Source organism: Streptomyces sp. NPDC028289 (assembly GCF_055565975.1).
The window spans coordinates 1-56,845 of sequence record NZ_JBVHTI010000010.1; the positions used below are offsets into that span (position 1 = coordinate 1).

Genomic DNA, 56,845 nt, shown 5'->3' on the forward strand with positions numbered 1-56,845 from the left:
CGTGACGACCGGGACCGTGGTCCTCGTCGTGACGACCGTGGGGACCGTCCTGCTTTCCGTCGTGATGACCGTCGCGACGATCGCCGTGATGACCGTGGTGACCGTCCCGCTTTCCGGCGTGACGACCGCGACGACCGTGGCGACCGTGGCGGCTTCCGTCGTGACGACCGGCGCGATGACAACCGCGGTGGCGGCGGGTACGGCCGGCGGGACGACAACCGCGGCTCCCGCCCGGGGTTCCAGCGCGACGACCGCGGCGGCGACCGGGGTGGCTACGGGCGGCGCGATGACCGGGACCGTGGCCCCCGCCGCGACGACAACCGCGGTGGCGGCGGGTACGGCCGTCGGGACGACAGCCGCGGTGGCGGCTACCGCGGCCGTGACGACCGGCGTGATGACCGGCGTGACGACCGCCGCGGCGGCGGCCGCTTCCGTGACGACCGGGACCGGGACCGGGACCGTGAGCCGATCAAGCGCCTGCCCATCCCGGAGGACGTCACCGGCGAGGAGATCGACAAGGACGTACGGCAGGAGCTGCAGAGCCTGCCCAAGACGCTCGCGGACGATGTCGCCAGGAACCTGGTGATGGTCGCCCGGCTCATCGACGACGACCCCGAGGGCGCTTACGGCTACTCCAAGGTGGCCCTGCGGCTGGCCTCCCGTGTCGCCGCCGTACGCGAGGCCGCCGGGTTCGCCGCGTACGCGAACCAGAAGTACTCCGAGGCGCTGGCCGAGTTCCGGGCCGCCCGGCGCATGACCGGCAGCGCCGACCTGTGGCCGGTGATGGCCGACTGTGAGCGTGGGCTCGGGCGGCCGGAGAAGGCGCTGGACATGGCCGGCGCCCCCGAGGTGCACAAGCTCGACAAGGCCGGCCAGGTCGAGATGCGGCTCGTCGCCGCCGGTGCCCGGCGTGACATGGGGCAGCTGGACGCGGCGATCGTGACGCTGCAGAGCCCCGAGCTGGCCTCCAACTCCGTACAGCCGTGGACCGCGCGGCTGCGGTACGCCTACGCCGACGCCCTGCTCGCCGCCGGGCGTGCCGACGAGGCGCGGGAATGGTTCGCCAAGGCCGTGGAGGCCGACCGGGACGGCAGTACGGACGCCTCCGACCGGCTGGCCGAGCTGGACGGGGTCGAGTTCGTCGACGCTCTGGACGAGGAGGAGTCCGAGGAGGCCTCCGACGGGACGGGGACCGAGACCGAGACCGAGTCCGGGTCCGTGACCGAGAGCGGCGTCGAGTCCGAGGGCGAGAAGGACTGAGCTCGGCGTCTTGAGTCACTGACACGTCACTGACACGGAGAGGGCGGACCCCGACCGGGGTCCGCCCTCTCCGTGTCAGACGTCGAGCGCCCGCAGTACCAGCCCGGATGCCGGCTTCGGGCCGAACGACGTCGACTTGCGGGGCATCGTCACACCCTGGCGGGCCAGGTCGCGGACGACCTCCTCGCGGACCGGGTGCATGAGGACGGCCGTACCGCCGTCGCGCTCGGCCTTGGCGACCGTCGCCGCCGTGTCGTGGATGTACGCGATGTGCGCGGGCGAGTCCTCGGGGATGCGCCAGACGTGGTCGAGGAGCGTGGCGTGCAGGACGGTGGCGTCCAGGGTGCGCCAGGCGGCCGGGCGGTCGTCGGGGATCGTACGGGCCAGGAGGTCCGGGTCCGGGCGGTCGATGAGATGGAACGCACCGTCGCCTGCCAGCAGGAACGCGTTGCCGGCGCTGGCCGCGTCCGCCAGCGCCTCCTGGGCCGCCGGCAGGGAGACGTCGAGCCGTCGTACCCGGAACAGGCCCTTGACGTGCTCCAGCGCCTCCGCCACCGGCAGGCCGTGCAGCAGGCGGTGGATGGCGCGGACGCGCAGCGGGTAGCGGGCGGTGTCGACGAGGAGGACCAGGCCGTAGTCCCACGGGCTCGGAGAGGGATGCTCCGCGCGTAGACGCAAGTAGGTGGCCCAGCGATGGTGGCCGTCGGCGATCAGAGCCTGGCGGTGGGCCAGGTCCGACTGGACGAGGGCCAGCTCGGCGGGGTCGGTGATCGACCAGAGGCGGTGGTGGAAACCGTCCTCCGTGGTGGTGGCGAGGAGCGGGGGGCGCTCGGCCACCGCTTCGACGACCTCGGCGGCCGCGCCGTTGCCCCGGTAGGTGAGCAGGAGGGGTTCGAGGTTCGCCGAGGTGGCGCGCATCAGCGCCGCGCGGTCGGCGACGACCGGGGGCATGACCTCCTCGTGCGGGAGCACCACGCCCTCGGACGGCTCCGAGACCCGCAGGGCGCCGATCACCCCGCGCTGGAGCAGGCCGTTTCCGTCGTGCTGTTCGTAGACGTACAGGCCCGGTTCGGGATCCGTGGCGAGGATGCCCTCGTCCTGCCAGCGGCGGAGGGTGTCGGCCGCCTGTTCGGTACCGGCGCTGAGGGTACCGGCCTGGGGGAGGATGAGACGGACGATGTTGTGCGGGTCGGCGGACTGGAGATGGTGTACGCCGTCGGGGCGCACGACGACGTCGTACGGCGGGGAGGTGACGGCGGCCAAACTGCCGACCCGGTCCGGGTCGTAGCGAAGGCCTCGGAACGGGGTGAGTTCCAGGCCTCGGCGCTCCGTTGCTTCCGAGTGACCTGCAGTGTTCATCCCGGCATCGTACGTGTGTCAGTGGCGTGCGGGATGATCGACGGTGAAAGGCGGGCGGACGAAAAGTGACGAGGAGTGACGAGGAGCGATGGGGATGAGCCAGGGCGTCAGGACTGGTCCCGAGGGCAGCGGACAGGCCCTGAGCACGGCGTATGACACGGCGCTGCTCGATCTGGACGGTGTGGTGTACGCGGGCGGCAGTGCGATCGCGCACGCTGTGGAGTCGCTGGAGGTCGCCCGCGCGGGCGGCATGCGTCTGGCGTACGTCACCAACAACGCGCTGCGGACGCCGGACGCGGTGGCCGGGCACCTCACCGAGCTGGGCATCCCGACGGGGGCCGGTGATGTCATCACCTCGGCGCAGGCGGTCGCGCGGCTGATCAGTGAGCAGGTGCCGGCCGGGGCGCGGGTGCTGGTGATCGGCGGGGAGGGGCTGCGGGCCGCACTGCGGGAGCGGGGTCTTGAGCCGGTGGAGTCCGCCGACGACGATCCGGCGGCCGTTGTGCAGGGGTACGGCGGCCTCGACCTGCCCTGGGGGCGGTTCGCCGAGGCGTCGTACGCCGTCGCGCGCGGGGTGCCGTGGTTCGCGTCCAACACCGATCTGACGATCCCGAGCGGGCGCGGGATCGCGCCGGGCAACGGCGCGGCGGTGGCGGTGGTCCGGATCGCTACGGGTGCCGAGCCGCAGGTGGCGGGCAAGCCGCTGCCGCCGATGCACCGGGAGACGATCCTGCGCACGGGTGCGGAGCGGCCGTTGGTGGTCGGGGACCGGCTGGACACCGACATCGAGGGCGCGTTCAACGGCGGGGTCGACTCGCTGCTCGTACTGACCGGGGTCACCGACGGGCGCCAGTTGCTCGCCGCGCCGCCGCAGCACCGGCCGACCTATGTCGACGCCGACCTGCGCGGGCTGCTCACCGGGCAGCCGGAGGTCACGGCGGACGGCGACGGCTTCCGGTGCGGTGGCTGGACGGCGACGGCGGGTGCCGACCGGCTGGAGCTGGAGGGCGACGGCGCGGCGCTGGACGGGCTGCGGGCGCTGTGCGCGGCGGCCTGGACGGCGGCCGGGGAGGGCGCCTGTGAGCTGGACGGAGGCAAGTCACTGGCGCGGCTGGGGCTCTGAGACCCCCGCACTCGACGGGGACTTGTCGGCGTCGGCACCGGGGCCCACGGGGACACGGCATCGAGGCAGAATGCGAGGGTAGGCTAACCTAACCTCGTGTTGGTCGACAGTCCCCCCGAACAGCGCGCGGCCACCGCAGCCGCGCCCCCGACCCGTCGGGCGATCCGGACCCTCGGGCTCCTCGTCTCCGTCATGATCCTGCTGCTCGTCGCCTTGGCGAGCATCGCGATCGGGGCGAAGGAACTGCCGCTGGACCAGGTCTGGCACGGCCTGTTCCACGACACGGGGACGTACGGTGACGTCGTCGTCGACGCGCGGCTGTCGCGGACCGTCCTCGGCCTGCTGGCCGGAGCCGCCCTCGGCCTGTCCGGGGCGGTGCTCCAGGCGCTCACCCGCAACCCGCTCGCCGACCCCGGCCTGCTCGGCATCAACGCGGGCGCGTCGGCCGCCGTGGTCACCGCCATCACCTACTTCGGCGTCAGCACCCTCAGCGGCTATGTGTGGTTCGCCTTCTTCGGGGCGGCCGCGGTGGGCGCGCTGGTGTGGTTCCTGGGCGGCAGCCGCGGCGCCACACCGGTCCGGCTGGCGCTCGCCGGTACGGCGATCAGCGCCGCGCTCTACGGCTACCTCCAGGCCGTGATGATCACGGACGACGCGGCACTCAACAAGCTGCGCTTCTGGACGGTGGGTTCGCTCGCCTCGGCGAGCAACTCGACGATCCTGCAGGTGCTGCCGTTCCTCGCGGCCGGCACCCTGCTCGCCCTCGGCCTCGCCCGGCCGCTGAACGCGGTGGCGATGGGCGACGACACCGCGCGCGCCCTCGGCGCCAACCTGGGCCGTACCCGGGCCCTCGCCATGCTCGCCGCCACCGTGCTGTGCGGCGCGGCCACCGCCGCCTGCGGCCCGATCGCCTTCGTCGGCCTGATGGTCCCGCACGTCGTGCGCTCGTTCACCGGCCCCGACCTGCGCTGGATCCTGCCGTACGCGACGGTCCTGTCGCCCGTGCTGCTGCTCGGCGCCGATGTCGTCGGCCGGATCGTGGCCCGTCCCGCGGAGCTCCAGGTCGGCATCGTCACCGCGATCATCGGAGGGCCGGTCTTCATTCTTCTCGTACGACGGCGGAGGACGGCCCAACTGTGAGGACCGCTGTGAAAACCGCTGTGAAGACCACCCTTACCCTACGCACCCCCGGCGGACTCTCCCTGCGGACCGGCGTGCGCGCACTGGTCGTTGTCGTCGCGCTGCTGCTGGCCGCGTGCGCCGCGAGCGTCGTACTGATCGGCACCGGAGACTTCCCGATCTCCTTCGGTGACGTGCTGAAGACGCTGGCCGGGCACGGCACCGCCGGGCAGGACTTCATCGTCAACGAGCTTCGGCTGCCGCGGGTACTGGTCGGTCTGCTGGTCGGCGCCTCGCTCGGGCTCGGCGGCGCGCTGTTCCAGTCGATCTCCCGCAACCCGCTGGGCAGCCCGGACGTGCTCGGCCTCTCGCAGGGCGCCACCTCCGGCGCGCTCGTCGTTATCGTGCTGCTGTCCGGGACCGCCGCCCAGGTCACCGTCGGCGCGCTGCTCGGCGGTCTGGTGACCGGCCTCGCCATCTACCTCCTGGCCTGGAAGCAGGGCGTGCACGGCTACCGGCTGGTCCTGGTCGGCATCGGCGTCTCCGCGGTCGTCACCGCGGTCAACGGCTATCTGCTCACCAAGGCCGACCTGGTCGACGCGACCCGCGCGGTCGTCTGGATGACCGGCTCCCTCGATGGCCGGGACTGGAGCCAGGTCTGGCCGCTGCTCGCGCTGTGCGCGGTCCTCGTGCCGCTGGTCCTCGCCAATGCACGGGGCCTGCGGATGATGGAGATGGGCGACGACGTGTCGAACGCCCTCGGGGTACGGGTCGAACGGGTGCGGCTGCTGCTGATGGTGGCCGCCGTCCTGCTGACCGCGGCCGCCACCGCCGCGGCCGGTCCCGTCAGTTTCGTGGCCCTCACCGCCCCCCAGCTCGCCCGCCGCCTCACCCGCTCGCCCGGCCCCAACCTGGTGCCCTCCCTCTGCATGGGCGCCACCCTCCTGGTCACCGCCGACTGGGCCTCCCAACGCGCCTTCGGCGCCGACCAGCTGCCCGTGGGCGTGGTCACCGGCGTCCTCGGCGGGGTCTACCTGCTCTGGCTCCTCGTCACCGAGCGCCGGGCGGGCCGGATATGAGCGCGACCCCCCAGCCGCACCGCGCGTCAGACAGCGAGCCAGACAGCAAGAGGAGCACCGTGAACCGCCTGTCCGCAGAGAACGTCACCCTCGCCTACGACCAGCGTGTCATCGCCGAGCAGCTGTCGGTGGAGATCCCCGACAACTCCTTCACGGTGATCGTCGGACCCAACGCCTGCGGCAAGTCGACGCTGCTGCGCGCGCTGTCCCGGATGCTCAGGCCCAGCCAGGGCCGGGTGCTGCTCGACGGCCAGGTCATCCAGTCGATGCCCGCGAAGAAGGTCGCACGCACGCTCGGCCTGCTCCCGCAGTCGTCCCTCGCACCCGACGGCATCACCGTCGGCGACCTGGTCGGCCGCGGCCGCTACCCGCACCAGGGCATCCTGCGCCAGTGGTCCGCCGAGGACGAACGGGTCGTCCAGGAGTCGATGGAGCAGACGGGCGTCGCCGAACTCGCCGACCGTTACGTCGACGAACTCTCCGGCGGTCAGCGGCAGCGCGTCTGGATCGCCATGGCGCTCGCCCAGCAGACCCCGCTGCTGCTCCTCGACGAGCCGACCACCTACCTGGACATCCAGCACCAGATCGACGTCCTCGACCTGTGCGCCGAACTCCACGAGGAGCAGGGGCGGACGCTGGTCGCCGTGCTGCACGACCTCAACCACGCGGCCCGGTACGCCACCCACCTCATCGCGCTGAAGAGCGGCCGGGTCGTCGCCGAGGGCGCCCCGAACGACGTCGTCACCGCCGAACTGGTCGAGGAGGTCTTCGGACTGCGCTGCCAGGTCATCGACGACCCGGAGACGGGGACCCCGCTGGTGGTGCCGGCGGCGCGCAAGGCCAGGGTCACAACAGCTTCCTGAGCCGGAACAGGTCCAGCAGGTTCGCCTCCAGCTTCACCCGGCCCGAACCCCAGGCGCCGGCGAAGTTGAGCTCGCCGTCGACCAGGGCCAGCAGGTCGTCGCCGGCCATGGCGAGTCTGATCTGCGCCTTCTCCCGCGGTGGGCCGGGGAACGTCTCCTCGACCTCGATCCGGCCGCCGGTGAGCCGGCCCGCGAAGGTGACGTCCAGGTCGGTGATGTGGCAGCTGACCGTGCGGTCCATCGCGGCGGCCGCGCGGACGTCGCCCTCGGCGCCGCCCATGCTGTGCGAGAGCTTGTCGAGTGCGGCGCGGCACTCCTCGATCGTGGCCATCGCGATCGACGGTACCCCAGGGCTTCCATGTAGCGTCGGGGCATGACCGACTCTGCGCCCGAAGGCCTGGTGGCGGCCCCGGTGACGGAGGCCGAGGAAACGGCCGCCGTCGAACCCGAGTACGACCCCGCCGCGCCCGCCCCGCTGAACGTCCCCCGCACCCCCACCGGCGACGCCGAGGTCGACGCACAGCTCGACCGGCTGGCCGACGCCGACCACCTCGCCACGGACGGGCATCTGGAGGTGTACGAGGATGTACACGGGGGGCTGCGCGACGCGCTGACCGCGCTCGACACCCGCCCGGGACCTCCGGGCCCCCCGGCGCCCGCGCCGCCGCACGGCCACCGGGCGCCCGCACCGTCGTACCACCAGAGCAGGAGCTGAACCCACCGTGGCAGGAGTCGCACGTCGCCGTCTGGACGCGGAGCTGGTCCGCCGGAAGCTGGCGCGCTCGCGCGAGCACGCCAGCCAGCTGATCGCCGCCGGGCGGGTCACCGTCGGCAAGACCCTCGCGACCAAGCCGGCCACCCAGGTGGAGACCGCCGCCGCCATCGTCGTCCAGTCCGACGACAGCGATCCCGAGTACGTGTCGCGGGGCGGCCACAAGCTCGCCGGCGCGCTGGCGGTGTTCGTCCCGCAGGGCCTCGTGGTCGAGGGACGGCGGGCGCTGGACGCCGGGGCGTCGACCGGGGGCTTCACCGATGTGCTGCTGCGCGCGGGGGCCGCGCACGTCGTCGCCGTCGACGTCGGATACGGCCAACTCGCGTGGTCTCTGCAGAGCGATGAACGCGTCACCGTCAAGGACCGTACGAACGTACGCGAGTTGACGCTTGAAGCGATCGATGGGGAGCCTGTGGATCTTGTCGTGGGTGATCTGTCCTTCATCCCGCTCGGGCTGGTGCTGCCGGCCCTGGCGCGGTGCGTGAAGCCGGACGCCGACCTGGTGATGATGGTCAAGCCGCAGTTCGAGGTGGGCAAGGAGAGGCTGGGCAGCGGGGGAGTCGTGCGGAGTCCGCAGCTGCGGGCGGAGGCCGTGCGGGGGGTTGCCGAGAAGGCGTGGGAGCTGGGGCTCGGGGTGAACGGTGTCACCGCCAGTCCGCTGCCCGGGCCGTCCGGCAACGTCGAGTACTTTCTGTGGCTGCGGGCCGGCGCACCCCAGTTGGATCCGGCCGATGTTGACCGTGCAGTGGCGGAGGGGCCGCGTTGACACAGAACCGAGCTCGTACTGTTTTTCTGCTGGCCCACACCGGGCGGCCCGCGGCGATCCGCAGCGCGGAGCTTGTGGTGAAGGGGCTGCTGGCGGCCGGAGTCGGTGTACGGGTCCTGGATTTCGAGGCCCGCGACCTGCCGCTGCCCGACGAGGTCGAACTCGTCGAGGAGGCCTCGCCGCACAGCCTCGACGGCTGCGAGCTGCTGATCGTGCTCGGCGGTGACGGGACGCTGCTGCGCGGCGCCGAGTTCGCGCGGGCGTCCGGGGTGCCGATGCTCGGCGTCAACCTCGGGAGCGTCGGGTTCCTCGCGGAGGCCGAGCGGGACGACCTCGACAAGGTCGTGGACCGGGTGGTGAGCCGGGCGTACGAGGTCGAGGAGCGGATGACCGTCGACGTCGTCGTGCACCGCAACGGGGACATCGTGCACACCGACTGGGCGCTGAACGAGGCGGCCGTGCAGAAGGCGGGCGCCGAGAAGCTCCTCGAAGTGGTGCTGGAGATCGACGGGCGGCCGGTGACGGGGTTCGGCTGTGACGGGATCGTGCTGTCGACGCCGACCGGGTCCACCGCCTATGCGTTCTCCGCCGGTGGGCCGGTGGTGTGGCCGGAGGTGGAGGCGCTGCTGATGGTGCCGATCTCCGCGCACGCGCTGTTCGCGAAGCCGCTGGTGACGTCGCCGGACTCGGTGCTCGCGGTGGAGGTGCTGCCGCACATCCAGCCGGGGGTGCTGTGGTGCGACGGGCGCCGGACCGTCGAGCTTCCGCCGGGGGCCCGGGTCGAGGTGCGGCGGGGGGCCGTGCCGGTGCGGCTGGCGCGGCTGCATCATGCGTCGTTCACGGACCGCCTGGTGGCGAAGTTCGCCTTGCCGGTGTCCGGGTGGCGGGGGGCGCCGCAGTAGCGGTTCGTGGGGGCCGGTCTCGGTGCGTCGGCGGCTGCGGGTGCGTGGGGGCTGGTCGCGCAGTTCCCCGCGCCCCTGGGTAGGTCCGGTCGCCGGGGTGCGGAGGTGGCCGGTCGCGCCCGCGCGGCGGCAGCCGCGACTTGGTACGGCCCCGCGCCCCTTCGGGGGCGCCTCCGCTCCCCGGTGACCAGCCCTCGCGGTTTCTCCACTCGCCCGGGTGACAGGGGGCCTCGCACTTCGCCATCTCGACCTCGTAAGGTCTTCCCCGTGCTGGAAGAAATGCGGATACGGTCACTCGGGGTCATCGACGATGCCGTCGTCGAGTTGTCGCCGGGGTTCACCGCCGTCACCGGTGAGACCGGTGCGGGCAAGACCATGGTGGTCACCAGCCTGGGGCTGCTGCTCGGTGGGCGGGCCGATCCCGCGCTCGTGCGGATCGGGTCCGAGAAGGCGGTCGTCGAGGGCCGGGTCACCGTGCCCGCCGGAGCCTCGGCGGCCGTACGGGCCGAGGAGGCCGGTGCCGAGCTGGACGACGGGGCGCTGCTGATCAGCCGTACCGTTTCCGCCGAGGGGCGCTCGCGGGCGCACCTGGGCGGGCGGAGCGTGCCCGTGGGGCTGCTCGCGGACCTCGCCGACGACCTGGTGGCCGTGCACGGGCAGACCGACCAGCAGGGGCTGCTGAAGCTGTCCCGGCAGCGGCAGGCCCTCGACCGGTACGCGGGCGACGGGGTCGCCGTGCCGCTGGCCAAGTACGGCGAGGCCTACCGGCGGCTGCGGGCCGTGGCGGTCGAGCTGGAGGAGATCGTCACGCGCGCGCGTGAGCGGGCCCAGGAGGCCGACATGCTGCGCTACGGGCTGGACGAGATCGCGGGTGTGGAGCCGCGGGCCGGCGAGGACGTCGAGCTCGCCGAGGAGGCCGAGCGGCTCGGACACGCCGAGGCGCTGTCGTCCGCCGCGACCGCCGCGCACTCCGCGCTCGCGGGCAACCCCGAGGACCCCGAGGGCATCGACGCGGCCACCCTCGTCGCGGGCGCCCACCGGGCCCTGGAGGCCGTACGGTCGCACGACCCGGCGCTCGCCGCGCTCGCCGACCGGATCGGCGAGGTCGGGATCCTGCTGGGCGACGTGGCGGGCGAGCTGGCCGGGTACGCCGACGACCTGGACGCCGATCCGCTGCGGCTCGCGGCCGTGGAGGAGCGGCGCGCCGCGCTCACGGCGCTCACCCGCAAGTACGGTGGGCACGGTGACGGCATCGATGCGGTGCTGGCGTGGGCCGAGCAGGGCGCCGCGCGGCTCACCGAACTCGACGGCGACGACGAGCGGATCGACGAGCTGACCGCCGAGCGGGATGCCCTGCGGGTCGAACTGGGCGGTCTCGCGCAGGCCTTGACCGATGCGCGCACCGAGGCCGCCGAACGGTTCGCGGCCGCCGTCACCGCCGAGCTGGGCTCCCTGGCGATGCCGCACGCGCGAGTGTCCTTCGCCATCCGGCAGACCGAGGACCCGGAGGGCGTGGAGGTCGGCGGCCGGGCGGTGGCCTACGGCCCGGCGGGCGCCGACGAGGTCGAGCTGCTCCTCGCCCCGCACCCCGGCGCCCCGCCCCGCCCCATCGCCAAGGGCGCGTCCGGCGGTGAGCTGTCCCGCGTGATGCTCGCCGTGGAGGTCGTCTTCGCGGGCACCGACCCGGTCCCGACCTACCTCTTCGACGAGGTCGACGCGGGCGTGGGCGGCAAGGCGGCGGTGGAGATCGGCCGGCGCCTGGCCAAGCTCGCCAGGTCCGCGCAGGTGGTCGTCGTCACGCACCTTCCCCAGGTCGCCGCCTTCGCCGACCGCCAGTTGCTGGTCGAGAAGACCAACGACGGCTCGGTCACCCGGTCGGGCGTGAAGGTCCTGGAGGGCGAGGAGCGGGTACGGGAGCTGTCCCGCATGCTGGCGGGCCAGGAGGACTCGGAGACGGCACGGGCGCACGCCGAGGAACTGCTGGCGACGGCACGGGCGGACCGCTGACGCACCGCTGACCGAGGGGGCGGGCGGCGGTGCGTCACCCGTCCCCCCGGCCGTTCCCCGGACGCCCCGCCTTCCCTCAGCCGGCCGGAAGCTGCCGGCCGCTTCCTCCGCGGCGGCGCTTTCGTCACCCTCCCGGGTGACACAGTCCGGCGCATTGCCCCGGCCCGCCTCGGTATGTGCCTTCCCCGAGTGCCCGGAACACCCCTGTGTGCTGGCATCCTTGAGGGGAAAGCGGTGTCCGGGGGAGGCGCGCGCGGTGATGCCCTCGGCCCCGATACCTTCTGTACGTTCCCTCGTGACCGCCCCACGCCGAACCAGGAGCCCCGGCCGCGTGAGCCCCGTGAGCAGCAACGCACCGCACGGTCAGTCGCCGCTGCGCACCGTGCAGGTGCTGGGCGGCGGCAACGCCGGCAGCAGTGTGCACGTGCGTTCGCTGGCCGCCGGCCTGGTCGCGCGGGGCGTGCGGGTCACGGTGTGCGCCCCCGCCGAGGCCGATCACACCTACGGCTTCTCGGGCGTCGGCGCCGACCACGTGCACGTGCCGCGCAGCAGTGACCCGGGGTCGGTGGCGGCGCTCCGCGCGGCCTGCACGGACGCCGACCTGGTGCACGCCCACGGCCTGCACGCCTCCTTCCGCGCGGCGCTGGCGCTGAGCGGCCGCAGCACCCCGCTCGTCGTCACCTGGCACAACCGGGCGCATGCCGAAGGCGCCCGGGCGCATCTGCTGCGGATGCTGGAGCGGCGGGTGGTACGGGCGGCCACCGTGGTGCTCGGGACCACCTCCGACCTGGTGGACCGGGCCCGCCGTACCGGCGCCCGGGACGCCCGGCTGGCCGCCGTGGCGCTGCCCGGCCTGCGGCGGCCCGCGGACCAGGACGAGGCGGAGCTGCTGCGGCCCAAGGTCCGTGCCGAACTCGGCGCTATGGGGCGGCCGTTGCTCATCGCCGTCGGCTCCCTCGACCGGCACCGCGGCTACGACGTCCTGCTGGACGCGGCGCGTGCCTGGTGCCGCCTCGATCCCGTACCGCTCCTCGTGGTCGCCGGCGAGGGGCCGCTGCGCCCGGCGTTGCAGCGGCGGATCGAGGACGAGGAGCTGCCCGTGCGGCTGATCGGACGCCGCGACGACGTCACCGAACTGCTCGCCGCCGCCGATCTGGCGCTGCTGCCCAGCAGTTGGGAGTCCCGCTCCGTCCTCGCCCAGGAGGCCCTGCACGCGCGCGTGCCGCTCGTCGCGACCTCCGTCGGCGGTATCCCCGACCTGGTGGGGGACGCGGCCGAGCTGGTCGCGTACGGCGACGCACGGGCCCTCGCCGACGCCGTCGTACGGCTGCTCGACGACCCCGAGCGCTGTGCGGAGCTGCGCGAGCGGGGTTCCCGGCAGGCGGCGAGCTGGCCCACGGAGGACGAGACCGTGGCCCAAGTGCTGAGCGTGTACGACGAGTTGACGCAGCCCCGGCCTCTTCCGTAGGACCTGCCGGGCGCCTCGGGCCCTAGGGGACGTGCCGGCGGGCCCGCAGCGCCAGGCTCAACGCCATGACCACCTGCGGGTCGTCGAGGTCCGTGCCCAGCAACTCCCCGATGCGGGCGAGCCGGTTGTAGAGGGTCTGCCGGTTGAGGTGGAGTTCACGGGCCGTCTCCGCCTTGCGGCCCGCGTGCGCCAGGTAGGTCTCCAGGGTCGGCAGCAGCGGCGGCTTGGAGCGGTGGTCGTGGTCGCGCAGCGGGCCGATCGCGCGGTCGACGAACGCCGCCAGGTCGGGATGGTCGCGCAGCCGCCACAGGAGGAGGTCGATGTCGAGACGGCGGGCGTCGAACCAGGGCCGGTCGGAGAGGCCCTGGGCCGCGGTCGCCGTCTCCGCCGCGTGCCGCAGGCCCGCGGACACCGCCGCCCAGCCGCCGGCCGCGCCGACCACCACGACCGGCGGAGCGGCTCCGGGGCGCTGCATCCCGGCGCGTTCCACCCCCGCCCTGAGCGCCGCCGCGACCCGGTCCGCGACCGTGGTCCGCTCCGCCTCCGAGCGCAGGCCCAGGAGCAGCGGGACGCGGCCCTCGACCGGTCGTACGCCGAGCAGGACGGGCACGCCCACGGTGGCGAGTTCCTCACCCACCGCGCGGGCCAGCACCGCCCAGCCGCCGCCGGGGGGCAGGGAGTCGCCGACCCGCATGACCACCGGCAGCAGCGGGCTGCTGCCGGGCTTGAAACCGAGGACCCTTGCCTGCGCCGGGGCGTCCTCGGCGGAGATGCGGCCCTCGGCGAGGTCGGTCAGGAAGTCGCCGCGCCCGCGCGCCGCCAGCTCCTCCTCCTGACGGGCCTGCATCAGCACGACGGCCAGGATGCCGGCGGCGCGTTCCGCGGCGATCCGGTGCACGGGCGCGAGCGGCCCGCGGACGGGCAGGAGGACCAGCCGGGCGCGCACCGACCCCGCCCCCGGCCCCCCGCCGGGCACGTCCACCAGGACCACCCCGGTCGGCGGCGTGTCCTTGTGCTGGCCGCGCAGCCCCTCCCACACCTGGAGCGGGTCGGCTCCCTCGGGCCCCGAACCGGCGGCGTACAGGAGCTGGCCGTCGGCGGTCTCCAGGAAGACCGGGTTGCCGCCGAAGTCGGCCAGGATGGCCAGCACCTGGGGGACCCCGCCGCCGCCCAGCAGGGCCTCGGTGCAGCGGCGGTGCACCTCCTCGGCGCGCTGCAGGAGGGCGTAGTGGTGGTTGACGATCTCGGTGTGGATCTCCTCCGTCACCGTCACGAACGGCACCTCGCGGTGCAGCACGACCAGCGGCAGCCCGGTCGCCCGGGCGGTGTCGACGAGGGTGGCGGGCAGCCGGGAGAAACGCGCGCCCAGCTCCACCACCAGGGCGGCGATGCCCCGCTCGGCGAGCGTGCGCACGAACGCCCGCTGCTCGGCGGGGCGGGTGCCCAGGCCGTAGCCGGTGGTCAGCAGCAGTTCGCCGCCCTTCAGCAGTGAGGCGATGTTCGGCACCTCGCCCGCGTGCACCCAGCGCACGGTGCGGCTCAGCCGGTCGGCACCCGCCAGGATCTCCGGCAGCCCGCTGCGCAGCCCGGGCAGCTCCAGTGCCCGCTGCACGGTGATCCCGGCGCCCTGGTCGTCGGGTCCGCTACCCCTACCGCTGTCCATGGAGCGGACGCTACCTGGGTGAACGCCTTCAGGGCACCTTGCGCTGGGCGCTCCGCTGGAAGGGCCGTGGTATGCCGTCTGCCAGGTGCGGCGCCGTCGTGGCTGGTCGCGCAGTTCCTCCCCCAGCCTTCGGCCGGGGGTACGCCCCTTTGGGGTGCTGCTCAGAGCGGCCTGATGGTGTGGTTGAAGCGGAAGACGTTGTCGGGGTCCCACCGCCGCTTCACCTTGCCGAGCCGTAGTGCGTTCCCCACGCCCAGACCGGCCCGCACCCGCTCCGGGCCCTCGTCCCCGACGAGGTTCAGGGGGACCGCGCCGGTGACCCACGGCCGCACCCCGGCACGGACGCCCCGCACCCAGGCGATCGCCCGCTCGTCGTCGGCCGGGTCCGCCCAGATCCCGACGGGGTGCACCACCCAGGCCGCGTCCTGATACGCCACCGGATACTCCGCCGGCCCCGAGGCGATCGCGCCGCCCAGCGGGAACAACAGATGCTGCGAGCCGCTCGACACCGGCATGCCCTCCGCACAGCCGCACCAGGCGTCCACCGCCTCGTCGGGCAGAGCGGCCAGACACTCGGCCGACCAGTGGTTCCTCAGCCCGGACGGAAGGTCGAGCAGACACTGCGCCTCGCTGTACGGCATCGGGCCGACGGCCTCCGCCGCGTGCGGCAGCGTGAGCAGGGGGCCGGCGGCCTTGCGCAGCCCTTCCTCGCCGCCCGCGTAGGTCACGAGCGCGGTACACACCGGCTCGGCGCCGGAGAGGTACGCCACCGCGCCGCCCGCCTCCCGGGGACCGGTGCCGATGGCCTCGCGGAAGGCGCGGACGACGTCCGGACCGGACGACGGCGGGTACCGCAGCAGCGCGACCGAGAACACCGTCAGTTCGTGCAGTCGGAGCGTGAGCGCGGTGACGACGCCGAAGTTCCCGCCGCCACCGTGCAGCGCCCAGAACAGCTCCGGGTTCTCGTCGGCGTCCGCGCGGACGCGCTCACCGTCGGCGGTCACCAGCTCGACGCCCAGCAGGTTGTCGGCGGCCAGGCCAAAGGCACGGTCCAGCCACCCCGACCCACCGCCCAGCACGAAACCGCCGACTCCGGTGGTGGAACCCCGGGAACCGGTGGTGGCGAGACCGTAGGCCTGGGCCGCCCGGTCCAGACGGCTCATCACGGCCCCGCCCTGCACCCGTACGGCCTCCGCCACCGGGTCGACGGTCACCCCGTTCATCCGGCGCAGATCCACCACCAGCGCGGCGTCGGCAACCGCCGAGCCCGCCACGCCGTGCCCGCCACCGCGCACCGCGATGTGCAGATCCAGCTCCCGCCCGAACCGCACGGCACGGACCACGTCGGCGTCGTCCACACACTGGGCGATCACGGCCGGCCGCCGGTCGACCATGCCGTTGAAAACGGTGCGGGCCTCGTCGTACCCCGGGTCCCCGGGGGCGAACACGCCGCCGACCAGATCCTCACGCAACTCAACGAGTGCCGTGCGTGCCTTCGACCCGAAAGCCATATACCAGCCTAAGCAGGAGCGCCCCGTCAGGGGCGCTGGGGGTACCCCCGGCCGAAGGCTGGGGGAGGAACTGCGCGACCAGCCCCCACGCACCCGCGGACAACCGACGACCGGCGGCGCTACCCCCCGTACGCGCCCGACGCAGTCAGCCGCAGCGCCGTGTCGATCAACGGCACATGACTGAACGCCTGCGGAAAGTTCCCCACCTGCCGCTTCAGCCGCGGATCCCACTCCTCCGCCAGCAGCCCGAGGTCGTTGCGCAGCGCGAGCAGCTTCTCGAACAGCTTGCGGGCCTCGTCGACGCGGCCGATCATCGCGAGGTCGTCGGCCATCCAGAACGAGCAGGCCAGGAACGCCCCCTCGTCACCGGGAAGGCCGTCCACGCCCTCGTCGCCGCCCGAGGTCGGGTAGCGCAGGATGAAGCCGTCCGAGGTGGACAGCTCCCGCTGGATCGCCTCGATGGTGCCGATGACCCGCTTGTCGTCCGGCGGCAGGAAACCCATCTGGGGGATCAGCAGCAGCGACGCGTCCAGCTCCTGCGAGCCGTACGACTGCGTGAAGGTGTTGCGCTCCTTGTCGTAGCCCCGCTCGCAGACGTCCCGGTGGATGTCGTCGCGCAGCTCCTTCCAGCGCTCCAGCGGGCCGTCCGCGTCCCCGGACTCGATCAGCTTGATGGTCCGGTCCACGGCGACCCAGGCCATCACCTTGGAGTGCACGAAGTGCCGGCGCGGCCCGCGCACCTCCCAGATGCCCTCGTCCGGCTCGTCCCAGTGGTCCTCCAGGTAGCGGATCAGCTTCAGCTGGAGGAGGGAGGCGTAGTCGTTGCGGGCGAGGCCGGTCATGTGGGCCAGGTGCAGGGCCTCGGTGACCTCGCCGTAGACGTCGAGCTGGAGCTGGTGCGCCGCGCCGTTGCCGACCCGGACCGGCGCCGAGTTCTCGTAGCCGGGCAGCCAGTCCAGCTCGGCCTCGCCCAGCTCCCGCTCGCCCGCGATGCCGTACATGATCTGCAGGTTCTCGGGGTCGCCGGCGACCGCGCGCAGCAGCCACTCGCGCCAGGCGCGGGCCTCCTCGCGGTAGCCGGTGCGCAGCAGGGAGGACAGGGTGATCGCCGCGTCGCGGAGCCAGGTGTAGCGGTAGTCCCAGTTGCGGACGCCGCCGATGTCCTCGGGCAGGGAGGTGGTGGGGGCCGCGACGATGCCGCCGGTGGGGGCGTAGGTCAGGGCCTTCAGCGTGATCAGCGAGCGGACCACCGCCTCGCGGTACGGGCCGTGGTAGGTGCAGTGCTCGACCCACTCCCGCCAGAAGTCCTCGGTCGCCTGCAGCGACTGCTCCGGCTCCGGCAGCGCGGGCGGCTCCTTGTGCGAGGGCTCCCAGGAGATCGTGAACGCGATCCGGTCACCCGGGGCCACCGTGAAGTCCGCGTACGTGGTCAGCGCCTTGCCGTAGGTCTCCGCCGAGGTGTCGAACCACACCGAGTCGGGGCCCGCGACGGCGACCGTACGGCCGTCGTGCTTGTGCACCCAGGGGACGACACGGCCGTAGGAGAACCGCATCCGCAGCACCGAGCGCATCGGCACCCGGCCGGTGACACCCTCGACGATGCGGATCAGCTGGGGCGCGCCGTCACGCGGGGGCATGAAGTCGGTGACCCGGACCGTGCCGCGCGGGGTGTCCCACTCGGACTCCAGGATCAGCGAGTCGCCCCGGTAGGTGCGGCGCGCCGCGGTCGGCGGCTGGGAGTCGGCCGCGTGCGCCGGGCCGAGCCGCCAGAAGCCGTGTTCCTCGGTGCCCAGCAGACCGGCGAAGATGGCATGCGAGTCGAAGCGGGGCAGGCACAGCCAGTCGACTGTGCCGTCCCGGCAGACCAGGGCAGCGGTCTGCATGTCTCCGATGAGTGCGTAGTCTTCGATGCGCCCGGCCACGTGCAACTCCAGTCGAACGGCCACGTCACCCCCCAGGCAAACGGGGGGCTGTCGCTAGTGCGGTCAAGGGGGGTTGTTGTTGTGCGTCGTTGAGCGGTGAAGCAAAGCAGCCCGCCCTGCCCGGAGGCAAAACGACAGTCATAGCTCAACGAACTGCCAAGCTCTCGTTGTTCCGGGAGTTACGGGCGGGGGTGTGCCGTCTTCTCCGGCCGGGCTCGGCAGCGAGTGTCCGAGCAGGATACGACGCACGTAGATGATCTGCGTGCCGCTCCGGGCAACCTGTGTGGGCCGAACGGGTGAGCCCTGGGTGAAAAGCCGGTAATGGAGGCTCCATGTCCGTGCCGACCTGTGTACGGAGCGTGGCCGGAAGCCATCTCTCCGCGGCGCTGATACCCTGGTAGCCCGTGGACCGGTGGGCGTGAATCCCCCGAACCGCAGCGACGGCACCACCCCGGAAACTCCAGGACGGCAGCCGTACCGCACGACAGACCGCGACCACGGGAGCCCCCTCTTGGCCATGCCGCCGAAATCTACGACGACCAAGCACATCTTCGTCACCGGGGGTGTCGCCTCCTCGCTCGGCAAGGGCCTGACGGCCTCCAGCCTGGGCATGCTGCTCAAGGCCCGGGGCCTGCGCGTCGTGATGCAGAAGCTCGACCCGTACCTGAACGTCGACCCGGGCACGATGAACCCCTTCCAGCACGGTGAGGTGTTCGTCACCAACGACGGTGCCGAGACCGACCTGGACATCGGCCACTACGAGCGTTTCCTTGACCGCGACCTGGACGGCTCCGCCAACGTCACCACGGGTCAGGTCTACTCCACGGTGATTGCCAAGGAACGGCGTGGCGAGTACCTGGGCGACACCGTCCAGGTCATCCCGCACATCACCAACGAGATCAAGCACCGCATCCGCCGCATGGCCACCGACGAGGTCGACGTCGTCATCACCGAGGTGGGCGGCACGGTCGGCGACATCGAGTCGCTGCCGTTCCTGGAGACCGTCCGCCAGGTCCGGCACGAGGTCGGCCGGGACAACGTCTTCGTGGTGCACATCTCGCTCCTGCCGTACATCGGTCCCTCCGGCGAGCTGAAGACCAAGCCCACCCAGCACTCCGTGGCCGCCCTGCGGAACATCGGTATCCAGCCGGACGCGATCGTGCTGCGCTGCGACCGCGAGGTCCCCACCGCCATCAAGCGCAAGATCTCGCTGATGTGCGACGTCGACGAGGCCGCCGTCGTGGCCTGCCCGGACGCCCGCTCGATCTACGACATCCCGAAGACCGTGCACGGCGAGGGCCTGGACGCCTACGTCGTCCGCAAGCTGGACCTGCCGTTCCGGGACGTGGACTGGCGGACCTGGGACGACCTGCTCGACCGCGTCCACAACCCCGACCACGAGATCACCCTCGCGCTGGTCGGCAAGTACATCGACCTGCCCGACGCCTACCTCTCGGTCACCGAGGCGCTGCGCGCCGGCGGCTTCGCCAACAAGGCCCGTGTGAAGATCAAGTGGGTGACGTCGGACGACTGCCGGACCCCGGCCGGCGCGGCGGCCCAGCTCGCCGACGTCGACGGCATCTGCATCCCGGGCGGCTTCGGCGACCGCGGTGTGCTCGGCAAGGTCGGCGCCATCCGCTACGCCCGCGAGAACCGGATCCCGCTGCTCGGCCTCTGCCTGGGCCTGCAGTGCATCGTGATCGAGGCCGCGCGCAACCTGGCCGGCATCCCGGACGCCAACTCCACCGAGTTCGACTCGGCCACCGGCCACCCGGTCATCTCCACCATGGCCGAGCAGCTGGACATCGTCGCCGGCGAGGGCGACATGGGCGGCACCATGCGCCTGGGCATGTACCCGGCCAAGCTGGCCGAGGGCTCCATCGTGCGCGAGGTCTACGACGGCAAGGAGTACGTCGAGGAGCGCCACCGGCACCGCTACGAGGTCAACAACGCCTACCGCGCGGAGCTGGAGAAGAAGGCCGGCATCCAGTTCTCCGGCACCTCCCCGGACGGCAAGCTCGTCGAGTACGTCGAGTACCCGCGCGACGTCCACCCCTACCTGGTCGCCACCCAGGCCCACCCGGAGCTGCGCTCCCGCCCGACCCGCCCGCACCCGCTGTTCGCGGGCCTGGTGAAGGCGGCCGTCGCGCGTCAGCAGGCCGAGGGCGAGCAGGCGAATTCGAAGTAACACACCAGTTGTACGGTGGCCGGGGTGCATACCTTCAAAGGGTGGGCACCCCGGTTTCATCTGTGCACTTCGAAGGGCGGCAGGGCATGACGATCAAGGACACCCCCGAGGAGTGGGAGATCCGCGCGACGGAGACCCCCTTCGTGGGCAACAAGACCTCCGTCCGCACGGACGAGGTCGTCATGCCCGACGGCTCGGTGGTCCGCCGCGACTACCAGGTCCACCCCGGCTCGGTCGCGATCCTGGCCCTCGACGAGGAGGACCGGGTGCTGCTCATCCGCCAGTACCGGCACCCGGTCCGGCAGAAGCTCTGGGAGATCCCGGCCGGCCTGCTCGACGTCCCCGGCGAGAACCCGCTGCACGCCGCCCAGCGCGAGCTGTACGAGGAGGCGCACGTCAAGGCCGAGGACTGGCGGGTGCTGACCGACCTGTACACCACCCCCGGCGGCTGCGACGAGGCGGTACGGATCTTCCTCGCCCGTGATCTCTCGGAGGCCGAGGGGGAGCGCTTCGAGACGGAGCACGAGGAGATCGACCTGGAGTACGCGCGCGTGCCGGTCGACGAGCTGGTGCGCCTTGTGCTCGCCGGCGACCTGCACAACAACTGCCTCGTGACGGGCGTCCTCTCGCTGGTCGCCGCCCGCACCGGCGACGGCCTCGACGCGCTGCGCCCGGCCGACGCGCCCTGGCCGGCCCGGCCCTTCGAGTCCTGAACCCTCCCGTCCGAGTCCTGAACCCACCCTCCGGGTGTACCGGTGTGACCATCGCCTGATCCGATCGGGCGATGTGCCCGCCGTGCTCCGCCGGGAAGGTCCGCGCACGTGAACTAGGCTCGATGCGATTGAGCCGAAACGCCCGAACCGGAGCCCCGGCGGGCCTGCGTGTGCGGTGGGACGGGAGTGTGGCCCGTGACGGATCAGGCGGTGGACACAGGCGGCGTACGGCGGTCGGCGCCCGCGGCCACGGACGACCGGTTCCTGGGCCGTACAAGGGAGTTGAAGGAGCTGCGCGCCGACATCGAGCGCGCGGGCCTGGACACCATCGCCGGCCGCAAGGCCCCCCGTGCCCGGGTGCTGCTGATCGCCGGCAGGCCCGGCTCCGGCCGCACCGCCCTCGCCGCGGAACTCGTCCGGCAGGTCGCCGCCGGCTACCCCGACGGCGTGTTGCGCGCCCGCCTCGCCGAGCCCGACGGCACCCCGGTCCCCGTCGAGCGCACCGCCCGCGACCTCCTCACCGCCCTGCGGCTGCCCACCCCGCCCGGCGCCGCCGCGGACGACCTCACCCACGCCCTGCGCACGGCCCTCGCGGGGCGCCGGATGCTGCTCCTCCTCGACGACGCGCCCGGCGCCGAGGAGGTCGACGTCCTGCTCCCCGACAGCCCGGACTGCCTGGCCGTCGCCGTCTCCGGCGGCCCGCTCACCGGGATCTCGGACGTCCGCCCGTGCACCCTGGGCGGCCTCGACACCAAGTCGGCCGTGGAACTGCTCAGCCGGTACACCGGGTCGGTCCGCATCACCGTCGACCCCCGGTCCGCCGAGTCGCTGGTCGAGGTGTGCCAGGCCCAACCCGCCGCGCTGGCCCTGGCCGGCGGCTGGCTCGCCGCCCGCCCCCAGGCCGCCGTCTCCGACCTCGCCAAACGGCTGCACGCGGAGCCGGACGACGGTACGGCGCTGGCCCGGGTCTTCCGGTTCGTGCACGAACAGCTGCCGGACCGGTCCGCGCGGATACTGCGCCTCCTCAGCCTGGCCCCGGCCGGCCTGGCCGACCCGCACACCGCCTCGGCCCTGGCCGGCTGCTCGGTCGACACCGCCCGCACCACCCTGGACGAGTTGGTCCGCCTCGGCCTGCTGCACACCGTGGGCTCCCCGCTGCCCCAGTACGAGGTCCCCGGCTGCCTGCACCCGCTGCTCCTGCTGCTGGCCGAGAGCCACGAGCGGGCCGGCGAGCTCCAGCTGGCCCGCGCCCGGATGCTGGAGCGCACGGTACGGCTGCTGCAGTCCTGCAGGGCGATCACCGAGACCGACAACCCGCAGGCCCGCGAGAAGCTCCAGGCCCTGCCGCGCGAGCTGCGCTTCCCGACCCCCAGGGCCGCCGCGCAGTGGCTGCGCGTCCGGCGCCCGGCCCTGCTGGCCGCCGCCCGCGCGGCGGTCGCCGACGGCGAGCTCGACACGCTGGCCCGCCGCCTGATGGCGCAGCTGGTCAAGGCCATGGTGGCGCACCTCGGCACCCAGGCCGCGGCCCCCGACCTGTACGGCATCCACGGGCTCGTCCTCGATGTCGCCCGGCGCCGGGACCTGCCCCGCGAGCAGGCCGCGGCGCTGCTGAACCTCGGCGACCTGGACGCGCAGACCGGGCGGACGGCGGATGCACTGGTGCGGTATCGGTCTGCTTTGGACGCCGGACGCAGAGCAAATGACCCGTACGCGACCGGTCGCGCAATGGAATCCGTAGGCGGCACCTACCAGGAGATGGGGGACTACGACCGGGCCGCCGACTGGTTCGGCCGGGCCCTCGCCGAGCGCCTGGCCCGGGGCGAGCGTGCCGAGGCCGCCCGGCTCTACGGCCGTATCGCCGGCGCGCACACCTACGCGGGCCGCTACGGCGAGGCGCTGCGGGCGTGGCGGGCGGCCGTTTCCGGCCACCGCAAGAACGGTGATGTGCCCGCGCAGGCAAGGGCGTTGAGCGAGCTGGCCCGGGTCCAGGAGTACGCGGGACGGCCCGAGGAGTCGCTGCGTACCTGCCAGGAGGCGGTGGAGTGGGCGCGCCGCGCCGAGGACACCCGGCTCCAGGCCGCGCTCCAGCTGCGACTCGCCGACACGCTGGAGCGCCTCGGCGACTCCACCGCCGCGAGCCTGCACCGCTCGGCCGCCGAGCGCATGCTGGGGGAGGAGCCACCGGACCTCTTCGGCCCCTCGGACCCCGACTCCGAGCCGGAACACGGCCCTAACGCCTACGAAATCCGTAGTGCATCCGGCGAAGATTGATGCAATGAAAGGCTAGACAGTCGGAACGCCTTCATTAAACTGGCTCTGCCGCCGGTTCTTCCGCGGTGTCTCCTGGTATGCCGCCGCATGCCGGGTATGCGTGTCTATGCCCCCACACCCTCTGAGCCAAGGACCGTGATCGACGTGAAGGTCGGCATCCCCCGCGAGGTCAAGAACAACGAGTTCCGGGTGGCCATCACCCCGGCCGGCGTGCACGAGCTCGTGCGCCACGGCCACCAGGTCGTCATCGAGCGCGGCGCAGGTCTCGGTTCCTCGATCCCGGACGACGAGTACGTCGCCGCCGGCGCCGCGATCCTGGACACCGCGGACGAGGTGTGGGCCACCGCCGACCTGCTGCTGAAGGTCAAGGAGCCGATCGCGGAGGAGTACCACCGCCTCCGCAAGGACCAGACCCTCTTCACCTACCTGCACCTGGCCGCGTCCAAGGAGTGCACGGACGCCCTCCTGGAGTCCGGCACCACGGCGATCGCCTACGAGACCGTCGAGCTGCCCAGCCGCGCGCTCCCGCTGCTCGCGCCCATGTCCGAGGTCGCGGGCCGGCTCGCCCCGCAGGTCGGCGCCTACCACCTGATGCGCGCCGCCGGCGGCCGTGGCGTCCTGCCCGGCGGTGTCCCGGGTGTGCTGCCCGCGAAGGCCGTCGTCATCGGCGGCGGCGTCTCCGGCTGGAACGCCGTGCAGATCGCCATCGGCATGGGCTTCGACGTGACCCTGCTCGACCGCGACATCAACAAGCTGCGCGAGGCCGACCGGATCTTCGGCACCAAGGTCAAGGCCGTCATGTCCAACGCCTTCGAGCTGGAGAAAGCCTGCCTGGAGGCCGACCTCGTGGTCGGTGCGGTGCTCATCCCGGGCGCCAAGGCCCCGAAGCTCGTCACCAACGAGCTGGTCTCCCGCATGAAGCCGGGAAGTGTCCTTGTCGACATCGCGATCGACCAGGGCGGCTGCTTCGAGGACTCCCGCCCCACCACGCACGCCGAGCCGACCTTCAAGGTCCACGAGTCGGTCTTCTACTGCGTCGCCAACATGCCGGGCGCGGTGCCGAACACCTCCACCTACGCGCTCACCAACGCCACGCTCCCGTACATCGTCTCGCTCGCGGACAACGGCTGGGTCGAGGCGCTGCGCCGCGACGCCGCGCTCGCCAAGGGCCTCAACACCCATGACGGCAAGGTCGTCTACAAGGAGGTCGCCGAGGCGCACGGCCTGGAGCACGTGGACCTCGACACGCTCATCGGCTGAGCCGGCCCGGACGGGCAAGTCACCTTTTCGTAAAGGCGATACGTCAACAAGCCGCGTCAATCGCGCACATCCGGCCGGACCTTGCCCGACAAGGTCCGGCCGGATGTGTGTATGGTCACTTTGCGACTTGCGGTCAACTCGCCTCGAACGTAACCCTTCGACCGATTCGCACACCGGTGAAACCTGCTGTGCGACGGCCGTACGCCCTTGACAGCGGGATGTTTCATTGCCGACACATCCTGCCGGGTCCGGCGGATTGTGTTGCTGCGAACGCCCGACACGCCATAGAGTCGCCAACCGTCGGCATAGTGCCACGCTGACCTGTCTAGAAGTTTCCTGGTCACCAAGGAGGTAAGACGACTTGTGAATGAGTCGACATTTTCTCCCGGGGGTGGTCAACCAGGAATGCCGGTACGGGACCAGGGTCCCGCGGGGTTCGAGGCTGTCGGCTCCGTCGCGGTGCGTACCTTCGCAGCAGCCCGGACTCCGCTGACCACGCGGACAGCACACCAGAGCATGGATGGCCATCACGTGAACGCCATGGCCGGCGACGGAAGTGGCGCGCCCCACAACCAATTCGCCGACTACGACGAACTGCCCGACGGGCACTTCTACGACCCCGACGCCGAGTACGAGCCCGATCCGGAGTACGCGGCCACGCTCGCGCCCGACGCGGCCCGCCAGCGCCGCGAGCGCGTCGGCCCGACCGGCCGCCCGCTGCCGTACTTCCCGATCCCGGGCCCGGTGACCAGTCACGGCCCCGCGACGATCATCGCGATGTGCAACCAGAAGGGCGGCGTCGGCAAGACCACGTCGACCATCAACCTGGGTGCCGCGCTCGCGGAGTACGGCCGGCGGGTGCTGCTCGTGGACTTCGACCCGCAGGGCGCGCTGTCGGTCGGTCTCGGCGTCAACCCGATGGAGCTCGACCTCACCGTCTACAACCTGCTCATGGAGCGGGGCATGGCGGCCGACGAGGTCCTCCTGAAGACCGCGGTCCCCAACATGGACCTGCTGCCCTCCAACATCGACCTGTCGGCCGCCGAGGTCCAGCTGGTCTCCGAGGTCGCCCGCGAGTCGACGCTGCAGCGCGCCCTGAAGCCGCTGATGCCCGACTACGACTACATCGTGATCGACTGTCAGCCCTCGCTCGGCCTGCTCACGGTCAACGCGCTGACGGCGGCTCACAAGGTGATCGTGCCGCTGGAGTGCGAGTTCTTCGCCCTGCGTGGTGTGGCCCTGCTGACCGAGACCATCGAGAAGGTCCAGGAGCGGCTCAACCCGGAGCTGGAGCTCGACGGCATCCTCGCCACGATGTACGACTCGCGCACGGTCCACAGCCGTGAGGTGCTGGCCCGTGTGGTCGAGGCGTTCGACGACCACGTCTACCACACGGTCATCGGCCGCACGGTCCGCTTCCCGGAGACCACGGTCGCCGGCGAGCCGATCACCACGTACGCCTCCAACTCCGTCGGTGCCGCCGCCTATCGCCAGCTCGCCAGGGAGGTGCTCGCCCGGTGTCACGCCGAGTGAGTCTGCCCGGGGCCGACGAACTGTTCCGTACGACCGGGGGGATGGCGCTGCAGCCGTCCACCCCCAGGCGCCCGGCCAACGGCGAGGCCCGGGTGCCGGCTCCCGCGACTCCCGTGGGGGAGAACGACGACACGGCGGCCGAGGCCGCGGACGACGCGCCGCACGCGGTGCCCGTGCAGGGCGGCGACGGCGAGGGCGCGGAGCACGTGGCGGCGGAGGCCGAGCCGGCGGACGCCGGGGAGTCCCGCAACCGCGTGGCGTCGGCCACGGTGGCGCCGTCCGGGCCGCGCCGGCCGGGGCCGCAGGAAGGTTCTGGCGCCGACGCCCAGGCCCAGCCGCGCAAGCGCGGGGGCAGGGCGCCCGCCCGGCGGCCCAGCGGGCGGGAGCGGCACGACGAGAAGATCACCGTGTACGTCTCCGCCGAGGAGCTGATGGACCTGGAGCACGCCCGTCTCGTGCTCCGGGGCGAGCACGGGCTGGCCGTGGACCGGGGCAGGATCGTCCGCGAGGCGGTCGCCGTGGTCCTCGCCGACCTGGAGTCCCGCGGGGACGCGAGCATCCTCGTACGACGGCTGCGCGGGCGGTAGGGGTAGCCTGCGGGGGCTATGACCTCGAACGACGTTTCCGCTTCCGGTGCCGGCTCCGGCGGACGTCGGCGTGCGTTGGGGCGGGGGCCGGGAATTTCGCCTCCGGCGCCGGAAGCAGTGCCGTTGCTGGACGAGGGGCCGTCGTCGGCCGAGGTCGTGGCTCCTGCTGAGGCCGGTGGGGCGTTGTGCCCACCCGTTCCTCCCCCAGTGCCTGCAGGGCCTGGGGGGACCCCCAGCGGAACGCCTGCCCACAACGCCGGGGCGCCTGATGAGGAGCCCGGCGCTGCCGAGCCGCAAGACGTTCCCGACGGCGTCTTCAAGGTCCGGCTCGCCAACTTCGAGGGGCCCTTCGACCTGCTCCTCCAGCTGATCTCCAAGCACAAGCTGGACGTCACCGAGGTCGCGCTCTCCAAGGTGACCGACGAGTTCATGGCGCACATCCGGGCCATGGGGCCGGACTGGGACCTGGACCAGACGACCGAGTTCCTCGTCGTCGCCGCCACGCTGCTCGACCTGAAGGCCGCCCGGCTGCTGCCCGCCGCCGAGGTCGAGGACGAGGCCGACCTCGCGTTGCTGGAAGCCCGGGACCTGCTGTTCGCGCGGCTGCTGCAGTACCGGGCGTACAAACAGATCGCCGACATCTTCAACCGGCGCCTGGACGACGAGGCCCGCCGCTGGCCCCGTACGGTCGGCCTGGAGCCGCACCTCGCCGAGCTGCTGCCCGAGGTCGTCATCAGCATCGGTCCTGAGGGGTTCGCCAAGCTCGCGGTCAAGGCGATGCAGCCCAAGCCCAAGCCGCAGGTGTACGTCGACCACATCCACGCCCCGCTGGTCAGTGTGCAGGAGCAGGCCGGGATCGTGGTGGCGCGGCTGCGCGAGCTGGGGGAGGCCAGCTTCCGGGTGCTCGTCGAGGACACCGACAGCACGCTCACCGTCGTCGCCCGTTTCCTGGCGCTCCTGGAGCTGTACCGGGAGAAGGCCGTCGCCCTCGACCAGGAGACCGCCCTCGGGGACCTGATCGTGCGGTGGACCGGCGGGGACGGGGGGACCCAGCCGACGGTGACCGACGAATTCGACCGGCCGCCCGAGCCGCCCAAGGAGGAGAAGGCGTGAGTGAGGAGACCACGGAGCTGCCGGCGGGGCTGCGGCCCGTCGCCGAGCTCGACCTCAAGCCGGCCCTGGAGGCGGTGCTCATGGTCGTGGACGAGCCGGCCACAGCCGAGCACCTGTCCAAGCTCCTGGAGCGGCCGAAGCAGACGATCACGAAGGCGCTGCGGGCGCTGGCCGAGGAGTACACCGCGCAGGGCCGCGGCTTCGAGCTGCGGTTCGTCGCGGGAGGCTGGCGCTTCTACACGCGCGGCGAGTACGCGCCCGCCGTCGAGCGGCTGGTCCTGGAGGGGCAGACCGCCCGGCTGACCCAGGCCGCCCTGGAGACCCTCGCGGTCGTCGCGTACCGCCAGCCGGTGAGCCGCAGCCGGGTCTCCGTCGTACGCGGGGTCAACTGCGACGGTGTGATGCGCACCCTGCTCCAGCGCGGTCTGGTCGAGGAGGCGGGCGCGGAACCCGAAACAGGTGCGATCCTGTACAGGACGACGAACTACTTCCTGGAGCGGATGGGCCTGCGCGGCCTGGACGAGCTCCCGGAGCTCGCGCCCTTCCTCCCGGAGGCCGAGGCGATCGAGGCCGAGACCCAGGAGGGCGTGCCGTCGTTCGATCCGGACGCTCCGGATTCCGAGGACGCAGACGACAAGACGGAACTTTGATGCGAAGCAGCAGCGGCAGGAACAGCAGCGGAAACAACGGCGGGAGCCGTGGTGGCAACAGCGGCGGCCGCGGCGGGAGCAGCGGTGGCCGCGGTAACTACCGCGGCGCCGGAAACGCCCGCGACGACAAGCAGGGGGCCGGCCGGCCGAAGAAGCCGCGCCCGGAGGAGCGGCGCTACGACGTAGGCCCGGGCGCCACCCAGGACGGCCCGAAGTCGGGCCGTGGCGCCTCGGCGCGCGGCGGCGCCAAGGGCGGGCCCCGGCAGAGCCAGGGCACGGGCCGCGGCCGGACGGCTCCGGCGAGCTCCCGTGAGTACGACGCCCGCGCCGAGGAGCGCAACCGGGAGCGGTACGCCGGCAAGAAGGACGTGAAGCTCCCGAAGACCTTCCCGGGCGCCGAGCAGGAGGGCGAGCGGCTCCAGAAGGTCCTCGCCCGCGCGGGCTACGGCTCCCGGCGCGCCTGCGAGGAGCTGATCGAGCAGGCTCGCGTCGAGGTGAACGGCGAGATCGTCCTGGAGCAGGGCAAGCGCGTCGACCCGGAGAAGGACGAGGTCCGCGTCGACGGGCTGACCGTCGCCACGCAGTCGTACCAGTTCTTCTCGCTGAACAAGCCGGCCGGTGTCGTCTCGACCATGGAGGACCCGGACGGCCGGCAGTGCCTCGGCGACTACGTCACCAACCGGGAGACCCGGCTCTTCCACGTGGGGCGCCTGGACACCGAGACCGAGGGCGTCATCCTGCTCACCAACCACGGCGAGCTGGCGCACCGGCTGACCCACCCCAAGTACGGCGTGAAGAAGACCTACCTCGCGCACATCGTGGGCCCCATCCCGCGCGACCTCGGCAAGAAGCTCAAGGACGGCATCCAGCTGGAGGACGGGTACGCGCGCGCGGACCACTTCCGGGTCGTCGAGCAGACCGGCAAGAACTACCTCGTCGAGGTCACCCTGCACGAGGGGCGCAAGCACATCGTGCGGCGCATGCTGGCGGAGGCCGGGTTCCCGGTCGACAAGCTGGTGCGGGTCGCCTTCGGGCCCATCACCCTCGGCGACCAGAAGTCGGGCTGGCTGCGCCGCCTGTCCAACACCGAGGTCGGGATGCTCATGAAGGAAGTCGACCTCTAGACCCTACGAACCCCGTACAGGGGTGTGTGCGGCTTTCTGGCGGCCGGTTCCGGGCATCCCGGGACCGGCCGCCGCCGTATCCGTCAGCGGGGCTCCGGTGGTCCCTGAGGGATTGCGCGGTCCCGGCGGATTTCTTTATAGTCGCAGAGACTATTACTCGCACCGATCATCGAGGGGGGTGGACGGGCGCATGCAGGGCTACGACAAGTACGCCTTCGAACCCTTCGCCGTCACCGTCGACCTCGCCGTCCTCACCCTCCGCGCCGGAGCCCTGCACGTGCTGCTCGTCGAGCGCGGGCAGGAGCCGTACGCCGGACAGTGGGCGCTGCCCGGCGGCTTCCTGCTGCCGCGGGAGTCGGCCGAGGCGGCGGCCCGGCGGGAACTCGCCGAGGAGACCGGACTGTCGGACGTGTCCGGACTGCATCTGGAGCAACTGCGCACCTACAGCGGGCCCGACCGGGACCCGAGGATGCGGGTCGTCTCCGTCGCCTTCACGGCGCTGCTGCCCGACGCCCCCGAGCCGCACGGCGGCGGGGACGCGGCCCAGGCGCGCTGGCTGCCGTACGACCCGGGCCGGCCGCTCGCCTTCGACCACGACCGGATCCTGGCCGACGCCCACGAACGGGTCGGCGCCAAGCTGGAGTACAGCTGTCTCGCCACCGCCTTCTGCCCGCCCGAGTTCACGCTCGGCGAGCTGCAGCACGTCTACGAGACCGTGTGGGGCGTCGCGCTGGACCGCCCCAACTTCCGCCGCAAGGTGCTCGCCACCCCCGACTTCGTCGAACCCGTCCCCGGCGCCGCCCGGCTGACCGGCGGCCGCGGCAAACCGGCCGCCCTCTACCGCGCGGGCACCGCCACCGCGCTGCACCCGCCCCTGCTCCGCCCGACCCGGGAAGGACGCCCCGCATGACCACGAACATCGGCGACAAGCGCGCCGCCACCGGCTCCCTGATCGGCCTCGCCCTCGGGGACGCGCTCGGCTTCCCCACCGAGTTCAACGACGTGCCCTCCATCCTCGCCAAGTCCGGACCGTGGCGGGAGATGGCGCTGCCGAGCCCGGCCGTCGTCTCCGACGACACCCAGATGACCCTCGCCGTGGGACACGCGATGCGCACCGCGATGGACCGCGGAGTACTCGCGCCCGAGCACCTGGAACGGCCGCTGCGCGACGAGTTCGTGGCCTGGTACGAGTCGCCGGACAACAACCGGGCGCCGGGCAACACCTGTCTGCGTGCGTGCGCGCTCCTGAAGGACGAGGACCGCGCCTGGCAGGACGCCAGCCAGATCGACTCCAAGGGCTGCGGCGCCAACATGCGGGTCGCGCCCCTCGGACTCGCGCCCGGCCTGAGCGACGAACAGCGCGCGGGGGCCGCCCAGTTGCAGGCCGCGCTCACCCACGGCCACCCCACCGCCCTGGCCGCCTCCGACCTCACCGCGCGCGCCGTGCACCTGCTCGCGCAGGGAGCCGAACCGGACGGGCTCGTCGGGCAGTTGCGGTCGTACGCCCACGAGAACCGCACCCGCTACCACCACACCTGGCTCGGCGACCTGTGGACGCGCAGCCAGGACGCGACCCCCGAGGAGTTCACGGCGCGCGGCTGGGACGAGTGCCTGGAGATCCTCGACCGGCTCCAGGAGGCCGTGCGGACCGCCTCGCCGGAGGCCGACCCGTGCCTGGCCACCGGTGCCGGCTGGATCGCCGAGGAGTCCCTGGCCACCGGTCTGCTCTGCTTCCTGCTCTTCCCCGGCGAGCCGCTGCTCGCCCTGCGCCGGGCCGCCTGTTCCTCCGGCGACTCGGACTCGATCGCCTGCCTCACCGGCGCCTTCGCGGGCGCGTCGCAGGGCGCGGACGCCTGGCCGACGCAGTGGGCCGACCGGATCGAGTACGGCGGCGACCTGCTCACCCTGGGCGCGCTCTGGGACGCCTGAGTGCGGTGCGCCACGGCGTCCGGACGGACCTCCTCACCCGTTGTCGGGCACGCGCGCGTGGAGGCCGACGTCGAGCGGCTGCACGTGCTGCTCGACGAGGCGTGGAACGGTTCAGCGCTGCCCGACGCGGCCGGTGCGCACGACGCCCTGCACGACCTGGTGATCCGCGTGCGTCCGGAGGGCTGAGTCCCGGCGCGCCCGGAAGAGGAAGTCGGCCACGCGCGCGTGGTCCGGTTCCGCCGGGAGTGGGGTGCCGTGCAGGGCCCGCTCGGTCTCCGCGGCGAGCCGGGCCATCCGGGACTCGACCTCCGGCCAGGAGACCTCGCCCCGCTTCACCGCCAGGAACTCCGCGCGCCGGTCGCCGACGTCGATCGTCAGCTCGCCGGTGCGCAGCAGGTCGCGGGCGCTCGTCAGGAGCCGCAGCAGGTGCATCGCGTGCTTCCAGCGCGGGGCGCCGTGCGTCCGGACGTCCGCGTCGAGCTTCCGGCGCTGGCCGAGGGCGTAGCGGGTGAACGTGTCGTAGGCGCGCCGGGAGAGGAAGGCGTCGCGCAGCGCGAGGAGTTCGCGACCCGTCTCGTCGATGTGCTCGACCAGGGGCGAGTGCAGGCACTCCAGGATGTTCGGATTGGCCCGCAGCGCCAGCTCGCAGAACCGCTCCAGCTCCCAGGAGAACCGCTCCTCGCCCGGCCCCTCGGCATGCGTGGGCGGCTTCTCGAAACCCCAGAACAGCGGAGTGGGGGCGAGGAACACACCCCGGCGGTCGGTGTCGCTGCCCTCGGTGGCCAGGCCGAAGGCCCGCGACCCCATGACACAGGCGTAGATGGTGTGGTCGCGTACCAGGTCCTCGGGCTGCATGCCCGGGAGCGTACGTGGCCGGTCAGCCCAGGGTGATCGAATTTCCGCTCACCGTGATCGACTCGGCCGGCAGCGGCCTCGTCGCCGGGCCGTGGGCGACCGAGCCGTCGGCGATGTGGAACTTGCTGCCGTGGCAGGGGCAGTCGATGGTGCCGTCCGCCACCTTGGCCACGGTGCAGCCCATGTGGGTGCAGATCGCCGAGAAGGCCTTGAACTCGCCCTTCCTCGGCTGGGTCACCACGATCTTCTGGTCCTTGAAGATCGTGCCGCCGCCCTCCGGGATCTCACTCGTCTGCGCCAGCGCACTCCCGGCGGCCGCGCTCGCGGACCCGGAGGCGGACGATCCGGCGGTGGGCGACGCCGCGGAGGCGGTGGGCGTCTCGGACGAGGTGGGCGTCGCGGTCGAGCTGGAGGAGCCGTTGCCGTTGTTGTTGCCGCAGCCCACGCAGGTCGCGGCGAGCGCCGCGGTACCCGTCGCGAGCATGGTGCGCCGAGTGGAGCCCTCGGTCATGTCGTCACCCCGAACGTGCGGAAGAACCAGAATGCGGACGTCAGCCAGACGAGCGTGAGCACGGCGAACACCAGCCCACCGACGATCGGCAGCAGCCAGCCAGGGAGTCGCTCCCAACGGAGCAGCAGCATCTTGGCACTGAAAACGCCGAAGAAGAAGCAACCCAGGATGGAGTGCCACAAAACGCGTGTTTCGTACGTCTGATAGCCCAACGCGTACAGGCAGTGCACCGCCACGGGGACGGCGACCAGGAAGGCGATCCGCCCCGACCAGCGGTGCAGGCCCGAGGCCCAGCGTGGTCCCGGCAGCTTCCCGTACAGCATCAGCGCGGAGACCAGCTGGACGAGCGCGAAGAAGAGCGCGATCGAGGCCAGCCACGTCTTCCCGGCGAATGTGCTGCTGAAGGCGCCGAGGCCGAAGACGGCCCCGGTCGGGTGGTGGACCCTGCCGTACACGCCGAGGGCGACCGCGACCGCGCCGGCCACCAGGACGGGGACGAGATAGCGGGCGGGGTTCGGGCTTCGGCGGTTCGGCTCGGGCGGCGGCCAGCTCTGGGTGGCGGCGTTCGGGTCGACGCTCATGTCGGCTCCCTCGGGTCACGGCCGGATGTCAGGGGAGGACCGGGTTCGCCGTCAGCGGCTGTCCGTCGACCGTCACGGCGCCGGTCTCCGGGTCGATGCGGGGTGCGGACGACGGTGTGCCTTCACGGTCGACGATGCCGACCTGGCGGCCGTCGGCGAGCACGATCCAGCCGCCGTCGACCTTCGCTCCGCGCACGGTCGCCGTGGCCCGGTACAGCCCCGACCCCTTGACGGCCTTCCGGGCGGTGAAGGCGTAGTGGCCGCCGTCCAGGTCGACGGCCCCGCGGATGCGGCTGCCGTCCCGCAGCGTCCCGGTCAGCGCGGCGCCGTGGCCGCCGGTCAGCCGCATGCCGCCGTCGGGCCGCACCCGGCCCTTGAGCCAGGACTCCTTGCTGCGCCCGTCGCAGAAGTACGCGATCGCCCTCCCGTCGCGGACCGAGACGGCGACGGCGACGGGGCCGTGGCCGTGGCCGGGGCCGGGGACGCCGTGCTGCTCGTGGGCGTCGGAGCCGGTGGCTTCTCCTGGTACGACGACGAGGCGTTCCTCGTCCCCGCCGTCGCGTCGAGCGCCAGCGTGAGCAGGCCGAGCAGCAGACCCGCGAGCAGGGTCAGCAGCGGACCGGGACGTTTCATGGCGGACCTCCCCCGAGGCGGGTCTGGCTGCCATCAGAGCGGACCCGCAGGCCCGACGTAAAGAGGCGCACAGGGGTGTTTCACCCCAAGTAGCGGAATTGGGTCATACGCGTGACATTGGGGCCATGGCAGGCAATGACCTTGAGAACATACTCGGCAGCCTCCTCGGTGACGACGACGAGGCCGCCGGGAGGCTGACCACGCTGATCGGCGCGATGAGCCACGGCCAGGGCGGCAGCTCGCTCGGCGGGCTCCTGGAGACCCTCGCGAAGTCGGCCCCGGCCGTCCGCAAGGACTAAAGGACCAGGGGCTGTCCGGCGGGTCATGCCGCAGACGCGGGGTCTGGCACGCCCTCCCCCAGAGGGGGTATCCCCAGCGGCGTTGTCGCCGCTCGCCGACGTCCCCCAGCCTCCGGCCGGGAGGTACCCCCACGACCCTGCTCACCTCGGCTGATCAGTCACCGCTGCCTTCCGGCGACCTGATCCGCCGGACAGCCCCTGGGCGGCGTCTCAGCGGGCGGGCACGACGCACGGGACCGGCGGCGGCCTGACTAGGCTGGACGGACCAAGAGACCGACGTCAGAACAGGAGCGGTGCCGTGGCGGTACGAGCGGTCCGGGGGGCCGTCCAGCTGGAGCGGGACGATGCCGGTCACATGGACCAGCAGGTCGGAGCGCTGCTCACGGCCATCCTGGAGCGGAACGGCCTGACCGCGGACGACCTGATCAGCATCTGGTTCACGGCCACCCCGGACCTGCACAGCGACTTCCCGGCCGCCGCCGCGCGCAAGCTCGGCATCGTCGACGTGCCGCTGATCTGCGCCCAGGAGCTGGACATCGCGGGCGCCATGCCCCGCGTCGTACGGATACTCGCGCACATCGAGTCCGACCGGCCCCGCGCCGACATCAACCACGTCTACCTCGGCGCCGCGGCCGCCCTGCGCAAGGACATCGCCCAGTGAGAACCGCGCTCGTCATCGGTACCGGTCTCATCGGTACGTCCGCCGCGCTCGCCCTCGCCCAGCGGGGCGTCGTCGTGCACCTCGCCGACCACGACCCCGAGCAGGCCCGTACCGCGGCCGCGCTCGGCGCCGGCACCGACGAGGCGCCCGAGGGCCCGGTCGACCTGGCCATCGTCGCCGCCCCGCCCGCCCATGTCGCCGCCGTCCTCGCGGACGCGATGAGCAGGGGCCTGGCCCGCGGCTACGCCGACGTGGCCAGCGTCAAGGGCGGCCCGCGCCGGGAACTGGAGGCGAAGGGCCTGGACCTGTCGTCGTACATCGGGACGCATCCCATGTCGGGCCGGGAGAAGTCCGGACCGCTGGCGGCCACCGCCGACCTCTTCGAGGGCCGGCCCTGGGTGCTCACCCCGACCCGGGACACCGACACCGAGGTGCTCAACCTCGCCCTGGAACTGGTCTCGCACTGCCGGGCCCTGCCGGTCGTCATGGACGCCGACGCCCACGACCGCGCCGTCGCCCTGGTCTCCCACATGCCCCACCTGGTCTCCAGCATGGTCGCCGCCCGCCTGGAGCACGCCGACGAGTCGGCCGTACGGCTGTGCGGACAGGGCATCCGGGACGTCACCCGGATCGCCGCCTCCGACCCCCGGATGTGGATCGACATCCTCTCCGCGAACCCCGGCCCGGTCGCCGACCTGCTCGCCGACGTCTCCGCCGACCTCGACGAGACGGTCGGCGCCCTGCGCGCCCTGCAGTCCTCGGACGAGGCCAAGCGGCGGGCGGGCGGGGCCGGCATCGAGGACGTGCTGCGCCGCGGCAACGCCGGCCAGGTGCGGGTACCCGGCAAGCACGGCTCGGCGCCGCGGGTGTACGAGGTCGTGGCGGTGCTCATCGACGACCAGCCCGGTCAGCTGGCCCGGATCTTCGCGGACGCCGGGGCGGCCGGGGTCAACATCGAGGACGTGCGGATCGAGCACGCGACCGGTCAGCAGGCCGGTCACGTCCAGCTCTGGGTGGAACCGAAGGCGGTGCCCGTGCTCACGTCGGCGCTGCGGGACCGGGGCTGGGCGCTGCGCCAGTAGCGCTGAAAACGGCGGTCCCGGGGGCCGGTAACCTTGTGCGGGGGCGCACCGCCGCCCGCACCCCACCCACCACCCTGCACCCGGAAGGTGTCCACCCGTGGAAAACGGCGCCGTAAAGCCCGTGATTGTCGCGATCGACGGCCCCTCGGGCACCGGCAAGTCGAGCACGTCCAAGGCCGTGGCCGAGCAGCTCGGCCTGAGCTACCTGGACACCGGCGCCCAGTACCGGGCCATCACCTGGTGGATGGTGAACAGCGGCATCGACCTCACCGATCCGACCGCGATCGCCGCGGTCGCCGGCAAGCCGGAGATCGTCTCGGGGACCGACCCGGTCAAGCCGACGATCACCGTCGACGGCGTGGACGTCTCCGGCCCGATCCGCACCGAGGAGGTCACCTCCAAGGTCAGCGCGGTCAGCGCGGTACCGGAGGTGCGGACCAGGATCAGCGAGCTGCAGCGGTCGCTGGCCCGTGCCGCCGCGCACGGCATCGTCGTCGAGGGCCGCGACATCGGTACGACCGTGCTGCCCGACGCCGACCTGAAGGTCTTCCTCACCGCCTCCCCGGAGGCCCGCGCGGCCCGCCGCAGCGGCGAGCTGAAAGGCGCCGACGTCAACGCCACGCGCGAGGCCCTGGTCAAGCGGGACGCCGCCGACTCCACCCGCAAGACCTCGCCGCTCGCCAAGGCCGGCGACGCGGTCGAGGTGGACACCACCGAGCTGACGCTGGCCCAGGTCATCGAGTGCGTCGTCACCCTCGTCGAGGAGAAGCGGGCCGGGAAGTGAGCCTTCCGTCGCAGCGCGGCGCCGAGACCGGGCGCCGCATCGGGGTCGGCCTGATGTACGGGCTGTGGAAGCCACGCGTGCTCGGCGCCTGGAAGGTACCGGCGCAGGGCCCGGCGATCCTCGCCGTGAACCACTCCCACAACATCGACGGCCCCATGGTCATGGGCGTGGCGCCCCGGCCGACGCACTTCCTCATCAAGAAGGAGGCGTTCGTCGGCCCGCTCGACCCGTTCCTGACCCGGATCGGGCAGCTGAAGGTGGACCGCCAGTCCACCGACCGCACGGCGGTCACCCGGGCGCTCGGCGTCCTGGAGGCCGGGGGAGTGCTCGGCATATTCCCCGAGGGCAGCCGCGGCGACGGCGACTTCGCCGCGCTCCGCGCGGGCCTCGCCTACTTCGCGGTGCGCTCCGGTGCGCCGATCGTCCCGGTGGCCGTGCTGGGAAGTTCCGAGCGGCGCGGACGGTTGGTCAAGGGGCTGCCCCCGCTGCGCTCCCGCGTCGACGTCGTCTTCGGCGACCCCTTCGAGGCGGGCGACGGCACCGGCCGGCGCACCCGCAAGGCCCTGGACGAGGCCACCGAGCGCATCCAGAAGCAGCTCGCCGGCCACCTGGAAAACGCCAGGCGTCTCACCGGACGCTAGGGCCTGTCCGGCGGATCAGGTCGGAGAAGAGCAGCGGTGCCCATTACTCTCGGGTGAGCGGGATGCGGTGCGTGCAGCTGCAAGGCGGAGGAGGGAGTCGACGCGGTGGGGGCACCTCCCGGCCGTAGGCTGGGGGACGTCGGCGAGTGACGACAACGCGGCAGATGTGCGTGCCACCCCCGCGTCTCCGGCATGATCCGCCGGACAGGCCCTAGGGCGAAACTGAGTAGTGGATCAGCCCTTGTGCGGCTGGTCCACCGATCACCACGATGAACGACGAGGTACGGACTTCATGAACGACCACATCCAGCCCGGCGACTCGGCTGAGCACGAGTACGACCACGGGGCGCTCGGTGACACCGAGTACGCGGAGTTCATGGAGCTCGCCGCCGAAGAGGGCTTCGACATCGAGGACGTCGAGGGCGCCATCGAGGCGGCCGGTCACGGCCCGCTGCCCGTCCTCGCCGTCGTGGGCCGCCCCAACGTCGGCAAGTCGACTCTGGTCAACCGCATCATCGGCCGCCGCGAGGCCGTCGTCGAGGACAAGCCCGGTGTCACCCGGGACCGCGTGACGTACGAGGCCGAGTGGGCCGGCCGCCGCTTCAAGGTCGTCGACACCGGCGGCTGGGAGCAGGACGTCCTCGGCATCGACGCCTCCGTGGCCGCCCAGGCCGAGTACGCGATCGAGGCGGCCGACGCGGTCGTCTTCGTCGTCGACGCCAAGGTCGGCGCGACCGACACCGACGAGGCGGTCGTACGCCTGCTGCGCAAGGCCGGCAAGCCGGTCGTGCTGGCCGCCAACAAGGTCGACGGCCCGAGCGGCGAGGCCGACGCGGCCTACCTCTGGTCCCTCGGCCTCGGCGAGCCGCACCCGGTCTCCGCCCTGCACGGCCGCGGCACCGGCGACATGCTGGACGCCGTCCTGGAGGCGCTGCCCGAGGCGCCCGAGCAGACCTTCGGCGGCCCCGGCGTCGGCGGCCCCCGCCGGATCGCCCTCATCGGCCGCCCCAACGTCGGCAAGTCCTCCCTCCTCAACAAGGTGGCGGGCGAAGAGCGCGTCGTCGTCAACGAGCTCGCCGGCACCACCCGCGACCCGGTCGACGAGCTGATCGAACTCGGCGGGGTGACCTGGAAGTTCGTCGACACCGCCGGCATCCGCAAGCGCGTCCACCTCCAGCAGGGCGCCGACTACTACGCCTCGCTGCGCACCGCGGCCGCCGTCGAGAAGGCCGAGCTCGCGGTCATCCTGCTCGACGCCTCAGAGAACATCTCGGTGCAGGACCAGCGGATCGTCACCATGGCCGTCGAGGCGGGCCGCGCGGTCGTCCTCGCCTTCAACAAGTGGGACACCCTCGACGAGGAGCGCCGCTACTACCTGGAGCGCGAGATCGAGACCGAGCTCGGCCAGGTCGCCTGGGCACCCCGGGTCAACGTCTCGGCCCGCACCGGCCGCCACATGGAGAAGCTGGTCCCCGCGATCGAGACCGCCCTCGCCGGCTGGGAGACCCGCGTCCCCACCGGCCGCCTCAACGCCTTCCTCGGCGAGCTGGTCTCGGCCCACCCGCACCCGGTCCGGGGCGGCAAGCAGCCGCGCATCCTGTTCGGCACCCAGGCCGGCACCAAGCCGCCGCGGTTCGTCCTGTTCGCCTCCGGCTTCATCGAGGCGGGCTACCGCCGCTTCATCGAACGCCGGCTGCGCGAGGAGTTCGGCTTCGAGGGCACGCCGATCCATATCTCCGTGCGGGTGCGCGAGAAGCGCGGCGCGAAGAAGAAGTAGGGAGACAGGGGAGAGGGGGGGGGGGCGGGGCGCGCGGGGGGCCCCCCCCCCCCCCGCGGCCGCCCCCCCCCCCCCCCCGGCCCGCGGGGGGGGCCCCCCCCCCCCCCCCCCCCCCCCCCCCCCCCCTCTCCCCTGTCTCACATCCCCCGGCGCGGAGCCGGCGGTAGCGCCACCGGGACGGGCGCCATCCCGGCCTCCTGGGCCCTCCCGAGCGTCCCGATCCGCTGCCACTGCGGCGGCTGCGGCTGCCCGCCGCCGCTCCGGGCGCTGTAGGCACCCGCGCTGTACGCGCTGTACGAGTTCCCTCCGTACGAGCCCAGACCGTGGGTGCCGGTACTGAACGGGGCGTTCCCGAAGGCGACGAACCCCAGGGACTCCTCCCCGCTGCGATCACCCGGCAGCGTACGGAAGGCCTTGACCCACTCCGTGTACAGCGAGTCGTAGATCGGCGTGGCCGAGATCCCGCCCTGGGCCTCCTGAGACACTCGAGCAGCGGGAACGGCGGAGAAGGACGGCCGGTGGTGAGGAAGGTCGTATGCGTGCACGTATGTCCAAACGACCAGGTCTTCAAAGAGATGCGGCCCTGAGGCGCCCCTTTAGGGGCGCGGGGAACTGCGCGACCAGCCACGGACTACCCGCAGCCGCTCACGCACCGCAGCTCCCACCCCCCGTGGGCGCCCCTCAAACCCCCGCAAGCGGCAACGCCGCCGCCACCAGCTTCCCGTTCGCCGCCGCCTTGTCGATCGCGTCGCGCAGCAGGTCCTCCCGGGGCTGCCGCCCGATCGACCCCACCGGCGCCGCGAACATCAGCACCTGCTGGTGCTTGTTGGCGGCCGCCCGCCACCCGTCGGTCACCTGCAGCGGCTGATGCGCCTGCCACCAGGCCACCGGCTGCCCGCCCGCCGGCCCCGGCTGCAGCACCGCGTGCAGCTGACCCACCGCCAGCAGCACCGACCACCCGTGCAGCACCGGCGGCACGGCCGTCAGCTCCGGCACCGGCATGAAGCCCTGCTCGATGAGGAGCGGCAGGAAGTCGTCGCCCACCCCGTCCGTGCCGGGCCGCACGATCGGCGAGGTCGGCTCCACCACCAGCGCGGGGTGCAACTCCCCGGCGATCAGCACGAGTCCGCTGGTCACCCCGAGCACCGCCTGCTCGGGCACGGCCTTCTGCGACCCGCCGCCGGGCGCGCCGTCGCCGCTGATGGAGCGGACCGCGCCCTGCAGCTGCTCCTCGGTGACCTGGACGACCTGCGAGGGCAGGCAGGTGGCGTGGGCGAAGGCGAGGACGGCGGTCTCGTCGCCGATGAACAGGACGGTGCTGGTGCGCTCCTGTTCGGAGTCGCCCGGGGTACGGCAGGACGTGCAGTCGTAACTGCCTGGGGCGTTGTCTCCGGCGAGCAGCCGGTCGGCTTCTTCGTCGCCGATCTCGGCGCGTACCTCGTCGCTGACGTCGAGCATGCGCGGCACGGTGGCTCCCTCGGGATGCGGTACGTGAAGGCCCGGGTGGCTCCCGGTCCGTGAGCCCCCGCGGTCGTGGGCTCATGAAGAAGACAACGGGCGATCTGTGGTGGGGGTCACGCATTGGGGGGATCGGGATCGAACCATCCACTGCGCAGGGTCACTCCTCGTGCGGAATCCGGCACTCCCCGTCAACTCTTCGCAAGCCAAAGGAGTTTGACGCGGTGAAGTGAATCACAGATCCGTCGAACCCGTGGTCGACAAATCACGAAATCCTGGAATGTAGTGGGTGGCCGAAAATCGCCGCTACCCAAGGTAACACCGAACTGGCCTGGCCTGACGGGGAGTTGGTTGATTTCGGGCGTTCCCGATCTCTAGATTCCTCCGCCGTGTGCAGCGAGCACCGCTCGGGTACGTCCGCCGGCCGGCACCAGACAGAGCACCACCGCAGTACCGGCCGCGGCGGACGGGGCGAGCGCGAGGAACCGCGTCCATTGCGCGGGGACCGCGTCCCGCCTGGGGGACCCCGGGTATGTGGAGAGGGAAATACATGTCCGAGTGTGCCGATACCACCCGTGAGACCGCCGCGAACAAGAACGGCTCCCGCAAGGGCCGTACGACGGCCGCCCTGGCCGGAGCGGCGCTGCTCGCCCCGCTGGGCCTGCTGGCAGCCACCGGCAACGCCGTGGCGGCGGACAACGGAGTGTGGGACCGCATCGCCCAGTGCGAGAGCGGCGGCAACTGGCACATCAACACCGGCAACGGCTACTACGGCGGACTCCAGTTCTCCGCCTCCACCTGGCGCGCGTACGGCGGCTCCGCCTACGCGGCGACGGCCGACCAGGCCTCCAGGGAAGCGCAGATAGCCGTCGCCACCAAGGTCCAGCACGCCCAGGGCTGGGGCGCGTGGCCGGTCTGCTCGGCGCGGGCCGGGGCTACCGGTTCGGCGCCCGAGAGCGCCTCGGTGACCACGAAGAGCAGCACGGAGTCGGCGACGAAGTCGACGAAGTCGTCGACCACGTCGACCACCCGGAAGTCGGCCCCCGCGGCGAAGGCGCCGCAGCGCTCGGCGGCCGGCACCGGCCGCACCTCGGCCAAGGGCGACTACACCGTCCGCGAGGGGGACACCCTGAGCCAGATCGCGGAGCGGCACGGCACCACCTGGCAGCGCCTCTACGCCGCCAACGAGGCCGTCATCGGCGACGACCCGAACCTCATCGTGCCCGGGCAGCGCCTCGCGCTCTGACGCGGAACCCTGCCCCGCACCCCGCACCGCCCTGCCCCGCCCGGTCCGACCGGGCGGGGCACGGTGCGTTTTGCAGGGACATGTACATGATCCGAATGGGGGCGCGTGCCCGTATGCGAGGGCGATTCACGTGCGGACGGCACGCTCCGAGTTCACGTTGCCGCAACCCCGGTCCTGCCCGCGCGGTACGGGGGTTCTGTGCCGAACCGGTGAATCTCTTATGCGGTGTCAGCTTCGGTGCGGGCCGCCGGAATCGGAATGGAATGCGCGTGCCGGAGTGCCCCGGATCCCGGTGTCCGGTTCTTTCCGGCGGTTTTTCGGAAGACCCTACCGGCATCGGGGAATTGCGCTCGAATGCGCCGGGAAGGCGCATGGAACCGCTCGAACGTGTGACGGAGTTCGATCGAAACGCGTGTCGTGATTCTGTGACAGAAGCGTGACCGGGTACGGACGCGGGACTTCGGCTTCCGTCTGTGCCGGAAGCGGCCTAGCGTGGGCCGCATGGCACCGGACACCGCTCCGCCGACGGAGCCCCAGGACAGCCCGCAAGGGTACGTAGGCCGCGACGCGGGCGACGCGGAACGGCTCGCCCGCCAGCGGGGATGGACCACGGTGCGCTCGCTGCCGCCGGGCGCGATCATCACCATGGAGTACCGGATGGGGCGGCTCAACTTCGAGGTACGGGACGGCGTCGTGGCACGCGCCTGGAAGGGCTGACCGTACGACGGCGAAGGCCCCGGTTCCCGCACCGCGGGAACCGGGGCCTTCGCCGTGCCGGGGCCGGTGGTGCGTACCGGGACCCCGCTGTCGCGTCCGTACGGCCGTCAGCCGCCCGTCAGCGGGCGGGCCGCCTGGGCGGCGGTGCCGCGCGGCTGCCGCTCGGGGTGCTGCGGGCGGCGGCTGCCCGCCGGGGTCACCGGGGTGCGCTCCGAGCGGGCCGTGTGCGGACCGGGTGCCAGGTGGATCGGGGCCCTGGGCGGGCGGGCCAGGGAGACCGGCTCGGGCTCCGGCGCCGTCTGCTCGACGGGCGCCGGGCGCGGCTTGAGGACCACGGGCACCGGGACCGGCGCGGGCACCGTGCTGCCGCGGCGGGCGCGCCAGCGGTCGCGCAGGTCGAAGAGCCAGGTCTCGGCGCGGGCGATGAACGGCTCGCACCACGGCAGCGCCAGCAGGATCAGCAGCCCCGCCGCCCAGCCCAGCAACACGTCGCTCAGCCAGTGCGTACCGAGGTAGACGGTGGACATGCCGACGCCGAGGGAGGTGACCGCCGAGGCGGCGGAGAGCCAGCGGCGGGCTCTCGGGGTGGAGGCCAGATATGCCAGAATTCCCCAGGTCACCACCGCGTTGGCGGTGTGTCCGCTGGGGAATATATCGCCGCCCAGGCCCATCTCGTTCGAGCCGATGATGGTCGCGTAGTGCGGTCCGAGGCGCCCCATGCCGAGCTTGGCGGCGCCGACCGTGATGTTGAGCAGCAGCAGCGAGGCACCGAGCGTGAGCAGCGGGCGCAGGGTGTGCTGCCGCCATGAGCGCCAGCCCAGCCAGGCCGCGACCATCACGGCGGTCGGGCCGCGCTGGCCGAGGACCACGTAGTAGTCGACGAACCAGTGGATTCCCGACCACTGCTGGTACGGCCGGAAGAACATGACCTGCCAGTCGAGCCGGACCAGCCAGGACGTGATCACGACGGCCCACACGATCGCCAGGTAGAAGGCGAGGGTCGCGGTGAACAACACGACCCGGTGCCGGCTCATCTTCGGCACATCAATGTGGGCCGGCCGTTCCGGCTCACGGTCCAGCCTGGCGAACACCCGGTCCAGACGGGTGAGGTTTCGTTCGGTACGCACCCAATCGACGTTACAGCGAGTGAGCTCTGTTCCCGGTCGAAACAGCGGCTTTGTGATGACGATGTGATGTGGGAAACCTCTCAGGAGGCCTCCGAATTCTAAGGATTCCGTAATCCTCGGCGGGTGCGCCCTTCAATTCCTTTGATCATGCCGGGTCGCCGTTTTATGGCACTTATGAATTCGTTAACCAAAGCATGGGGTGGAATTCTCCCGCTGCTCATCGAGGTCACCGAAATGATCATGGAGGTCCGGAGCCGTTCAGCCAGAACGCGCCATAGACCGCCGAGGCCACCGCCACACCCGCCGTGACCAGCACCGATCTGCTGGTGCGCAGCCGGGCGAGGGGCCGGGTGAGCGGCAGCAGCACCGGGAAGGCCGGCATCAGCAGCCGCGGCTTGGATCCGAAGTAGCTCGACGCGCACAGCGCGAGGGCGAGGACGACACCCGTGTAGACCAGCAGGGGAAGCGGCTGCCGCTGGCGGACGCCGGTCACGTAGAGCCACAGCAGCAGGCCGACGCCGAGGATCAAACCCGCTCCGGCCGCAGCGGACGGAAATGACGTGAACTTGTCGGCGGCGAAGCGTGCGAACGCATAGCCGCCGTCGAAGCCGTTACGCCAGCCCGCCTGGACGTCCAGGTAGCCGAGCGGGCCCCGGCCGGTGCGGTGGCCGACCCACAGGACATAGGCGGCGGTGCCGAGGGGGGCGAGGAGCATGCCGAGGGCGCGGCGCCAGGCGGGGGCGCTGGGGGTGGTGACATGGGGAGCGCGTGTTGCGTGCGGTGCGCTGGTTGCCTGCGGGGCACGCCGGGCGCGGGCGGCGCTGGGCGCTTCGGGGGCGCGTTCGTCGAGATGCGCGCCGCCCGGCTGATCCGTACCACCGTCCCGCGCGCCCCTGCCACGATCCCGCACGAACGAGACCACCCCCGCGGCCCACACCGCCGCCACCACGGCGAGCCCCACCGGCCGGGTCAGCCCCGCCAGCGCGGCCAGCACCCCGGCGCCCACCCAGCGGCCGGTCAGCGCGGCGTACAGCGACCACGCGGCCAGTGCCGTGAACAGCGACTCGCTGTACGCCATCGACTGCACGATCCCGACGGGCAGCACGGCCCACAGCAACACGGCGCAGACCCCCACCCGCCGGCCGTACACGAGATCCGTGACCGCGAAGACCCCCCAGGCCGCGGCGAGCGAGGCGAGCAGGCTCACCGTGAAGCCGGCGTCGGCGTACGACAGGGGCGCGAACGCGTGCAGCAGACGCTCCAGCCAGGGCAGCAGCGGGAAGAAGGCCAGGTTCGAGTGGACGTCGCCGTTCGGCAGCCGCACCTCGTAGCCGTACCCCAGTTCGGCGACCCGCGTGTACCACAGCGAGTCCCAGCGCGCCGTCAACAAGGTGTAGGCGCTCCTGCCGCGGGCCGCGCTCCACCCGGCCAGCACGACCAGTCCGAGGGCGCGTACGGCCGCGTACCCGAGCAGGGCCGGCGCCGCCCGGCGCAGGGCGGGGGTGCGCGGTGCCGCCGGGGAAGTCTCAAGATCGGTCACGGGCTCGATTATCGACGGGGCGCGGAACCGCGAGGTGCGCGCGGGCGTGGTGCGGGGCGAGGGCAGTGGCGTACGCCACACGAGTTCTCCGGAGCGTGTGAGAGGTCCGCCACGTGCCCCCGTAACGAACTCGCGTACGCTGACGTGTCACTCGCGTTCGTATGCGCGGGCCGGAGACCCCGCTCCTCTCCGGCCGTACGACGGGGAGTCCCCACCCCGCCGGTCCGCCGCACGCGAGGGACCATCTGGGAGGTACGTACATGTCCGGGACGACCACGGCCGCCGTACGACCGCGCCGTCGTGCGGTGTCCGGGGCCGGTGCCGGTGCCAACCGCTGGGTCGTCCTCGTCGTCCTCTGCGTCAGCCTGCTGCTGGTCGCCCTCGACGCCACCGTGCTGCACGTCGCGGTGCCCGCTGTCACCGAGGACCTCAAGCCCGGGGCCATGGAGCTGCTCTGGATCGTCGACGTCTACCCGCTGGTCTGCGCCTCGCTGCTGATCCTGTTCGGCACGCTCGGCGACCGGGTGGGCCGGCGGCGGGTCCTGCTCCTCGGCTACACCCTGTTCGGCATCGCCTCCGCGGCGGCCGCCCTCGCGCCGAGCGCGGCGGCGCTGATCGGGGCCCGGGCGCTGCTCGGCGTCGGCGGTGCGATGATCATGCCGGCGACCCTCTCCATCCTTCGCCAGGTCTTCCCCGACCGTCGTGAGCGGGCCCTCGCCATCGGCATCTGGAGCGCGGTCGCCGCGGTCGGCGCGGCCGTCGGCCCCCTCCTCGGCGGCTTCCTCCTCGAACACTTCTGGTGGGGCTCCGTCTTCCTGGTGAACATCCCGCTGATGCTGGTCAGCCTTCCGGTGGGGCGTCTGCTCCTCCCCGAGTCCCGCGGTGACCGCGACGGCCCCTGGGACGTGGTCGGCGCGCTGATGGCGGCGGTCGGGCTGTTCGGCGTGGTGTTCGCGGTGAAGCGCCTGGGCGGCGGCGAGCCGGCGGGCAGTGCGCTGACGGTGGCACCGCTCGTGCTCGGCGCGCTGCTGCTGGTGTTCTTCGTACGACGGCAACGGCGGCGGGCGTTCCCGCTGGTGGACCTGAAGATGTTCGCGCGGCCGGCGTTCTCCACGGCGGTGGGCTGCATCGTGCTGGCGATGCTGGCGCTGGTGGGTCTCGAGCTGATCGCCGCGCAGTACCTGCAACTCGTGCTGGGCCTCTCACCGTTGCAGACGGGGCTACGACTGCTGCCGCTGACGCTCGCTGCGATGGCGGCGGGGCTGGCCGGGGCGCGGATGCTCCGGCGCTTCGGGCCGCGCCGGATGGTGTGCTTCGGCTTCTGCCTGACCGCGGCGGCGGTGCTCACGCTGACGGCGATGGGCGGGGCCGACAACGCGGTCCTGCTGCTTGTCGGCTTCCTGCTGCTCGGCTTCGGTCTGGAGACCACGCTTTTCGGGGCGTACGAGTCGATGCTGAGCGAGGCGCCGGCGGCGCAGGCCGGCGGGGCGGCGGCGATCGGTGAGACGTCGTACCAGCTGGGCGCCGGGATCGGGATCGCGCTCCTCGGCAGCGTGATGAACGCGGCGTACGCGCCGGGGCTGGCCGGGGTGCCGGGGGTGCCGGCGTCGGCGTCGGCCGCGGCGGGGCATTCGCTGGGGGAGGCGTACGAGGTCGCCGGGCGGCTGGGCGGGGCGGCCGGGGCGGCGTTGCGGCGGGCGGCGCGGGATTCCTATGTGCACGGGTTGCATGTGACGTTGCTGGTGAGTGCGGGGCTGTTGTTGCTGGGGGCGGTGATGGCGCTGCGCCTGCCGCGCACCATGCACTGCGAGGACACGGCCGCCGCGGTGGACCTCCCTGCCCCGCGCGAAGCCGAACGCTCCCGCGTGTCGGCGTAGCCCCTCCGGGGAGGGGGCCGATCTGCGGGTGCGGGTCAGGGCCTTCTCCCACCCGCGCACCGCCCGTGCGGGTCGGGGGAGGGGCTTGCCGACCTGTGGGGGTGGTTCGTCGTTGGCGGGTGCGGGGGTTCCGTGTCTGTGGTGGAGACCGGTAGACGGCTGCCCGCGGTCGCCGATGGTCCACGGGAGGGGTCTGCTTCTCAGGTGACCCGCACGGGTGGTGCGTGGGTGGGGGAACAGGGAGACTGTGCCTAAGCTGGTGTAACTAGCGGTGCTAGTTTTGGGAGGGTTCTGATGTCCGCGTCCGTGAAGTTGCCTCCGTTCGATGCCGGTGACCCGCTCGGGATCGACGATCTTCTGGAGCCGGAGGATCTCGCCGTACGGGAGACCGTGCGGAGCTGGGCGGCGGACCGGGTGCTGCCGTTCGTCGCCGAGTGGTACGAGAGCGGGGAGCTGCCCGGCATCAGGGAGCTCGCGAAGGAGCTCGGGTCGATCGGGGCGCTCGGGATGTCGCTCAGCGGGTACGGGTGCGCCGGGGCGTCCGCCGTGCAGTACGGGCTCGCCTGCCTGGAGCTGGAGGCCGCCGACTCGGGCATCCGGTCGCTCGTGTCCGTGCAGGGGTCGCTCGCCATGTACGCGATCCACCGGTTCGGGAGTGAGGAACAGAAGTCGCGATGGCTGCCGGGCATGGCCGCCGGTGACGTCATCGGGTGCTTCGGGCTCACCGAGCCGGACCACGGGTCCGACCCCGCCGCCATGCGGACGTACGCCCGGCGCGACGCCGGCGGCGACTGGGTGCTCAGCGGGCGGAAGATGTGGATCACCAACGGGTCGGTGGCGGGCGTCGCCGTCGTGTGGGCGCAGACGGAGAACGGGATCCGCGGGTTCGTCGTGCCCACCGACACGCCGGGGTTCTCGGCGCCGGAGATCAGGCACAAGTGGTCGCTGCGGGCGAGTGTCACCAGCGAGCTGGTGATGGACGACGTACGGCTGCCCGCCGATGCCGTGCTGCCGGAGGTCACCGGGCTCAAGGGGCCGCTCAGCTGTCTGTCGCACGCCCGGTACGGGATCGTGTGGGGCGCCATGGGCGCGGCCCGCACCTGCTTCGAGTCCGCCGTCGACTACGCGAAGTCGCGCGAGCAGTTCGGTCGGCCCATCGGCGGCTTCCAGCTCACCCAGGCCAAACTCGCCGACATGGCGGTCGAACTGCACAAGGGAATCCTGCTCGCCCATCACCTGGGGCGGCGGATGGATGCCGGCCGCCTGCGTCCCGAGCAGGTCAGCTTCGGCAAGCTCAACAACGTACGGGAGGCGATCGAGATCTGCCGTACGGCGCGGACGATCCTGGGCGCCAACGGGATCTCCCTGGAATATCCCGTCATGCGGCACGCGACCAACCTCGAGTCGGTGCTCACCTACGAGGGCACCGTCGAGATGCACCAGCTGGTGCTGGGCAAGGCACTCACCGGGCTCGACGCCTTCCGGTGAACCCCGCGCGGGGGCAGGGCCGGTGAGCGGCCCTGCCTCAGCTCTGGTTGAAGAAGCCGTCCTCGCGGCGCCTGGCCGGCTCACCGCTGACGATCTCGGTGTTCGCGGGGGTCAGCAGGAAGACCCGGTTGGCGACCCGCTCGATCGTGCCGCGCAGGCCGAAGGTCAGCCCGGCCGCGAAGTCGACCACGCGCTTGGCGTCGCCCGGCTCCATGGCCGTGAGGTTCACGATGACCGGCACGCCCTCGCGGAACAGCTCGCCGATCGCGCGGGCGTCCCGGAAGCTGTCCGGGGTGACCGTGCCGATCCGGCGGCCCTTCTCCTCGGCGGTGTCCGTGGCCACCTTGACCCGGGGGTCGGTGACCCAGGCATCCCCGGGCTGCTCGGTCCCTTCGGAGTAGTCGTCGTCGTAGTAGCGCTCGTCATCGTTGTCGTCGACGAGGCCAAGCCAGGCACTCGCCTTGCGTACCGATCCCATGGACGCCTCCTCTCACAGCGGTCTTTCTTGCTTCCGCATCCCTATGGTCGTCCATGATGCGGATGTCGCGCCAAGTGGATAGACGCCGCACGGGGGGTTTGTGACGGTACTGGTGCAGAGCCAAAACGTCGAGAGCCCAGGTACCCCAAGGGCGGTAGCTCACGCAGCTGCTGACTGAGAGTGAAATATGATTGTTCCTGGCGTCCGGGTGATGAACGGTGCGTCCGGGTGAACGGTGCGGGGCGGTCCGGGGTGGCTTCGGAGCGTCCTCCGGCCCTCGTCGGGCCGCCTTCGGGGCGGTCTGACGCACACTCAGGGGTCCTCGGCCGGCCCGGGTGCGGCGACGGGCGGCGTCAACCGGGGTGAGCGCCCGTCACCGTATACGGGTGCGCGGCGCCGGGACGCTCGCCTCGGGATTCACCTTGATCCTGTTTCCGTGACGTAAAACAAAAACATGATCGGGTGACCGCTGCCCGGAGAGGTTCGTTGGCCGGAACGCAGAACCATTTCTGCCCAGGTTCTGCACATCCATCAACTCGCCTCATGATTAAGGCACTTCCGTGCAAGCAGCCACCATTCGCACCAGGCTCCTGAGGATCCTGGTCCTGGCCCTCGCCGTCCTGCTGACGCTGCTCGGCGTCGCGGCGGCCGAGCAGATCTCCGCCTACCGCAACGCCTCAGCGACCGCGGACAACGCCCGGCTGGAGATCACGCTGCAGGGCCTCATCCACGAACTCCAGAAGGAACGCGGCCTCACCACCGGATACGTCGGCGGCATCAAGGAGTTCGCGGCCAAGCTGCCCGCGCAGCGCAGGGCCACCGACACCGCCCGGGACCGGCTCGACCAGGCGCTCCGCGGCCGTGGCGACAACGCCGCCGGCGCGGTGCGCGAGTCCCTGGGACGGCTCGACGGCCTCGCCGGCATCCGCAAGCACGCGGACGACCACACCGGCGTGGTGAAGGACACCTTCGACTACTTCACCACCACCATCACCGTCCTCGACCGGCTCGACCTCGGCATCGGCGACGTCCACGACGCCACCCTGCGCGACGCCTACCAGGCGCTGCAGATCCTCGGCAACGCCAAGGAGTTCACCGGCGAGGAGCGCGCCATCGTGCTCGGCTCGGTGCGCGCCGGGCAGTTCCAGGGTGACGACTACAGCCGGTTCATGGAGATCCGGGCCGGCCGCCTCGCCGCCCTCGACGCCTTCCCGCGCTCGGCCACCGACGCCCAGCAGCGCCGCCTGGACGCGGCCATGACCACCCCGGACGCCGAGCGCGCGCTGGCGTACGAGGACACCGCCGTCAAGGGCGGCGGGAAGCTGAAGTGGAACGACATCCCGCCCATGCAGTGGTGGGACGCGATGACCGCCACCATCAACGGGCTGCGGGACGTCCAGGTCTCGCTCGGCACCGACGTCGAGAACCGGGCCTCGGCCCTGGAGGGCACCGCCCAGCGCGACCTGCTGCTCTTCCTGCTGCTCGCCCTCGGCACCGTCGCCGCGCTCGGCGCGCTCGCCCTCGACTGCGTACGGTCCGTCTCCGCGCCGCTCGCCGAACTCGCCCAGCAGGCTCGCGAGGTCGCCGGGGAGAGGCTGCCGAAGGCCGTCGCCGCCGTCCAGGACGGCTCCTACGGCGAGCACCCCGAGCCGCCCGCCCCGCTCGCCGTCTCCGGCCGGGCCGGCGCCGAGGTCAAGGAGGTCGCCGAGGCCTTCGACCGGGTGCAGCGGGCCGCCTACGACCTGGCCACCGAGCAGGCCGTGCTGCGCCGCAACGCCACCGACTCGCTGGTCAGCCTGGGCCGCCGCAACCAGAACCTGGTACGCCGCCAGATCAGCTTCATCAACCGGCTGGAGCACGAGGACGCCGACCCCGCCACCCTCGCCAACCTCTTCGAACTGGACCACCTCGCCACCCGGATGCGCCGCAACGCAGAGAGCCTGCTCGTCCTCGCCGGGGAGTCCAGCCCCCGCCCCTGGTCCACCCCGCTGTCCGTCACGGACGTCCTGCGCGCCTCCCTCGCGGAGGTCGAGGAGTACCGCCGGGTCACCCTGCGCCGGGTCGAGCCGGCCCATCTCACCGGCGCGGTCGTCGCCGAGATCGCCCACCTCCTCGCCGAGCTGATCGAGAACGCGCTCAGCTTCTCCCCGCCGGACTCGGACGTCGAGATCGAGGGCCGCCGCACCAGCGCCGGCTACCTGGTCGCCATCGTCGACCACGGCCTCGGCATGGACGCCCAGGCGATCGCCGAGGCCAACGTACGGCTCTCCGGCACCGCCAGCTTCATGGCCGAACCCACCCGGTTCCTCGGCCACTTCGTGGTCGGCGCGCTCGCCCGCAAGTGCGGGATCGAGGTACGGCTGGGGGAGGCGCCGGCCGCCGGAGTGGTGGCCCGGGTGCTCGTCCCGGACAGCCTGCTCACCGAGGTCGCGGCAGCCCCGAAGCAGCAGGCGGCCGCCGTCGTACCGGCCCCGCGCAAGGAGCCCGACGAGACGCAGCTCGTCTCCGTCGCCGCCGAGGCCGGGCCCGAACAGCCGCAGAAGAAGGGCGCCTCGGCCGCCCGGACCCGCAACGGGCTCGTGAAGCGGCCCCAGCGCAGCGCGATCTCGGAGGCCGTCAGCGAGACGGACCGGCCCAGCCGCCCCGCGCCCGCCGAGCGCACCCCCGACCGCAGCCCCGAGGAGGTCTCCGGAATGCTCGCCACCCTGCGCAGCGCGCACATGCGGGGCGGGATCAGCGTCGAGAAGGAGAAGCAGAAGGAGAAGGAGAAGCAGAAGGAGAAGGAGAAGCAGAAGGAGAAAGAAAAAGAACAGGGGCAGGCGCAGGCCCAGGCGTCCGAGGCGCGTACCGAGGAGGACGGCGAGTGACCACCGTCGGCACCCCCAACGACTCGCGGACCTTCAACTGGCTGCTCGCGAACTTCGTCAGGTCCACGGACGGGGTACGGGACGCGGTCGCCGTCTCCTCCGACGGGCTGCTGATCGCCGTCTCGGACGGGCTCGGGCGCACCGAGGCCGACCATCTGGCGGCGATCGTGTCGGGACTCTCGTCGCTCGCGCGCAGCGCGTCCAAGCGGTACAGCTTCGACGGGGTCAAGCTCATCATGATCGAGATGGGACGCGGCTTCCTGCTGGTCTCCGCGATCCGGGACGGCAGCTGTCTCGGCGTCCTCGCCGACTCCAGCGGCGAGCTGGGCCTCGTCGGCTACGAGATGGCGGTGCTCGCGGAACGGGCCGGTGACCTGCTGACCCCGACGCTCATCGCCGATCTGCGGCAGGCGTTGCCACGATGAGCGAGCGGGAGCCTGCCGAACCCGTCGAGGAGACGTCCTTCGTACGGCCGTTCATCATCACCGGCGGGCGGGCCGAGCCGCTCCAGACCGATCTGCGGCTGGAGACGCTGGTCGTGGCCGTGGGCGCGCCGGACGAGTCGCTCACGTTCGAACGCCGGCACATCGTGGCGGTGTGCGCGCAGCCGACCACGGTCGCCGAGGTGGCGCACCGGGTCGGCGTACCCCTCGGAGTCGCCAAGGTGCTGATCTCCGATCTCGTCGTCGCCGGGCAGCTCGCCTGCCGGCAACCCGCGGAGCTGCCGCTCCAGATGCTGGAAAGGATCAGGGACCATGTCCGGGCGCTCTGAGAAGGTCGTGCCGCTCGCCGTGAAGATCGTGGTGAGTGGGGGGCTGGGGGTCGGCAAGACGACGTTCATCGGGGCGATCTCGGAGATCGAGCCGCTGGACACCGAGGCGGCGATCACCCAGGTGTCGGTCGGCGTCGACTCGCTCGCCGGGGTCGAGTCCAAGACCACGACGACCGTGGCGCTCGACTTCGGCCGGATCACGCTGGATCCGGCCGTCGCGCTGTACCTGTTCGGGACGCCCGGCCAGGACCGGTTCTCGTTCCTGTGGGACGACCTGGTGGAGGGGGCGCTGGGCACGGTGGTCCTCGCGGACACCCGCCGGATCGAGGACTGCTTTCCCGCCGTCGACTACTTCGAGGCCCATGGGGCGCCCTTCGTCCTCGCCGTGAACCGCTTCGACGGAGCCGAGCGGTTCGAGCTGGAGGAGGTGCGGGAGGCGCTGGGCCTGGGGGCCGATGTGCCGGTGCTGGAGTGCGATGCGCGGGAGCGGGGGGCGGTGCGGGATGTGCTGGGGGCGTTGATGGACCGGGTGATCGGGCAGCGGGTCGGGCCCGCGAAGAGGAGGGTGGCGGTGATGTCGCGGTAGGGGGTGGGGCGCGGGGGTGTGTGGCGGCCGCGGGATTCGCCGTGGCTGATCGCGCAGTTCCCCGCGCCCCTTTGGGGCGCGTGAATCCGGCGTCTGTTTCTGCGTGCAGAGTGCGAGGGAGGGGGTGCGTGTGAAGGCGGAGGGAGAACGCGAAGAGTCCCCGCGGGTCGCGGGGCGCGCAGGGGGTCAGCTCAACAGGAACAGGACCACACTCGACCGAAGTCGATGTGGGAGCGCTTGACCAGCCACTGCTGCGGATGCATGGGCCAAGTGGAACAGGTCTCCGGTTTTCCGTCAACTGACCTGAGACGCGCCGCTCACACTCTGGACACCCTTGACAACGAGGGGAAACGGCACCGTAGAGTCGACGGACGGCCCTGCTGAGGGGCTCGGCCGTAAGAGCGCCGTACACCGGCGTTCCGTGTGAAGGCACCCGCACCCCCGTGTGCGCGTCCAACGTGTTCGATTGATCCGCCACGGAGCCTTCGCATGTCTTCCGAAACCCTTGCCAGAACCGTCCCCGCTTCCGTCCCCGGCATACCCGGGCCCGAGGCCGTCCGATGAGGCCCCAGCTGGTGATCGTGGGAGCCGGGCCGCGGGGGACCGGACTCCTGGAGCGCATCGCCGCCAACGCGCCCGAGCTGTACGCCGGTTCGGGTCTCGACATCCACCTGGTCGACCCGCATCCGCCGGGCGCCGGGCGCATCTGGCGGGCCGCACAGTCGCCGCTGCTGTGGATGAACTCGCACGCCGAGGACGTCACCATGTTCACGGACGAGTCGGTGCGGATGGCCGGGCCGGTGCGGGAGGGACCCACCCTGCACGAGTGGGCGGGCCTGGACGGCCGCACCTTCGCCGACCGGCAGATCCAGGGCCGCTATCTGCGCCACGTCCACGACCGCGCCGTCGCCGACCTCCCGGACGGCATCACCGTCCACCACCACCCGCGCCGGGCCCTGCGGGTCAGCGGACCGCGCGAAGGACGCCAGCAGGTCTGGCTGGAGGGCCGGCCGCGCCCGCTCCTCGCCGACCTCGTCGTCCTCGCCCTCGGCCACCTGGATGCCGAACTCGACCCGGAACAGGCCGCGTTGGCCGCGTACGCCGACGAGCACGGCCTGGTCCACCTGCCGCCCGACTTCACCGCCGACAGCGACCTGTCCGGGCTGCGGCCCGGCGAACCGGTGCTCGTGCGGGGCTTCGGGCTCGCCTTCGTCGACCTGATGGTGCTGCTCACGGAGGGGCGGGGCGGCCGCCACGACGGCGACACCTACGTGCCGTCCGGGCAGGAGCCGGTGCTGTACGTCGGGTCGCGGCGCGGCGTGCCGTACCACTCGAAGATCGGGTACGACTGGACCGGCGAACGCCCGCCGCTGCCCCGTTTCCTCGGCCCCGGCGAGATCGACGGACTGCTCGCCCGGCCCGGGGGCTTCGACTTCCGGCGGGACGTGTGGCCGCTGGTGGCGAAGGAGCTGGGCTTCGCCCACTACCACCGGCTGTTCACCGTCCATCCCGAGCGGACGGCCGTCGCCTGGCGGGACTTCGAGGAGAAGTACGCCGCCGCCGAGGGCGAGGCGGAAGTGCGGGCGCTGGTGGCGGCCGCCGTACCCGACCCGGCCGACCGGCTCGATCTCGCGGCGCTCGACCACCCGCTGGACGGGGTGCGGTACGGCTCGCACGAGGAGCTCCAGGAGGGGCTGCGCGGCTACATCGAGGCGGACCTGGGCCGCCGGCACGATCCCGAGTACAGCGCCGACCTGGCGGTGTTCCTCGGACTGCTCTCCGTTTACGGGCAATTGGTGCGGCTCGGCGACATCGGGTCCTGGTGGCACGGGTTCTTCAGCTACCTCGCCTCCGGGCCGCCCGGTCCCCGGCTGCGGCAGATGCTCGCGCTGTCCCGGGCCGGGGTGCTGCGGTTCGTCGGCGCCGGGATGACGGTGACGGCCGAGGACGGGGTGTTCCGGGCGTCCGCCGACACCGTGCCCGGGTTCTCCGTCGAGGCGCGGGCCCTGGTCGAGGCGCGGCTGCCCGAACCCACCGTGGGGCGGGCCCGGGACACCTTGCTGCGCGGGCTGCCCGCCGACGAGGCCGCCGAGACGGCCGACGGGCTGCTCAGGGTGGACCCCGCCGACGGGCGGATCCTCGACGGGGGCGGGCGGCCGCATCCGCGGCGGTTCGCGCTCGGGCCGTTCACGAACGGCCGTACGCCCGGCGCTTTCACCCGTCCGCGCACCGGAGGGCCCGCGTTCCGGCAGAACGACGCCACGGCCCGCGCCGCCCTCGCCTTCCTGGCCGACCTGGCGGGAGTCGTGTCATGAGCGGGCGTCACGGTCGGCGCCCGGCTGTCTCACAGGCTGTCTTACAGGGAGGTTCGTGGTGATGACCGGCTCGTACGGCCGGGGGCTGCTGCATCTGGCCGCCGCCGTGGATCAGGTCGGCGTGTTCGACGCGGAGCGCTATGTCGAGCTGGTGCGGCTGGCCGAGAGCGGGGGACTGGACTTCGTGACGCTCGACGACCGGTTCGGGTGGCCGGAGACCGACGCGCTCACCGTGCTGGCCCAGGTCGCCCCTGCCACCCGGCGGATCGGGCTGGTGCCGGTGACGACCGGTCCCGAGTCCGCCGTCGCCCACCTCGACCGGGTCAGCCGGGGCCGGGCCGGCCGGTGGAGCGAGGCTCCCGGACCCGCACCGGAGCAGCCGGTCCGGGTGGCCGACGCCACCGAGCCCGCCGCCCGGCAGGCCGCCGCCCGGTACGCGGACGTCGCCCTGGTGCGGGCCGCGAGCGCCGCGCAGGCCGCTGCCGTACGGGAGGAACTGCGGCAGCAGGCGGCGGAGTTCGGGCGGGAGCCGGAGGCCTTGCGGGTGCTGGTGAGTCTCGTGGTGGATCTGGGCGACGGGGAGCGCGCCGCCGAGCCGGGGCACGGTGGCGGCGGGCCCCGGCAGACCGTGCAGGGGCCGCTGTACCGGGGCGGCCCGGTGGATCTGGCGGAGCTGGTCGCCGGCTGGCACGGTGAGGGCGCCACCGACGGCTTCCACCTGGTCCCCGCCGAACCGCGCCGCGACCTGGAGCGGCTGGTCAACGGCACCGTGGCGCTCCTCCAGCACCGCGGTCTGTTCCGTACCTTCTACCCGGGCAGCACCCTGCGCGAGCACCTGGGCCTCGCCCGGCCCGCCGGGCAACTCGCGGCTCCGTGAAATACCTTGCGCATAGGAGAGACACGACATGAGTGACCACGAGGGCCACGGAAGGGCTGATCGTATGAACGCGGACGCGGCCGGGGACTGGAAGCGCTGGCACGAACACCGCGAGGAGACGGTGTCGGCGCCGTACGGGCCGCTCGCCCTGGTCGGCAGCCACTGGATCGAGGACCACCCGGACGGCAGGCTCCCGGCCGTCCCCGGCAGCTGGGCGGCCGACGGGGACGGCGTCGTGCTCACCGCGACGGCGGCCGACGGCCTCGCCCTGGACGGCGAGCCCTTCGCCGGCGAGGTCCGGCTCGCCGCCGACCCCGAACCGTCGGCCCGGGTCACGCTCGGCGCACGCCGGCTGGTCGTCCTGGTCCGCGAGGGCGTCTGGGGCATACGGGAGTACGACCCGGCCGCCGGGACCCGCCACGCCTTCCGGGGCATCGACGCCACCCCGTACGACCCGCGCTGGTCGGTGCCGGGGCGCTTCACGCCGTACG

At 72.4% G+C, this 56,845-nt stretch carries 51 protein-coding genes and 1 pseudogene (1 of these 52 cut by a window edge); 38 read left to right on the top strand and 14 right to left on the bottom strand.

Going from position 1 to position 56,845, the window contains the following annotated elements:
* Positions 1–477 precede the first annotated feature (477 nt).
* A complete protein-coding gene (locus ACZ4UV_RS42430; RefSeq protein ID WP_467846487.1) occupies positions 478–1,260 on the top strand; it encodes a tetratricopeptide repeat protein in 783 nt (260 codons plus the stop codon).
* A gap of 75 nt (positions 1,261–1,335) precedes the next feature.
* Here the strand turns inward: ACZ4UV_RS42430 and ACZ4UV_RS42435 are convergent, their stop codons facing one another.
* On the bottom strand, positions 1,336–2,619 hold the full coding sequence (locus tag ACZ4UV_RS42435; RefSeq protein WP_467845531.1) for a DUF1015 family protein: 1,284 nt from the start codon (positions 2,617–2,619) through the stop codon (positions 1,336–1,338).
* A 94-nt stretch (positions 2,620–2,713) separates the two neighbouring features.
* Between ACZ4UV_RS42435 and ACZ4UV_RS42440 the strand changes: the two genes are divergently transcribed.
* From ACZ4UV_RS42440 to ACZ4UV_RS42455, 4 genes are all read left to right on the top strand, one after another.
* Entirely contained in the window at positions 2,714–3,742 is a 1,029-nt protein-coding gene (locus ACZ4UV_RS42440) for an HAD hydrolase-like protein (protein ID WP_467845534.1), read from the top strand.
* 96 nt (positions 3,743–3,838) lie between these two features.
* The gene (locus tag ACZ4UV_RS42445) at positions 3,839–4,882 is read left to right on the top strand and encodes a FecCD family ABC transporter permease (RefSeq protein WP_467845537.1); all 1,044 of its coding nucleotides are present in this window, start codon (positions 3,839–3,841) and stop codon (positions 4,880–4,882) included.
* 20 nt (positions 4,883–4,902) lie between these two features.
* A complete protein-coding gene (locus ACZ4UV_RS42450; RefSeq protein ID WP_467845540.1) occupies positions 4,903–5,940 on the top strand; it encodes a FecCD family ABC transporter permease in 1,038 nt (345 codons plus the stop codon).
* Entirely contained in the window at positions 5,937–6,803 is an 867-nt protein-coding gene (locus ACZ4UV_RS42455; RefSeq protein ID WP_390045958.1) for an ABC transporter ATP-binding protein, read from the top strand. Before ACZ4UV_RS42450 ends, ACZ4UV_RS42455 begins: the two co-directional genes overlap by 4 nt.
* On the opposite strand, the gene ACZ4UV_RS42460 is transcribed toward ACZ4UV_RS42455, so the two are convergent.
* Entirely contained in the window at positions 6,787–7,134 is a 348-nt protein-coding gene (locus ACZ4UV_RS42460) for an SCP2 sterol-binding domain-containing protein (RefSeq protein ID WP_390045960.1), read from the bottom strand. The genes ACZ4UV_RS42455 and ACZ4UV_RS42460 overlap by 17 nt on opposite strands.
* A gap of 42 nt (positions 7,135–7,176) precedes the next feature.
* Between ACZ4UV_RS42460 and ACZ4UV_RS42465 the strand changes: the two genes are divergently transcribed.
* From ACZ4UV_RS42465 to ACZ4UV_RS42485, 5 genes are all read left to right on the top strand, one after another.
* Positions 7,177–7,518, top strand: a complete 342-nt coding sequence (locus ACZ4UV_RS42465) for a hypothetical protein (RefSeq protein ID WP_467845545.1) — start codon at positions 7,177–7,179, stop codon at positions 7,516–7,518.
* Between the two features lie 7 nt (positions 7,519–7,525).
* Complete coding sequence (locus tag ACZ4UV_RS42470) at positions 7,526–8,341, top strand: TlyA family RNA methyltransferase (RefSeq protein WP_390045964.1); 816 nt, start codon at positions 7,526–7,528, stop codon at positions 8,339–8,341.
* Positions 8,338–9,243 (top strand): NAD kinase, encoded by a 906-nt coding sequence (locus ACZ4UV_RS42475; RefSeq protein WP_293991976.1) that lies wholly within the window; start codon positions 8,338–8,340, stop codon positions 9,241–9,243. The genes ACZ4UV_RS42470 and ACZ4UV_RS42475 overlap by 4 nt, the downstream gene beginning before the upstream one ends.
* Positions 9,244–9,522: 279 nt before the next feature.
* Positions 9,523–11,250: a DNA repair protein RecN gene (gene recN, locus ACZ4UV_RS42480; protein WP_451020639.1), complete on the top strand. Its 1,728-nt coding sequence runs from the start codon at positions 9,523–9,525 to the stop codon at positions 11,248–11,250.
* A gap of 331 nt (positions 11,251–11,581) precedes the next feature.
* Entirely contained in the window at positions 11,582–12,718 is a 1,137-nt protein-coding gene (locus tag ACZ4UV_RS42485; protein WP_390045966.1) for a glycosyltransferase family 4 protein, read from the top strand.
* 22 nt (positions 12,719–12,740) lie between these two features.
* Here ACZ4UV_RS42485 and ACZ4UV_RS42490 read toward each other — a convergent pair whose 3' ends face one another.
* The 3 genes from ACZ4UV_RS42490 to ACZ4UV_RS42500 form a co-directional block, all read right to left on the bottom strand.
* Positions 12,741–14,381 carry a PucR family transcriptional regulator gene (locus ACZ4UV_RS42490; RefSeq protein WP_467845551.1) on the bottom strand — a complete coding sequence of 547 codons (1,641 nt, stop codon included), beginning with the start codon at positions 14,379–14,381 and terminating at the stop codon, positions 12,741–12,743.
* Positions 14,382–14,542: 161 nt separating this feature from the next.
* Entirely contained in the window at positions 14,543–15,892 is a 1,350-nt protein-coding gene (locus tag ACZ4UV_RS42495) for an FAD-binding oxidoreductase (protein WP_467845556.1), read from the bottom strand.
* Between the two features lie 119 nt (positions 15,893–16,011).
* On the bottom strand, positions 16,012–17,814 hold the full coding sequence (locus tag ACZ4UV_RS42500; protein WP_390046354.1) for a glycoside hydrolase family 15 protein: 1,803 nt from the start codon (positions 17,812–17,814) through the stop codon (positions 16,012–16,014).
* A gap of 517 nt (positions 17,815–18,331) precedes the next feature.
* Here ACZ4UV_RS42500 and ACZ4UV_RS42505 point away from each other — a divergent pair.
* The 11 genes from ACZ4UV_RS42505 (at position 18,332) to ACZ4UV_RS42555 (ending at position 31,182) form a co-directional block, all read left to right on the top strand.
* Complete coding sequence (locus ACZ4UV_RS42505) at positions 18,332–20,002, top strand: CTP synthase (protein ID WP_390045972.1); 1,671 nt, start codon at positions 18,332–18,334, stop codon at positions 20,000–20,002.
* Between the two features lie 86 nt (positions 20,003–20,088).
* The gene (locus tag ACZ4UV_RS42510; protein WP_351497828.1) at positions 20,089–20,715 is read left to right on the top strand and encodes an NUDIX hydrolase; all 627 of its coding nucleotides are present in this window, start codon (positions 20,089–20,091) and stop codon (positions 20,713–20,715) included.
* A gap of 195 nt (positions 20,716–20,910) precedes the next feature.
* Positions 20,911–22,986, top strand: a complete 2,076-nt coding sequence (locus tag ACZ4UV_RS42515; RefSeq protein ID WP_451019214.1) for a tetratricopeptide repeat protein — start codon at positions 20,911–20,913, stop codon at positions 22,984–22,986.
* 135 nt (positions 22,987–23,121) lie between these two features.
* A complete protein-coding gene (gene ald / locus ACZ4UV_RS42520; protein WP_351497831.1) occupies positions 23,122–24,246 on the top strand; it encodes an alanine dehydrogenase in 1,125 nt (374 codons plus the stop codon).
* A 405-nt stretch (positions 24,247–24,651) separates the two neighbouring features.
* Positions 24,652–25,779, top strand: a complete 1,128-nt coding sequence (locus tag ACZ4UV_RS42525; protein ID WP_351497833.1) for a ParA family protein — start codon at positions 24,652–24,654, stop codon at positions 25,777–25,779.
* On the top strand, positions 25,764–26,366 hold the full coding sequence (locus tag ACZ4UV_RS42530) for a hypothetical protein (RefSeq protein ID WP_390045975.1): 603 nt from the start codon (positions 25,764–25,766) through the stop codon (positions 26,364–26,366). Before ACZ4UV_RS42525 ends, ACZ4UV_RS42530 begins: the two co-directional genes overlap by 16 nt.
* Before the next feature lie 18 nt (positions 26,367–26,384).
* Positions 26,385–27,479, top strand: coding sequence for a segregation and condensation protein A (locus tag ACZ4UV_RS42535; protein WP_451022847.1), 1,095 nt, complete (start codon positions 26,385–26,387; stop codon positions 27,477–27,479).
* Entirely contained in the window at positions 27,476–28,129 is a 654-nt protein-coding gene (gene scpB, locus ACZ4UV_RS42540) for an SMC-Scp complex subunit ScpB (protein ID WP_351497839.1), read from the top strand. Before ACZ4UV_RS42535 ends, scpB begins: the two co-directional genes overlap by 4 nt.
* The gene (locus ACZ4UV_RS42545) at positions 28,129–29,253 is read left to right on the top strand and encodes a pseudouridine synthase (protein ID WP_351497841.1); all 1,125 of its coding nucleotides are present in this window, start codon (positions 28,129–28,131) and stop codon (positions 29,251–29,253) included. The genes scpB and ACZ4UV_RS42545 overlap by 1 nt, the downstream gene beginning before the upstream one ends.
* 190 nt (positions 29,254–29,443) lie before the next feature.
* Positions 29,444–30,163: an NUDIX hydrolase gene (locus tag ACZ4UV_RS42550; RefSeq protein ID WP_451021945.1), complete on the top strand. Its 720-nt coding sequence runs from the start codon at positions 29,444–29,446 to the stop codon at positions 30,161–30,163.
* The gene (locus ACZ4UV_RS42555) at positions 30,160–31,182 is read left to right on the top strand and encodes an ADP-ribosylglycohydrolase family protein (protein ID WP_451021946.1); all 1,023 of its coding nucleotides are present in this window, start codon (positions 30,160–30,162) and stop codon (positions 31,180–31,182) included. The genes ACZ4UV_RS42550 and ACZ4UV_RS42555 overlap by 4 nt, the downstream gene beginning before the upstream one ends.
* Before the next feature lie 111 nt (positions 31,183–31,293).
* Here ACZ4UV_RS42555 and ACZ4UV_RS42560 read toward each other — a convergent pair whose 3' ends face one another.
* From ACZ4UV_RS42560 to ACZ4UV_RS42575, 4 genes and pseudogenes are all read right to left on the bottom strand, one after another.
* Positions 31,294–32,037 carry a nucleotidyltransferase domain-containing protein gene (locus tag ACZ4UV_RS42560; protein WP_451021947.1) on the bottom strand — a complete coding sequence of 248 codons (744 nt, stop codon included), beginning with the start codon at positions 32,035–32,037 and terminating at the stop codon, positions 31,294–31,296.
* Between the two features lie 22 nt (positions 32,038–32,059).
* Positions 32,060–32,548, bottom strand: a complete 489-nt coding sequence (locus ACZ4UV_RS42565) for a Rieske (2Fe-2S) protein (protein WP_467845576.1) — start codon at positions 32,546–32,548, stop codon at positions 32,060–32,062.
* Positions 32,545–33,129 carry a DUF6529 family protein gene (locus ACZ4UV_RS42570; protein WP_390045984.1) on the bottom strand — a complete coding sequence of 195 codons (585 nt, stop codon included), beginning with the start codon at positions 33,127–33,129 and terminating at the stop codon, positions 32,545–32,547. The genes ACZ4UV_RS42565 and ACZ4UV_RS42570 overlap by 4 nt, the downstream gene beginning before the upstream one ends.
* Before the next feature lie 28 nt (positions 33,130–33,157).
* A pseudogene (locus tag ACZ4UV_RS42575) lies at positions 33,158–33,762 on the bottom strand (hypothetical protein).
* A gap of 125 nt (positions 33,763–33,887) precedes the next feature.
* On the opposite strand from ACZ4UV_RS42575, the gene ACZ4UV_RS42580 reads away from it, so the two are divergent.
* From ACZ4UV_RS42580 to der, 6 genes are all read left to right on the top strand, one after another.
* Positions 33,888–34,061, top strand: a complete 174-nt coding sequence (locus ACZ4UV_RS42580) for a hypothetical protein (RefSeq protein ID WP_390045988.1) — start codon at positions 33,888–33,890, stop codon at positions 34,059–34,061.
* A 298-nt stretch (positions 34,062–34,359) separates the two neighbouring features.
* Positions 34,360–34,722 carry a chorismate mutase gene (aroH, locus tag ACZ4UV_RS42585; protein ID WP_390045990.1) on the top strand — a complete coding sequence of 121 codons (363 nt, stop codon included), beginning with the start codon at positions 34,360–34,362 and terminating at the stop codon, positions 34,720–34,722.
* Positions 34,719–35,804 (top strand): prephenate dehydrogenase, encoded by a 1,086-nt coding sequence (locus ACZ4UV_RS42590; protein ID WP_390045992.1) that lies wholly within the window; start codon positions 34,719–34,721, stop codon positions 35,802–35,804. The genes aroH and ACZ4UV_RS42590 overlap by 4 nt, the downstream gene beginning before the upstream one ends.
* Positions 35,805–35,901: 97 nt before the next feature.
* Entirely contained in the window at positions 35,902–36,588 is a 687-nt protein-coding gene (gene cmk / locus ACZ4UV_RS42595) for a (d)CMP kinase (RefSeq protein ID WP_390045993.1), read from the top strand.
* Positions 36,546–37,229, top strand: coding sequence for a lysophospholipid acyltransferase family protein (locus ACZ4UV_RS42600; protein ID WP_391389222.1), 684 nt, complete (start codon positions 36,546–36,548; stop codon positions 37,227–37,229). The genes cmk and ACZ4UV_RS42600 overlap by 43 nt, the downstream gene beginning before the upstream one ends.
* Before the next feature lie 292 nt (positions 37,230–37,521).
* Positions 37,522–39,006: a ribosome biogenesis GTPase Der gene (der, locus tag ACZ4UV_RS42605; protein ID WP_388925515.1), complete on the top strand. Its 1,485-nt coding sequence runs from the start codon at positions 37,522–37,524 to the stop codon at positions 39,004–39,006.
* Between the two features lie 137 nt (positions 39,007–39,143).
* On the opposite strand, the gene ACZ4UV_RS42610 is transcribed toward der, so the two are convergent.
* Together ACZ4UV_RS42610 and ACZ4UV_RS42615 are read right to left on the bottom strand one after the other, a co-directional pair.
* Positions 39,144–39,551 (bottom strand): hypothetical protein, encoded by a 408-nt coding sequence (locus tag ACZ4UV_RS42610; RefSeq protein ID WP_467845590.1) that lies wholly within the window; start codon positions 39,549–39,551, stop codon positions 39,144–39,146.
* Positions 39,552–39,687: 136 nt separating this feature from the next.
* Positions 39,688–40,473 carry a hypothetical protein gene (locus ACZ4UV_RS42615; protein ID WP_390046000.1) on the bottom strand — a complete coding sequence of 262 codons (786 nt, stop codon included), beginning with the start codon at positions 40,471–40,473 and terminating at the stop codon, positions 39,688–39,690.
* A gap of 541 nt (positions 40,474–41,014) precedes the next feature.
* Here ACZ4UV_RS42615 and ACZ4UV_RS42620 point away from each other — a divergent pair.
* The gene (locus ACZ4UV_RS42620; RefSeq protein ID WP_467845593.1) at positions 41,015–41,710 is read left to right on the top strand and encodes a LysM peptidoglycan-binding domain-containing protein; all 696 of its coding nucleotides are present in this window, start codon (positions 41,015–41,017) and stop codon (positions 41,708–41,710) included.
* Positions 41,711–42,211: 501 nt separating this feature from the next.
* Complete coding sequence (locus ACZ4UV_RS42625; protein ID WP_293991910.1) at positions 42,212–42,427, top strand: I78 family peptidase inhibitor; 216 nt, start codon at positions 42,212–42,214, stop codon at positions 42,425–42,427.
* Positions 42,428–42,534: 107 nt separating this feature from the next.
* Here the strand turns inward: ACZ4UV_RS42625 and ACZ4UV_RS42630 are convergent, their stop codons facing one another.
* Both ACZ4UV_RS42630 and ACZ4UV_RS42635 read right to left on the bottom strand, forming a co-directional pair.
* Positions 42,535–43,554, bottom strand: a complete 1,020-nt coding sequence (locus ACZ4UV_RS42630) for a phosphatase PAP2 family protein (RefSeq protein WP_451016519.1) — start codon at positions 43,552–43,554, stop codon at positions 42,535–42,537.
* Positions 43,555–43,792: 238 nt separating this feature from the next.
* The gene (locus tag ACZ4UV_RS42635) at positions 43,793–45,094 is read right to left on the bottom strand and encodes a mannosyltransferase family protein (protein WP_467845600.1); all 1,302 of its coding nucleotides are present in this window, start codon (positions 45,092–45,094) and stop codon (positions 43,793–43,795) included.
* A gap of 260 nt (positions 45,095–45,354) precedes the next feature.
* Between ACZ4UV_RS42635 and ACZ4UV_RS42640 the strand changes: the two genes are divergently transcribed.
* Together ACZ4UV_RS42640 and ACZ4UV_RS42645 are read left to right on the top strand one after the other, a co-directional pair.
* On the top strand, positions 45,355–46,971 hold the full coding sequence (locus ACZ4UV_RS42640; protein ID WP_451016517.1) for an MFS transporter: 1,617 nt from the start codon (positions 45,355–45,357) through the stop codon (positions 46,969–46,971).
* Positions 46,972–47,265: 294 nt separating this feature from the next.
* A complete protein-coding gene (locus ACZ4UV_RS42645; RefSeq protein WP_451016516.1) occupies positions 47,266–48,459 on the top strand; it encodes an acyl-CoA dehydrogenase family protein in 1,194 nt (397 codons plus the stop codon).
* Positions 48,460–48,496: 37 nt separating this feature from the next.
* Here the strand turns inward: ACZ4UV_RS42645 and ACZ4UV_RS42650 are convergent, their stop codons facing one another.
* Positions 48,497–48,937 (bottom strand): cell division protein SepF, encoded by a 441-nt coding sequence (locus ACZ4UV_RS42650; protein ID WP_293991899.1) that lies wholly within the window; start codon positions 48,935–48,937, stop codon positions 48,497–48,499.
* A gap of 560 nt (positions 48,938–49,497) precedes the next feature.
* On the opposite strand from ACZ4UV_RS42650, the gene ACZ4UV_RS42655 reads away from it, so the two are divergent.
* The 7 genes from ACZ4UV_RS42655 to ACZ4UV_RS42685 form a co-directional block, all read left to right on the top strand.
* Positions 49,498–51,804 (top strand): sensor histidine kinase, encoded by a 2,307-nt coding sequence (locus ACZ4UV_RS42655; RefSeq protein ID WP_467845605.1) that lies wholly within the window; start codon positions 49,498–49,500, stop codon positions 51,802–51,804.
* Entirely contained in the window at positions 51,801–52,229 is a 429-nt protein-coding gene (locus ACZ4UV_RS42660) for a roadblock/LC7 domain-containing protein (RefSeq protein ID WP_390046012.1), read from the top strand. Before ACZ4UV_RS42655 ends, ACZ4UV_RS42660 begins: the two co-directional genes overlap by 4 nt.
* Positions 52,226–52,576, top strand: coding sequence for a DUF742 domain-containing protein (locus ACZ4UV_RS42665; RefSeq protein ID WP_351488343.1), 351 nt, complete (start codon positions 52,226–52,228; stop codon positions 52,574–52,576). Before ACZ4UV_RS42660 ends, ACZ4UV_RS42665 begins: the two co-directional genes overlap by 4 nt.
* Positions 52,560–53,162 carry a GTP-binding protein gene (locus tag ACZ4UV_RS42670; RefSeq protein ID WP_390046016.1) on the top strand — a complete coding sequence of 201 codons (603 nt, stop codon included), beginning with the start codon at positions 52,560–52,562 and terminating at the stop codon, positions 53,160–53,162. Before ACZ4UV_RS42665 ends, ACZ4UV_RS42670 begins: the two co-directional genes overlap by 17 nt.
* 560 nt (positions 53,163–53,722) lie before the next feature.
* Entirely contained in the window at positions 53,723–55,477 is a 1,755-nt protein-coding gene (locus ACZ4UV_RS42675) for an FAD/NAD(P)-binding protein (protein ID WP_467845612.1), read from the top strand.
* Between the two features lie 61 nt (positions 55,478–55,538).
* Positions 55,539–56,354, top strand: a complete 816-nt coding sequence (locus tag ACZ4UV_RS42680) for an LLM class flavin-dependent oxidoreductase (RefSeq protein ID WP_390046018.1) — start codon at positions 55,539–55,541, stop codon at positions 56,352–56,354.
* A 28-nt stretch (positions 56,355–56,382) separates the two neighbouring features.
* Positions 56,383–56,845, top strand: the 5' portion of a protein-coding gene (locus tag ACZ4UV_RS42685) for a DUF1684 domain-containing protein (protein WP_390046019.1). The gene runs 353 nt beyond the window's last position; only the first 463 of its 816 coding nucleotides appear in the window; its start codon is at positions 56,383–56,385; its stop codon lies beyond the right edge, outside the window.

Excerpts from the sequence above, each read along its gene's own strand:
- ACZ4UV_RS42435 (WP_467845531.1), bottom strand. The coding sequence starts at position 2,619 with ATGAACACTGCAGGTCACTCGGAAGCAACGGAGCGCCGAGGCCTGGAA.
- ACZ4UV_RS42440 (WP_467845534.1), top strand. The coding sequence starts at position 2,714 with ATGAGCCAGGGCGTCAGGACTGGTCCCGAGGGCAGCGGACAGGCCCTG.
- ACZ4UV_RS42455 (WP_390045958.1), top strand. The coding sequence starts at position 5,937 with ATGAGCGCGACCCCCCAGCCGCACCGCGCGTCAGACAGCGAGCCAGAC.
- ACZ4UV_RS42460 (WP_390045960.1), bottom strand. The coding sequence starts at position 7,134 with ATGGCCACGATCGAGGAGTGCCGCGCCGCACTCGACAAGCTCTCGCAC.
- ACZ4UV_RS42465 (WP_467845545.1), top strand. The coding sequence starts at position 7,177 with ATGACCGACTCTGCGCCCGAAGGCCTGGTGGCGGCCCCGGTGACGGAG.
- recN (WP_451020639.1), top strand. The coding sequence starts at position 9,523 with ATGCGGATACGGTCACTCGGGGTCATCGACGATGCCGTCGTCGAGTTG.
- ACZ4UV_RS42490 (WP_467845551.1), bottom strand. The coding sequence starts at position 14,381 with ATGGACAGCGGTAGGGGTAGCGGACCCGACGACCAGGGCGCCGGGATC.
- ACZ4UV_RS42495 (WP_467845556.1), bottom strand. The coding sequence starts at position 15,892 with ATGGCTTTCGGGTCGAAGGCACGCACGGCACTCGTTGAGTTGCGTGAG.
- ACZ4UV_RS42505 (WP_390045972.1), top strand. The coding sequence starts at position 18,332 with ATGCCGCCGAAATCTACGACGACCAAGCACATCTTCGTCACCGGGGGT.
- ACZ4UV_RS42510 (WP_351497828.1), top strand. The coding sequence starts at position 20,089 with ATGACGATCAAGGACACCCCCGAGGAGTGGGAGATCCGCGCGACGGAG.
- ACZ4UV_RS42525 (WP_351497833.1), top strand. The coding sequence starts at position 24,652 with ATGCCGGTACGGGACCAGGGTCCCGCGGGGTTCGAGGCTGTCGGCTCC.
- ACZ4UV_RS42535 (WP_451022847.1), top strand. The coding sequence starts at position 26,385 with ATGACCTCGAACGACGTTTCCGCTTCCGGTGCCGGCTCCGGCGGACGT.
- ACZ4UV_RS42545 (WP_351497841.1), top strand. The coding sequence starts at position 28,129 with ATGCGAAGCAGCAGCGGCAGGAACAGCAGCGGAAACAACGGCGGGAGC.
- ACZ4UV_RS42550 (WP_451021945.1), top strand. The coding sequence starts at position 29,444 with ATGCAGGGCTACGACAAGTACGCCTTCGAACCCTTCGCCGTCACCGTC.
- ACZ4UV_RS42555 (WP_451021946.1), top strand. The coding sequence starts at position 30,160 with ATGACCACGAACATCGGCGACAAGCGCGCCGCCACCGGCTCCCTGATC.
- ACZ4UV_RS42560 (WP_451021947.1), bottom strand. The coding sequence starts at position 32,037 with ATGCAGCCCGAGGACCTGGTACGCGACCACACCATCTACGCCTGTGTC.
- ACZ4UV_RS42565 (WP_467845576.1), bottom strand. The coding sequence starts at position 32,548 with ATGACCGAGGGCTCCACTCGGCGCACCATGCTCGCGACGGGTACCGCG.
- ACZ4UV_RS42570 (WP_390045984.1), bottom strand. The coding sequence starts at position 33,129 with ATGAGCGTCGACCCGAACGCCGCCACCCAGAGCTGGCCGCCGCCCGAG.
- ACZ4UV_RS42580 (WP_390045988.1), top strand. The coding sequence starts at position 33,888 with ATGGCAGGCAATGACCTTGAGAACATACTCGGCAGCCTCCTCGGTGAC.
- der (WP_388925515.1), top strand. The coding sequence starts at position 37,522 with ATGAACGACCACATCCAGCCCGGCGACTCGGCTGAGCACGAGTACGAC.
- ACZ4UV_RS42620 (WP_467845593.1), top strand. The coding sequence starts at position 41,015 with ATGTCCGAGTGTGCCGATACCACCCGTGAGACCGCCGCGAACAAGAAC.
- ACZ4UV_RS42625 (WP_293991910.1), top strand. The coding sequence starts at position 42,212 with ATGGCACCGGACACCGCTCCGCCGACGGAGCCCCAGGACAGCCCGCAA.
- ACZ4UV_RS42640 (WP_451016517.1), top strand. The coding sequence starts at position 45,355 with ATGTCCGGGACGACCACGGCCGCCGTACGACCGCGCCGTCGTGCGGTG.
- ACZ4UV_RS42645 (WP_451016516.1), top strand. The coding sequence starts at position 47,266 with ATGTCCGCGTCCGTGAAGTTGCCTCCGTTCGATGCCGGTGACCCGCTC.
- ACZ4UV_RS42650 (WP_293991899.1), bottom strand. The coding sequence starts at position 48,937 with ATGGGATCGGTACGCAAGGCGAGTGCCTGGCTTGGCCTCGTCGACGAC.
- ACZ4UV_RS42665 (WP_351488343.1), top strand. The coding sequence starts at position 52,226 with ATGAGCGAGCGGGAGCCTGCCGAACCCGTCGAGGAGACGTCCTTCGTA.
- ACZ4UV_RS42670 (WP_390046016.1), top strand. The coding sequence starts at position 52,560 with ATGTCCGGGCGCTCTGAGAAGGTCGTGCCGCTCGCCGTGAAGATCGTG.
- ACZ4UV_RS42675 (WP_467845612.1), top strand. The coding sequence starts at position 53,723 with ATGAGGCCCCAGCTGGTGATCGTGGGAGCCGGGCCGCGGGGGACCGGA.
- ACZ4UV_RS42680 (WP_390046018.1), top strand. The coding sequence starts at position 55,539 with ATGACCGGCTCGTACGGCCGGGGGCTGCTGCATCTGGCCGCCGCCGTG.